General features: G+C 44.1%; 36 protein-coding genes and 1 riboswitch (1 of these 37 running past the window's edge). Of the genes, 17 read left to right on the top strand and 19 right to left on the bottom strand.

Annotation, left to right across the window (positions count from 1 at the left end; translation table 11 throughout):
* Positions 1–152 precede the first annotated feature (152 nt).
* From fdhF to cmoM, 5 genes are all read right to left on the bottom strand, one after another.
* On the bottom strand, positions 153–4,382 hold the full coding sequence (gene fdhF, locus F0228_RS10955) for a formate dehydrogenase subunit alpha (protein ID WP_171730693.1): 4,230 nt from the start codon (positions 4,380–4,382) through the stop codon (positions 153–155).
* Between the two features lie 327 nt (positions 4,383–4,709).
* Positions 4,710–9,170, bottom strand: a complete 4,461-nt coding sequence (mukB, locus tag F0228_RS10950) for a chromosome partition protein MukB (RefSeq protein WP_171730694.1) — start codon at positions 9,168–9,170, stop codon at positions 4,710–4,712.
* The gene (gene mukE / locus F0228_RS10945; protein WP_061032871.1) at positions 9,167–9,961 is read right to left on the bottom strand and encodes a chromosome partition protein MukE; all 795 of its coding nucleotides are present in this window, start codon (positions 9,959–9,961) and stop codon (positions 9,167–9,169) included. The genes mukB and mukE overlap by 4 nt, the downstream gene beginning before the upstream one ends.
* Positions 9,942–11,279, bottom strand: coding sequence for a chromosome partition protein MukF (mukF, locus tag F0228_RS10940; protein WP_008220060.1), 1,338 nt, complete (start codon positions 11,277–11,279; stop codon positions 9,942–9,944). The genes mukE and mukF overlap by 20 nt, the downstream gene beginning before the upstream one ends.
* Before the next feature lie 125 nt (positions 11,280–11,404).
* On the bottom strand, positions 11,405–12,190 hold the full coding sequence (gene cmoM, locus F0228_RS10935; RefSeq protein WP_105057382.1) for a tRNA uridine 5-oxyacetic acid(34) methyltransferase CmoM: 786 nt from the start codon (positions 12,188–12,190) through the stop codon (positions 11,405–11,407).
* 115 nt (positions 12,191–12,305) lie between these two features.
* On the opposite strand from cmoM, the gene elyC reads away from it, so the two are divergent.
* Positions 12,306–13,160, top strand: a complete 855-nt coding sequence (elyC, locus tag F0228_RS10930) for an envelope biogenesis factor ElyC (RefSeq protein WP_171762232.1) — start codon at positions 12,306–12,308, stop codon at positions 13,158–13,160.
* Between the two features lie 105 nt (positions 13,161–13,265).
* On the opposite strand, the gene torR is transcribed toward elyC, so the two are convergent.
* A complete protein-coding gene (gene torR / locus F0228_RS10925) occupies positions 13,266–13,979 on the bottom strand; it encodes a two-component system response regulator TorR (protein WP_008220067.1) in 714 nt (237 codons plus the stop codon).
* A 255-nt stretch (positions 13,980–14,234) separates the two neighbouring features.
* On the opposite strand from torR, the gene torD reads away from it, so the two are divergent.
* From torD to F0228_RS10910, 3 genes are all read left to right on the top strand, one after another.
* Positions 14,235–14,882 (top strand): molecular chaperone TorD, encoded by a 648-nt coding sequence (gene torD / locus F0228_RS10920; protein ID WP_171730696.1) that lies wholly within the window; start codon positions 14,235–14,237, stop codon positions 14,880–14,882.
* Between the two features lie 316 nt (positions 14,883–15,198).
* Positions 15,199–16,203 carry an HTH-type transcriptional repressor PurR gene (purR, locus tag F0228_RS10915; RefSeq protein WP_061034224.1) on the top strand — a complete coding sequence of 335 codons (1,005 nt, stop codon included), beginning with the start codon at positions 15,199–15,201 and terminating at the stop codon, positions 16,201–16,203.
* Between the two features lie 170 nt (positions 16,204–16,373).
* Positions 16,374–16,459: riboswitch (cyclic di-GMP riboswitch) on the top strand.
* Positions 16,460–16,586: 127 nt separating this feature from the next.
* The gene (locus F0228_RS10910; RefSeq protein ID WP_081090386.1) at positions 16,587–17,177 is read left to right on the top strand and encodes a TfoX/Sxy family DNA transformation protein; all 591 of its coding nucleotides are present in this window, start codon (positions 16,587–16,589) and stop codon (positions 17,175–17,177) included.
* Between the two features lie 102 nt (positions 17,178–17,279).
* Here the strand turns inward: F0228_RS10910 and F0228_RS10905 are convergent, their stop codons facing one another.
* On the bottom strand, positions 17,280–17,639 hold the full coding sequence (locus F0228_RS10905; protein ID WP_061034222.1) for a DUF3316 domain-containing protein: 360 nt from the start codon (positions 17,637–17,639) through the stop codon (positions 17,280–17,282).
* 379 nt (positions 17,640–18,018) lie between these two features.
* Here F0228_RS10905 and F0228_RS10900 point away from each other — a divergent pair, with 379 nt between their 5' ends.
* Entirely contained in the window at positions 18,019–18,699 is a 681-nt protein-coding gene (locus F0228_RS10900; RefSeq protein ID WP_061034221.1) for a TVP38/TMEM64 family protein, read from the top strand.
* A 29-nt stretch (positions 18,700–18,728) separates the two neighbouring features.
* Positions 18,729–19,046, top strand: coding sequence for a DUF2007 domain-containing protein (locus F0228_RS10895; RefSeq protein ID WP_061034220.1), 318 nt, complete (start codon positions 18,729–18,731; stop codon positions 19,044–19,046).
* A 122-nt stretch (positions 19,047–19,168) separates the two neighbouring features.
* Here F0228_RS10895 and F0228_RS10890 read toward each other — a convergent pair whose 3' ends face one another.
* The 4 genes from F0228_RS10890 to topA form a co-directional block, all read right to left on the bottom strand.
* Positions 19,169–19,966, bottom strand: coding sequence for an alpha/beta hydrolase (locus tag F0228_RS10890; RefSeq protein WP_008220088.1), 798 nt, complete (start codon positions 19,964–19,966; stop codon positions 19,169–19,171).
* Between the two features lie 287 nt (positions 19,967–20,253).
* On the bottom strand, positions 20,254–21,708 hold the full coding sequence (gene glgA, locus F0228_RS10885; RefSeq protein ID WP_061034218.1) for a glycogen synthase GlgA: 1,455 nt from the start codon (positions 21,706–21,708) through the stop codon (positions 20,254–20,256).
* Positions 21,698–22,927, bottom strand: a complete 1,230-nt coding sequence (gene glgC / locus F0228_RS10880) for a glucose-1-phosphate adenylyltransferase (RefSeq protein WP_081090385.1) — start codon at positions 22,925–22,927, stop codon at positions 21,698–21,700. Before glgC ends, glgA begins: the two co-directional genes overlap by 11 nt.
* A gap of 524 nt (positions 22,928–23,451) precedes the next feature.
* A complete protein-coding gene (topA, locus tag F0228_RS10875) occupies positions 23,452–26,082 on the bottom strand; it encodes a type I DNA topoisomerase (RefSeq protein ID WP_171730697.1) in 2,631 nt (876 codons plus the stop codon).
* A 439-nt stretch (positions 26,083–26,521) separates the two neighbouring features.
* On the opposite strand from topA, the gene F0228_RS10870 reads away from it, so the two are divergent.
* Positions 26,522–26,767: a YciN family protein gene (locus F0228_RS10870; RefSeq protein WP_004737436.1), complete on the top strand. Its 246-nt coding sequence runs from the start codon at positions 26,522–26,524 to the stop codon at positions 26,765–26,767.
* Positions 26,768–26,829: 62 nt separating this feature from the next.
* Here F0228_RS10870 and aroA read toward each other — a convergent pair whose 3' ends face one another.
* Entirely contained in the window at positions 26,830–28,110 is a 1,281-nt protein-coding gene (gene aroA, locus F0228_RS10865) for a 3-phosphoshikimate 1-carboxyvinyltransferase (protein WP_171762231.1), read from the bottom strand.
* A gap of 162 nt (positions 28,111–28,272) precedes the next feature.
* Positions 28,273–28,728, bottom strand: a complete 456-nt coding sequence (locus F0228_RS10860; protein ID WP_171730699.1) for a glycine zipper 2TM domain-containing protein — start codon at positions 28,726–28,728, stop codon at positions 28,273–28,275.
* 53 nt (positions 28,729–28,781) lie between these two features.
* Between F0228_RS10860 and aat the strand changes: the two genes are divergently transcribed.
* The 3 genes from aat (at position 28,782) to infA (ending at position 30,490) form a co-directional block, all read left to right on the top strand.
* On the top strand, positions 28,782–29,492 hold the full coding sequence (gene aat / locus F0228_RS10855) for a leucyl/phenylalanyl-tRNA--protein transferase (RefSeq protein WP_171730700.1): 711 nt from the start codon (positions 28,782–28,784) through the stop codon (positions 29,490–29,492).
* Complete coding sequence (locus F0228_RS10850) at positions 29,492–30,190, top strand: arginyltransferase (protein WP_116871840.1); 699 nt, start codon at positions 29,492–29,494, stop codon at positions 30,188–30,190. The genes aat and F0228_RS10850 overlap by 1 nt, the downstream gene beginning before the upstream one ends.
* Before the next feature lie 81 nt (positions 30,191–30,271).
* Positions 30,272–30,490 (top strand): translation initiation factor IF-1, encoded by a 219-nt coding sequence (infA, locus tag F0228_RS10845; RefSeq protein ID WP_001040192.1) that lies wholly within the window; start codon positions 30,272–30,274, stop codon positions 30,488–30,490.
* 225 nt (positions 30,491–30,715) lie between these two features.
* Here the strand turns inward: infA and clpA are convergent, their stop codons facing one another.
* Positions 30,716–32,989, bottom strand: a complete 2,274-nt coding sequence (gene clpA / locus F0228_RS10840) for an ATP-dependent Clp protease ATP-binding subunit ClpA (protein WP_171730701.1) — start codon at positions 32,987–32,989, stop codon at positions 30,716–30,718.
* Between the two features lie 39 nt (positions 32,990–33,028).
* Entirely contained in the window at positions 33,029–33,349 is a 321-nt protein-coding gene (gene clpS / locus F0228_RS10835; protein ID WP_004737430.1) for an ATP-dependent Clp protease adapter ClpS, read from the bottom strand.
* Between the two features lie 568 nt (positions 33,350–33,917).
* Here clpS and cspD point away from each other — a divergent pair.
* Positions 33,918–34,139: a cold shock domain-containing protein CspD gene (gene cspD / locus F0228_RS10830; protein ID WP_004737429.1), complete on the top strand. Its 222-nt coding sequence runs from the start codon at positions 33,918–33,920 to the stop codon at positions 34,137–34,139.
* 269 nt (positions 34,140–34,408) lie between these two features.
* On the opposite strand, the gene F0228_RS10825 is transcribed toward cspD, so the two are convergent.
* On the bottom strand, positions 34,409–36,634 hold the full coding sequence (locus F0228_RS10825; RefSeq protein ID WP_171730702.1) for an NADP-dependent isocitrate dehydrogenase: 2,226 nt from the start codon (positions 36,632–36,634) through the stop codon (positions 34,409–34,411).
* 319 nt (positions 36,635–36,953) lie between these two features.
* On the opposite strand from F0228_RS10825, the gene F0228_RS10820 reads away from it, so the two are divergent.
* Positions 36,954–37,682 carry a pseudouridine synthase gene (locus tag F0228_RS10820; RefSeq protein WP_116871838.1) on the top strand — a complete coding sequence of 243 codons (729 nt, stop codon included), beginning with the start codon at positions 36,954–36,956 and terminating at the stop codon, positions 37,680–37,682.
* A 72-nt stretch (positions 37,683–37,754) separates the two neighbouring features.
* Here F0228_RS10820 and F0228_RS10815 read toward each other — a convergent pair whose 3' ends face one another.
* Together F0228_RS10815 and F0228_RS10810 are read right to left on the bottom strand one after the other, a co-directional pair.
* Complete coding sequence (locus F0228_RS10815) at positions 37,755–38,402, bottom strand: DUF2057 family protein (RefSeq protein ID WP_116871837.1); 648 nt, start codon at positions 38,400–38,402, stop codon at positions 37,755–37,757.
* 74 nt (positions 38,403–38,476) lie between these two features.
* Positions 38,477–39,490, bottom strand: a complete 1,014-nt coding sequence (locus F0228_RS10810) for a porin (RefSeq protein ID WP_116871836.1) — start codon at positions 39,488–39,490, stop codon at positions 38,477–38,479.
* 514 nt (positions 39,491–40,004) lie between these two features.
* Here F0228_RS10810 and dinG point away from each other — a divergent pair.
* The 5 genes from dinG (at position 40,005) to F0228_RS10785 (ending at position 44,895) form a co-directional block, all read left to right on the top strand.
* Complete coding sequence (gene dinG, locus F0228_RS10805) at positions 40,005–42,080, top strand: ATP-dependent DNA helicase DinG (protein ID WP_105057386.1); 2,076 nt, start codon at positions 40,005–40,007, stop codon at positions 42,078–42,080.
* A 127-nt stretch (positions 42,081–42,207) separates the two neighbouring features.
* Positions 42,208–42,987 (top strand): TSUP family transporter, encoded by a 780-nt coding sequence (locus F0228_RS10800; protein ID WP_004737423.1) that lies wholly within the window; start codon positions 42,208–42,210, stop codon positions 42,985–42,987.
* Positions 42,988–43,009: 22 nt separating this feature from the next.
* Positions 43,010–43,558, top strand: a complete 549-nt coding sequence (locus tag F0228_RS10795; RefSeq protein ID WP_105057387.1) for a primosomal replication protein — start codon at positions 43,010–43,012, stop codon at positions 43,556–43,558.
* On the top strand, positions 43,548–43,718 hold the full coding sequence (gene rsmS, locus F0228_RS10790) for a pleiotropic regulatory protein RsmS (RefSeq protein ID WP_105057388.1): 171 nt from the start codon (positions 43,548–43,550) through the stop codon (positions 43,716–43,718). The genes F0228_RS10795 and rsmS overlap by 11 nt, the downstream gene beginning before the upstream one ends.
* Before the next feature lie 43 nt (positions 43,719–43,761).
* Entirely contained in the window at positions 43,762–44,895 is a 1,134-nt protein-coding gene (locus F0228_RS10785; RefSeq protein WP_171730703.1) for a cupin domain-containing protein, read from the top strand.
* 105 nt (positions 44,896–45,000) lie between these two features.
* On the opposite strand, the gene F0228_RS10780 is transcribed toward F0228_RS10785, so the two are convergent.
* Positions 45,001–46,990, bottom strand: partial view of a methyl-accepting chemotaxis protein gene (locus tag F0228_RS10780; RefSeq protein WP_171762230.1) — the 3' portion only. The gene runs 128 nt beyond the window's last position; the window shows 1,990 of its 2,118 coding nt (coding positions 129–2,118); its start codon lies beyond the right edge, outside the window; it ends in the stop codon at positions 45,001–45,003.

Below are 46,990 nucleotides of genomic sequence, written 5' to 3'. Positions count from 1 at the left end.
CATCTAAATATTGCTTAGCAATGATACATTTTAGCTCTCGGCTATATTTGGACATAAAAAGACCCCCAATAATTGGTGTCCAACTATTGGGGGTCAGTTCATAGCTCTGAGAGTTACGCGGCTTTTTAGTACCAGCAATTTAACGGATTGGGCTAAACCTCTGTAACTTCAATTACAGACTCTCGAATGGGATCAATGCGCACCGCCGCAACCTTAAACTCAGGGATCTTGGCATGAGGATCGGTTGCCGTTGTCGTCAGGCGGTTCACTGGCGATTCCACAAAATGGAATGGAATAAACACGACGCCTTGCTGCATTCGTTTCGTTACAAACGCCGCAATTTCAATTTCACCACGACGTGTCGACACCTTGAGCATTTGTCCGTTGGAAATCCCTAACGCCTCAGCATCATGAACACTGACCATCGCACGTGGCCCCGCCAAGTTATCTAAGCCTTTTGTTTTGCGCGTCATGGTGCCTGTATGGAATTGCTCTAGGATACGCCCGGTAGTAAGTACCAGCGGGTACTCTTCGTCTGGAAGCTCAGCCGCATATCGAAACGGAATCGCTTCCATTTGACCGCGCCCACGAGTGAACTGAGTTTGGTGCATGATACGGGTACCGTCAGGGTTGTTCTTGTTACTCGGCCATTGCACGCCATTAACCGTGATGTTTTCCCAACGTAAACCACCATATTGTGGCGTGACGCGAGCAATCTCATTGGTAATGTCCGCAACCGAATCGTAGCTCCAACCACCACCCATAGCGTTGGCTAGCATTTGGATAATCACCCAATCCTCTTTCGCATCACCAGGAGGTAATACCGCAGGGTTAATACGCTGAACACGTCGCTCAGTATTGGTGAAGTGACCAGACTTCTCAGCGAACGAGCAAGATGGCAGAACCACATCCGCATACTGCGCCGTTTCGGTTAAGAAGATATCTTGCACCACAAGGAAATCTAACGCTTCAAGCCCTTCAATCACGTGAGTTTGATTCGGATCACTTAGCACAGGGTTTTCACCCATTACGTATAAACCACGCACATCTCGCTTACATGCCCCATCAATAATCTCGGTCAGTGTTAAGCCCGTTTCAGCCGGCAAATCAGCAATGCCCCACTCCATCGCGAACTTTTGGCGAACCATTGGGTTATACACTTTCTGATAGCCCGGGAGGTTATTTGGCAATGCGCCCATGTCGCAAGCACCTTGAACATTCGATTGTCCACGCAGCGGGTTGATACCGCCCCCTTCAATACCTATGTTGCCACACAACAGTTGCAGGTTAGCAATAGATCGAACGTTGTCGTGGCCAGTGGTGTGTTGCGTGATACCCATGGAGTAATACACCGCCGTGCGTTTTGCAGTACCGATCAAGCGCGCCATCGCGAAGATGTCTTCTGCTTTAACGCCAGTTACTAGCTCTACTTTGTCTAACGAATAACTTGGCGACATTACCTCTTGCAGCAAGGTATCAAAGCCATCGACACGGTCATCAATGTATTCTTGGTCATACCAACCGTGTTTAATGATCTGCTGCATCACACCATTAATCAGCATTACGTCAGTACCCGGTCGATGTGCTAGGTAAAGCTCAGCGTGATCGGCAATATCAATTCTCTTAGGGTCCGCGACAATCAAACGAGCACCGTTATGCCTTACTGCCTGTTTGATATGCGAGCCGATAATTGGGTGCGCGGATGTGGTGTCAGAACCAATGATAAAAATGACATCTGAGTGTTTGATGCTTGGGATGTCATTAGTCATCGCCCCACTGCCCAGAGAAGCCTCAAGCCCAGTTACCGTTGAAGCATGGCAAAGGCGAGCACAATGGTCGACGTTGTTAGTACCTAGTTCACGACGAACGAATTTTTGGAACGCATAGTTATCTTCATTGGTGGTTTTAGCCGATGAGAAGCCCGCTAGTGCATTACTGCCAAAGCCTTGTTTAATCGCCGTGAACTTATCGGCAATGAGCATGATAGCTTCTTCCCAACTCGCAGGTTGCAACCAACCATCTTTACGAATCAATGGTGTTGTGAGGCGAGCATCACTGCTCACGAAGTCAAAACCAAAGCGCCCCTTAACACACAGCATGCCTTCGTTAACCGGAGAATTACCTCCCTCGATATAACGGATTTTGTTCTTCGCTTCTTCAACATGCATGGTCAGCTTACAGCCCACACCACAGTAGGTGCAGATAGTGTCGACCTTCTTAAGAACGTCGGTGTCACCTTGCTTTCTATCTCTCGCGTCCACCATCGCACCAGTTGGGCACGCTTGAATACAAGAGCCGCATTGAACACAGTTCGAGTCACCCATTAAAGTCTGATTCGCCCCGAAATTTGGGCGACACTCAGGTCTTGAAGCGGGCTTACCATCAGCCTGATTCATGAAGCTTAGAACGCCATGAACATTTTGTTCACGACACGCCTGGATACACTGACCACAACTGATGCAGCGGTTGGCATCGAAAATAATAAATTCAGAGCTATTGTCGACAGCAAACTTCTGTCTTGTTGAACCCACTTTCGCTTCTTCTGTTCGAATAGCTTGCCAGCTTTCATTTGAAGCAATATCGATTTTGTATTCAGGGTGCGTTTGAGTTGCCTTGTACTCAGTCGAGTAATCACGTAGGTCGCAATTGGTATTGGCTTGGCAACCACACTCTAAACATCTTGCAGCTTCAGCGATTGCATCAGCATTATCAAAGCCAGTCTCGACTTCTTCAAAGCTCTGCTCTCGCTGCTCTGGAGTGAGCTCTGGCATAATCTTACGTGCCATGCGTTGTATCGACTTGTACTGCTCGGGATCAACGGCTTTGAGCTGCTTATGCTTTCTTGAGTTAAACGGTTTAGCCGGAATATTTTCCATATCACCATTGAAGAATCGGTCGATCGCTTGCGCAGCAATACGCCCGTCTCCGACTGCTTCTACTGCCGTCGCTGGACCACGTCTGAAATCACCAATACTAAATATATTACCCGTACCTGTGTGCATGGTTTGCGGATCTGCATCTGCGGTGTTCCAACGTGTCAGTGGGATATCAATCTCTTCGTTATCCATGAAGCTTAGGTCAGGCTTTTGCGACACCGCAGCGATAACCGTATCGAACGCTTCAACAAAGAACTCACCCGTTGGTTTAGGGCTACGACGACCAGAAGCGTCAGCAGGGCCCAGCGCCATGCGTTCTAATCGAATTTCTGATACATGGCCATTGTCATCAGCAATATTCTCTGCCGGGTTGGTCAAGAAGTGGAACTTCACACCTTCATGTTCAGCTTCTTCGATTTCATAGTCTTCAGCTGGCATTTCATCTCGCGTACGACGATAGATGAGTGTTGTATCAGCGCCATCACGCACTGCGGTTCGTGCGCAGTCAATCGCCGTGTTACCACCACCAATCACAGCAACTTTTTTGCCGGTAATATAATGTTTGTCAGTCACATAGTCTTTCAGGTAATCGACACCCAAATAGCAGCCTCCAAGGTCACTACCGGGATAATTCATCTCAACTGCTTGTGACGCACCCACGGCTAAGCAGACCGCATCAAAATCACGACTAAGATCCGACAAGGTGAAATCAACACCGAGCTTTTTATCGCACTCTACTGCCATTCCATTACGACACATAAGCTCGATTTCTTTATCTAGAATCGATTTCGGTAGACGATATTCAGGAATCCCATAACGTAGCCAGCCACCAGCTTTAGGCATCGATTCGTAAACACTGACATCATAACCTTCATTGGATAGATAATAACCAGCGGTTAAGCCACCAGGACCACTACCAACAATCGCAATGCTCTTGCCTTTGCTTGTTTTTTTCGCTGGCATGTAGCTCTCTTGAGCGGCCAAATCGGCATCGGCTGCGTGTCGCTTGAGCTGACGAATAGCAATAGAGTCATCGACTAAGTTTCTTCGACACTCCGTTTCACAAAAAGCAGGACACACACGACCAATCGATAGTGGCATCGGCAGTGTTTTCTTAATCACTTCAATGGCTTTAGTATGATCATTTTGCGCGATGTGATGAAGGTAAGACTGGATATCGACTCCGGCCGGGCAAGCGGTTTGGCACGGTGCTTCACAGTCAGCATAGTGGTCTGCCATGATTCGATTCAACGCATCTTGGCGATGAACCGTTAACTGTTTAGATTGAGTCGTAATGTTCAAGCTATTGACGACCTCAAGCTCACACGAGCGTGTTACGCCCATCCCATCCACTTCAACCACACACAAATCACACGGCACTTTGTCCGCTGTTTTGTTCAAACCACATAACGATGGAATCTCTAAACCACATGTTTTGGCCGCCTCAAGAACGGTTTGCCCTTGTTCGACGATTCGAAATTTCCCATCAATGACGATTTGAATCATAGCTTGTCCTACCTTTACCTTTCGCACACTGCGAGTTATCAATAATTAAAAATAAAGTAATACAATATTATTAATATTATTTAATCTATGTAATTACCATACATTAATTATGGTTTTGTGCGTGTGACCTCAAACAAGTTCCATTGATAATAACCATAAGGTATGAGTGGTCTTATCTGTATATGGAAAACATTAAGTTGAAGATAAAGGCAATTGGAGGAAGGCAGGTGTAATCAGGGAGATTAGACTTCAGATATTAAAAAGCCCCTACCACTGTATATAAAGTGAATAGGGGCTTTGAATTGATACGATAAATCGGCTTAAAGCTTACTGCTCAGCTTCTTCAATCAGCTCTTGCACTGGCGATGCAGGTTTGTTTTGTGCAAAACCACGCAGACCAACAACATGTACGTGTTCGTGATCTTTGAAGACCTTACGTACCAGCTTGTAGGTCGTGCCTTTCTCTGGGCTGATGTTCTCAGGCGCTGCAATCAGAAGCTGCATGCCTAGACGATCACACAGTTCAAACAGCGTAGAGATAGACTTCGCATCCAGACGAGCTGCTTCATCAAGGAACAACAAGCGACATGGAACAATGTCTTTGCTACGAAGTCGACGAGACTCTTCTTCCCAGCTCTGAACAACCATCAATAGGATAGATTGACCAGTACCGATCGCCTCACCGGTAGAAAGTGCACCCGATTCCGCTTGTAGCCAGCCGTCTGAACCACGGTTAACTTCTACACTTAGCTCTAGGTAGTTACGGTAATCCAGTAGCTCTTCACCCAGCACTTGCGGAGAACGTTGACCCATGTCGATATGTGGGTTCACACGTTGGAACAACTTCGCCATTGCTTCAGAGAAGGTGAAGCGAGTCGTCTCGAACAAGTCTTTATGCTGCTCTTGTTGAGTCGCTAGGCCCGATAGCAAGATTTCGTGGCTTTCACGGATCTTAACATTCAAACGTACGCCCTTAACCTGACCAAAGTAAATGTTCGACAAACCTTGGTTCAGCATACGAATACGGTTCTGCTCACGCTGAATCGTCTTCTTAATGATGCTTGCTACCGACTCAGAGCTGATCGCTAGGCGGTTTTCACGCTGCGTCAGTTCTTCTGTTAATCGGGCTAACTCAACTTCCATCTCTTCGATTGCTTCAACCGGATCATCCGTATGAATGATGTCTTGGCGAATACGCTCGCGAAGATGTTGGTAAACCGCAATATAGAATAGAACCTTACGCTCTGGATGTGCGTTATCTTCAGATAGACGCAGCGAATCACGTAGATCTTCATTGTCAGCCACAGCCAGACGCAGTGCACCCAGTGATTTATCCGACATTGAGCGAAGTTCGCCCGCCGTTAGGTAAGCCAGTTCACGCTTGTGTAGACGACGTTCAACGTCATTCTCACGAGCTAAACGCAGTACTGAACACCAACCTGCTTTTGCAGCAACAACGAAGGTACGAAGCTCTGTGTACTCTTTCTGTACTTTCTTAAGACGCTTAGCCAGTGCTTTCATCTCAAGTTCAGTTGAGGTGATCGTGCGTTCGTATTCGCTCTTACGGCTACGAGAAGTATGCAGACGCTCTTGAAGCTCGTCACGACGACGTACAGCGCGCTCTTCAGCACCTTCATCAGCGTTAACACCGAACTCTTGAAGCTCTTGTTTGAACTCTTGAACCGTCTCTTGCTTCGCTTGGTGCGAGCTCTTCAGCGCTGCCAATACTTGGTTGTACTGGTTCATCTGTTCGCGAGCTTGCTTCAAGCCATCGCGGCCTTTCGCTCGAGCTTGTTCTGCTTGAACCAGTTTCGCTTTCAGTTGCTCACTCAATTCACTGCTCTTGTTAAGCAGGTCAACTGAGTCTGCGTAAGCAAAGTAGTGACGACGCTCAATCAGATCAGACAGTGCGAATACTTTGCCTTTTAGTGTTTGTAGCGCGTTGTCCGCCTGGCGGTACTCAGCTTCCAAAGCTTCGAATTGCTCTGGGTCAGCGTCTAGTGCTGAAACGATTTGCTCTAATGACGCAAGCGCTTTGCCATGAGTGTTCAGGTAAGACTTAGCTTCGCTCAGACGTTCTAGTTGTACTTCTAGTTCAGCTAAACGTTCAGCGAGCGTTTCGTCTTCTAGAATACGAACCATAGGCGCTAACTTATCAAGTGCAGCAATCGCCTGTTTGCTTTGTTGAAGCTGGCTACGTTGCTGTTGCTCTTTCGAATCCAGTTCAGCCAATGAACGTACTACTTGGTTACGTTTCTCACGAACGACTGCAAGTGCTTGCTCTGGATCTGCATTAAACGCAACGTGCAGGTGTTTCGCTACAAAGCCGTTGAATGCTTGGTATAAACGATTCAGCTTTTGAGAGTCAAACGCAGCTTTCGCGTGATTCTCAACAACCACATCGCGCTCTTCTCGCAGTTTCTCTAAACGCTGCTCACGAGCCGCACGACCAAACAGTGGGATCTCAGGGAAACGAGAGTAACGCATTTGGCGATCGTTCAATTGAACACACACCGCGCCTTCTAATTCATCAGCATTGAACGAGCTGTCATCAAACGCGTCTACATCACCTTCAAGGATGTAAAGGTCTTCAGGACAATCATCAAGATCAATCAGCTTCTCTTTGATGCCATCAAGATCTGAAACCACAATCGCATGACGAGCTGGGCCGTACATCGCACTGAAATATGGCGCATCGCCAATTGTGATGTCGTCGTAGATCTCTGAAAGCAACACGCCACCAAGGGTATCCGCTAAGCCTTTCAAGCGAGGATCGTTAGAACCACCTGGTGATGCTAGACGCTCAATTTCTTGCTCAAGTTCAGCTCGGCGAGTTGCCAGTTGATCTTTAGCCACCGCTTGAGACTTTTCATCTTCAAGCACTTGTTGCATTTGCGTCATCACCGCTTGGCTATCTTCTAGCTCAGCTTCGGTTTGATCTCTTAATGCTTCAAGCGCATCGTTTGCTGTGATCCAAGCAGGAGCAATAGACTCTAGCTTTTGAATCTCTTGGTCGTGGTTTTGTTGTACACGACGCTGTTCACTTTTCGCTTCACGTAACTCTTCTTGAGCGTACTCAAGCGTTTCGATCTGCATTGCATGACGTTCGCGCTCTTCGTCGAAAACCGCTTCGTCAGTCAGTGAAATGTTGTGTTGCTTTTGGTATTCAGTCGCCAGCTCTTTTGCTTGACGCTGCTGCGCCACATCACGAGCCATGTCGCGATGCTGAGCACGCCATTGCTGTTCGTTCTCAACAACATGTTTTGCGTTACGACCTTTTTCTAGAGCTTGTTTAGCGCTGTGAGACGCTTCTTTACGTTCAACATCACCAACAATGCTCTTAACCAAAGACAGCGCTTTATCGAACTGTGCAGAAGCTGCTGAAGACATGTCTAGCTTGTGCTTAGTAGACAGTAGCTTCTGTGTGCTTGACTCTTCTTGTGCTTTTAACTCAGAAACCAAGGTCAACGCACTTTCTGCCGTAATAGATTCATCACCTAGCAACTGCTTGGTTTTCTCTAATGCTTGAACCGCTTGCTGGTATTGAAGTGCGCGAGTCTGCTGAACATCCAATGCTTGTTGGTAATCAGCAAGCTGAGTTTTCAGGCTATCCACTTCTTCTTCAGTAATGGTTGCCTGCTCTTCTGCAAGAAGTACTCGCTCTTGAGCTTCTTCAACCACCATCATCTGCTCTTCTAGACGCTCATTAAGCTCTTCTAGATCTTCGCTGTAGCGAGCAATTTTCTCTTGCTGACGAAGTGCAGTTTGAACCAATTGAAGATGATCCGAAGCCGCTTGGTAGTCTTGTTCTAGAGACGATTCTTGATCCACCAGCAACTCAAGTTCTTCTTGAACTCGATTCAACAGGTTGTTTTGCTCAAGTAAAGTTTCACGCGAACCAAACAGTTCACCACGGAACTTCATGGTTTGATCTAACTTATTGCGACGATCGTTCGCATGGCGCATATAGTCTGCCGCCACGTAGTTAGTCGATTCAGTGATCAAATGCTTGAACAAATCACGATCAGACTGAGTTGTCTTGATCGCTTCTAGCGTCATGCGGTTCTCACGCAGTGCCGATTCCATATCTTGGAATGCTTTCTTCACACCACCATTTTGCGGCAGAAGGTAATCACGCAGAGAACGTGTAATCGCACTTGAGATACCACCGTAAAGTGATGCCTCAATCAGACGGTAGAACTTAGAGCGGTCGCTGCTGTTACGCAGTTTCTTCGGTACCACACCGTATTCGAACATCTGTGAGTGGTAATCCACAATCGAAGAGAACGCTTTGAAGTGTGCGCCTTCGTATTGTGCAACTGCGGCCTTCACATCATTTAGCTGACATACACGAGCATGACTGTCTGAAACGTTCTGAATCAATACATCCGTTGGCTTCACATGGCTTGGAAGACCTTGGATAACGAACGGCTTGATGTCTACTTTCTTGTCACGACCAGCAACTTGCTGCAGTTTTACTGCAAACAGTAGGCGTTGGTTACGAGAGTTCACCACATCTAACGCTGCATAACATGCGCCTGGCTGAAGCTTACCGTAAAGGCCTTTATCACGTGATGACTGTGAGCTGCCTGCTTCCGTTGTGTTACGGAAATGCAGAAGGCTTTGGTCAGGGATAAGTGCTGTAATGAATGCCGCCATTGTGGTCGACTTACCTGCACCGTTACCGCCAGAAAGCGTTGTAACCAATCCATCAATATCAAAAGTACGTGCGAAGAAGCCGTTCCAGTTGACCATGGTTAATGATTGATACTTACCTCTTTCAATCATGCTTCACCTTCTACTTTTGTTTGTTCGCCGTCGTTTGACTCAAGGTCAAAATCAGCTTGATCGTTAAAAATATCTTGTTGACCGTTTTCATCTACATCTGATGTAGCTTCAGCTTTCTCTTCATTCAACAAGCTACCTTGGTTAGGTTCTTGAGTATGCACCACAGCCTCACCATCACGGATAAGGCGCAGTTGAGCTTCTTTCATGTCATCGCCAACACGTACGTCCGCACCAAAACGGAATACCGCTTCGCTGATACGGAATTTGCCCGTTTCGCCAATCGCAATCAACATGCCGATACGGCGTAGGCGACGCAGAGAAGTACGCACTTTTTCAAACAGTTTTTCTTTGTCTAAATCAGAACCAGACGCACGGTTTGTTGCTAGCTTCATGAGTTTTTTCTCATCCGCTAGTGCCATTAGCTCTTCAAATAGCTCTTGGTTAGTGAAGATACCTTCGTGTGCCAAACGCTCTGGGCTTAGGTACAAGAAACACAATACCTTGCCAACAAGCATGTCTAGCTCAGACAACACACTACGACCAATTAAAGACGTAGAACGCGGACGCAGATAGAAGAAACCTTCCGGAGCTTTCACAAGTTCTGTGTTGTAGCGTTGGTAGAAATGCTGAAGCTCAACTTCAAAATCAGATAGTAACGCGTGGTTATCTAGGTCTTCTGTTGAAATATGCTTACCTGAACGCAGCATGCTGTCTAGCGCAGGGAACAGTGGGTTCGCTATCGCTTTTACCAGTTTCTCTGGCATGTAATCATCAGTACTTGTTAATGACATTGGCTTGTACCTTTGCACCGAAATCGTTGATTGCCTGCCAATCTGGCTGAATAGCCTGATAGTCAGACTCTGAGTAACCTAAGCGCACCGCTTGGTCGACAACAATTCTGGCTAAATCAAAATGGTGTGTGCGAGGGTGTTCAGCGAGGTAGTCGCGTAACACAAGGCCAAGATCGATTGGCGCACCTTGCTGTTTGTGAGCTTTTAACATATCTGCAATTCTTTCAGACAGCAGATCGTTCACTTGCTCAAATTCTTCGTACTCTACGTCGAGTGGCGCTTGTCCTGTTACTTCGTCATCACGAAGCACTAGTGCTTCATCACGAAGATCCGTCAGCTTCTCAGCGTCGGCATAAGTTAGTAGCCACGGCGCATCAAAGTATTCCGTCACAGATTGACGTAGACGTTGGCTGAAGGCACGGTTCTTATCCATATCAATCGCGGTACGGATAAACTTGTGAACGTGACGGTCATAGCCGATCCATAGATCAATCGCTTGTTGGCCCCAACTTGTGATTCGGTCGAGCTTCATTTGCAGACCAAACAGGGTTTCGCCAACAAACTCGAGTTCATCGTCGCCGTAAACAATTTCTTGAATATCGAGGATCTGTGTTTGCAGTTCATCACCTGCCGCTTGCAAGGTATCTTGCAACTCTTTTAGCGTGGCTGAGGTTTCTGATAGCAAGACTTCACAGTTGTTGATCGCTTCACGCCAATCTTTATTAAGAAGGTCGGCAATCTGCTGTTTTACGGTCTGCTGCTGCTCATCCATAACGCGTTGGTTAAGATCAATCTGATCGAAAATTTCACCAACAGAGTACTTAAGCACGCCGTAAACGTTCTTTCTCCAATGCCCTGGCGTTCCACCTTTCTGTGCTGCTTCAATAGCTTTTGCCATTTCATCCGCAACCATAGAAAGTTGGATAGACAGTTTTAATTTAGAGAACTGACGGTGACGTAAATAATAATCTGAGATACCAATTGCCAACGGTGACAAGCGGTAGATGCTTGCGCCATCGGTAATTTCGCTGGTAAAGCGGCTAATCAGCTTCTGTTTAACCAACTCATTAATTGCATTATTGGCACGAAACGCTGAGGCTTCACCAGTATCTTCAAACAGTCGAGTGACGATAGTAAACGCATCATGCAGTTCACCCTCGCCCAGCTCTTCATCGAACCTTTCATTGCTTAATACTGCAATAGCAATCAAAAATGCTAAGCGCTCTGGCGGCAAGTTTAATGAAAAATCATGCTGCTTGACCCAGCCCACCAACTCATCAATTGGCTGCTCTTCGGCAGTTTGAGTCATTTCACTCATTGTGGTTCCTGTTACTGTTCTTCGTCATATCAAACACAGTAGATATGACGCCTATTTCTTTATAACGCGGGCTTCTTACGATTGCATAGCGCATATTGTGGTTTCTTTTACCACATTCATCACTGTTATTGCGCAGGTTTTTGAGCCCAAACGTGAATATAACGGCCTAGTGACAGATATGGCTCTTGGCGACATAGCTGTTTTTCTAGTTCCAATACATCTTCAAATTGGTAATCGCCCATGTACTCCATATTACCTATGTAGTCACTGAAGGAGCGAATGCCTGATTTACCACAGATTTCTAGACCAGCGTCTTCTATCCATTGATAAACCTCTTCTGGCTTCAAGCCTTTTTGTGGTTGCAGCTTAAACCGTTTTCGATGTGGCATCCCATTCAATACATGAGGAATGTTGCCACAAATCACATTTTTCAGGACTAATCCGTGGTGGTTGTAAAACATTATCGAGGCAATACCACCCGGTTTGACTTGTTCAAGTAGCAAATCAAGTGCTTCTTTAGGATCGGCTAGCCACTCCATAACGGCGTGAAACATCACAAAGTCGACTTTATCGTCGAGATGCTCTGCCACTTTTTGTACCGGAGAATGGATAAACTGATATTGCTCTAACAGCCCTGCTTCGGTGATCCCTTCTTGAGCCAGTTTTAGCATCTCAGAAGAGAGATCACATAGAGAAACCTTATGACCAAGTGCCGCAATTTTTTGCGACATCTGTGCCAATCCGCCTCCGGCATCAAGCACATGCAGTGGAAAAGTAGAATCTTCAAACTTGCTCAAAGCTTGTTCTAAATCTTCCCATACGATGATCTGACGGATCTCTCCTTTGTCAGAGCCGTAAATATTTTTTGCAAATTTGTGGGCAATATCGTCGAAATTACGGTCTTCAGTCACGGCTACTTGAGTTATTATGTCCTATCGTGCCTGCTATTCTGTCACAGGAATTTCAGGAATAAAGAGGCGATGTCTCTTTTTACTACTAAGTGATGTTTTTTCGGACTATTCGGATATGTTTGAGCTGAAAAAAGTAGTGTCTTCATTACTGATGCCACTACCAGCAATGTTAATTCTCGCATTTCTGGGCTTAGCCCTAGTGATGTTTACTACTAAAAGAAAGACTGGTTGCTTAATTACCCTCTCAGCCCTCTGTGGTATTTTCCTAATCGCTTTCCAGCCAGTTTCTAGTCAACTATTAATACCAATGGAAAGGCAGCACACTGCATTTTTACCTGTCGACGAAACCGTCGATTACGTGATGGTTCTTGGTAGCGGCCACGTCGTTGATGACCAGATCCCACCAACATCTGAACTGAGTCGCACAGGCTTGATGCGTTTGAGTGAAGGTATTCGCATTTTACGCCTCTACCCGGGCGCTAAACTGATTCTTTCTGGCTACGGCGCTGGTACAGAAGTCAGCAACGCACGAATGATGGCTAAGGTAGCCCTAGCACTCGGTGTGGCAAAGCCTGATATCATTCTGCTGGAAACAGCCAAAGACACTTGGGAAGAAGCCCGCCAAGCCGCTGCGTTCGTTAAGAATAAAAGAATGGTGTTGGTGACTTCAGCAAGCCATATGACACGTGCTCTCAACGAATTTAACGCGGCTGGTATGAAACCATTACCGGCACCGACCAACTACCTAGCACAAGAAGGTATTGTTGAGCCTTGGAATAAGTACATGCCTAAGGCGATTTATCTTGAACAGACAGAGCGTTACTGGCATGAGACCATGGGGTTGGTTTGGCAAAGCCTACGTGACTGGCTAGACACCAGCAGTGATATTGCAGAAGAGCCAATCGTCGTGCCTGAAGCTTCGAGCCTAGCTGAAGATGAGAATGTCGTTTCGGCAGCTCAGCCTCAATAAGCAGTCTACATAAAAGACTGAGTCATAAAAAAGCCGAGACATCACTGATGATGTCTCGGCTTTTTAATATTTACTATTCTAGCGGACTAACATGTCCCGCAAGACTTAGTCACCAGCGAACATGTAACCTTCACCATGGACCGTCACAAAGATTTGTGGATTCTTAGGGTCGAATTCCATTTTTGCACGCATGCGTCGAATCAGTACGTCGATAGTACGATCATTTGGCGCGTCTACTCGGTGGCTGATCATATTAAGAATACGTTCACGGCTTAATACCTGGTTAGGGTAAGAAGACAACGCAACCAATAATTCATATTCAGCTTTCGTCAGTTTTACTGGTTCACCGTTTTTGCTTAACGCACGACGAGGGATATCAAATGTCCACTCACCAAAACGAACCACTGATTCATCTTCAGATTCTTCAACCGCACCTGCTGCTGTTTTACGAGCGGCAGAAATACGCCAAAGTAGGTTTTTAACTCGAACCAGTAACTCGCGAAGTTCGAAGGGTTTAGTAACGTAATCGTCAGCGCCCATTTCAAGGCCAACAATTTTGTCGATGCTATCCGTGCGTCCAGTAACTAAAATAATTCCAATGTCTGATTGACTGCGTAATTCGCGAGTTAGCATCAATCCATCTTCGCCTGGTAAGTTGATGTCCAGCATAATGAGGTCAACGTTGTTTTCTTCTAACACGTTTCTCATTTGAGCGCCGCTTTCTGCTTCGCTTACTGTGTACCCTTCGTTCTGGAAATAACCAACCAGTTTACTACGGGTCACCACATCATCTTCTACGACTAATACGTGATAGCTCATCTACACCACTTTTCTTATTTAATAGTTTCGGTGACTATTCTATTCATAACTAGTAACAATTCTAGTGGTACTGTAGATAAATGCCAGAAACATGGATTTTTTTTGATACAAGACAATCTTAAACCTTGCTATTTGTCGTCTGGCACAATTCAATATAGGCATTACTACTAACGAGTAACTTTGCATTTCGCAAATAACCTCGTCATCAGCCTTGGTGTGTAAAAAACACCACAAGACTAAATCAGGATTTACGTAATGAAAGATACGAAAGCGTTCAATGAGCAAAGAGCAGAAATTTACTGGTGGTTATCAAGCTTATTCGCCAAAGAGCTCACTCAAGATGAACTTGACCACTACCACTCTGTTGAAATTCGTTCTTTCTTAACTGGTTTAGGCGAAAATGAAACACTCAAACCTGCGATTGATAGCTTAGTTGATGCACTAAACCGCTTACAAACACGTGAAGATGCACAACTGGAACTGGCTGCTGACTTTTGTGACCTATTCCTAAAGACAGACAAGCATGGTGCCCTTCCCTACGCTTCGATGTACATCGGTGAAACTGGGCTATTAAACGATAAGCCAGCAAAAGAGATGGAAGAGATCATGGCTAAGCACAACTTAGTGGTTAACCAAGATCTAAAAGAACCAGCAGACCACATCGCTATTGAACTCGACTTCCTAGGTAACCTAATCATTCGCTCTAATGAAACAGAATCAGAGGAAGAGTTAGAAAAGTCATTCGAAGTTCAACAGCAGTTTATTGAGCAACAGCTACTCACTTGGATTCCAAAGTTCAAGGTTAAGTGTCATGAGGTTGATGAGTTCGGTTTCTATGCATCAATATCATCGCTGCTACTGGCATTCTGTCAATTAGACACTCAATATTTGGCTGGTGAATAGCTTATTAGATGACTAGGTAAATAAATTCAGTAGAATGTGACAATTCACCCGGATTTCTGGGTGAATTTTATTGCGAGTATTTTCTAGTCAGTCTAAAATTGTGACCGCAAACGATAAAATATGAAACATTCACGAAATGCTATGCTTATTAAGTTTCAGAGCATTTCGGTGTTAAGACAAGCCGCTCAATAGCGGTTTTTTGTTTTTTAACACTTTAGTACCCAAAGAGCCCTACACGTTTAAGCTCTTAGTTAGGTAGCTTAACGGCTACTTCATTCCGTACTTTGGGGAAAGTAGCTTCTAATAGGATAAAACCATGGCCACTATAAAAGATGTCGCTCGCTTAGCCGGCGTATCAACAACAACCGTTTCTCACGTAATCAACAAAACCCGTTTTGTTGCAGAAGCGACTCAAGAAAAAGTAAATAAAGCGGTAGACGAATTAAACTATGCACCAAGTGCTGTTGCTCGTAGTTTGAAGTGTAATTCAACACGAACCATCGGCATGCTAGTGACTCAATCAACCAACCTATTCTTCTCAGAAGTTATCGATGGTGTTGAGAGCTACTGCTACCGTCAAGGTTACACTTTGATCCTGTGTAACACGGGTGGTATCTATGAGAAGCAACGTGACTACATTCGAATGCTTGCAGAGAAACGTGTAGATGGCATCTTGGTTATGTGTTCAGACCTAACTGAAGAACTGAGAGAGATGTTAGACCGTCACGCTGACATCCCTAAAGTAGTCATGGACTGGGGCCCGGAGAGTTCTCAAGCAGATAAGATCATCGATAACTCTGAAGAAGGTGGCTACCTAGCGACTAAATACCTAATCGACCGCGGTCACTCAAAGATTGCTTGTTTAAGTGGCCACTTAGACAAAGCGGCGTGTGTGGAGCGTATCGCTGGTTACAAGCGCGCTTTGGAAGAAGCTAACATTACTGCAAATGACGACATGATCATCGAAGGTAACTTTGAGTGTGATACTGCCGTTCTAGCCGCTGACAAAATTGTTGAGATGGAAGATCGCCCGACAGCTGTATTCTGCTTCAACGATACCATGGCACTAGGCTTGATGAGCCGCCTACAGCAGAAAGGCATCCGTATCCCTGAAGATATCTCTATCATTGGCTACGATAACATCGAACTGGCTGAGTACTTCTCTCCACCATTGACTACCGTTCACCAACCGAAGCGCCGTGTCGGTAAGAACGCCTTCGAAATTCTGCTTGAGCGTATTAAAGACAAAGACCATGAAAAACGCGTCTTCGAAATGCACCCAGAAATTGTTGAACGTAGTACAGTTAAAACGTTAAATTAACTGATAAATTGAGTTTATTTTCATCAAGCGCACCTTTGGGTGCGTTTTTTTTATCAGCAACTAAAATAAACCTAGTTTCATATAATAAAGATCATTAATTGAAGCAATATCACACTTTGAAATAACAAGTGTGAGCCTCATTCAACAAAAACTTTATTCTATTCAATCAGTCACGCACAGGGCAAATCACTTGAAAAGGTGAGACGCAAAGCTTCCGGCCTAAACCACTCGTTGGTATGGTAGCGGGGTTACCGATGGCAAAATGCAGTAACTACTAATAATTTAGTAATTTACGGCTTATTGACAATGTAATTGCAACATTTTGCTAATCTCTCGGACCTGCTTATTTGGTGGCGTAGTTCAAATACACCGAGATAAATAACATGGATAAACCGATACTAAAGGACTCAATGAAGTTATTTGAGCCCCTAGGAAAAATAAAATCACGCTCAATGTTTGGTGGATTCGGTCTTTTTGCTGATGACACTATGTTTGCTCTGGTTGTTAATGACCAGTTGCACATACGAGCAGACAAAGGCACAACAAAACAGTTCGAGCAACAAGGGTTTCAACCGTACGTCTACAAAAAGCGTGGTTTCCCTGTCGTAACTAAATATTTCGCTCTACCCGAAGGCTTATGGCAAGACCAAGAGAAAATCTTGCAGCTTGCGACTACGTCTCTGGGCTTTGCAAAAGAAGAGAAAGCTGAACAGTCCGCTGCTAAGCCAACTCGACTCAAAGACCTCCCGAATCTTCGACTCGCCACCGAGCGCATGTTGAAGAAAGCTGGAATTGATTCCGTAGAACGTTTATATGAATCTGGCTCTGTAAACGCATTTAATGCCATCAAGGATTCTCATGCGTCCTCCGTCAGTATTGAACTGCTTTGGGCACTAGAGGGGGCGATCAATGGCACCCATTGGTCGGTTATCCCGCAGCAACGTCGTGAAGAGCTTATCAGTCGCGTCAATTAACATTTTCAGTACACCTTTTTATACAACTAAGCCGCATTTCTGCGGCTTTTTTTTCGATTCTGAATGTTAGATAGTCTGCGGCCTTAATGCTCTATCAATACCCTAAAAGGATGGGCGATAATTATACTTAAAGTCTACTTTGACCATGGGAACGAAGTTAATCTCTCCAGAAGAATTCATTATCTCTTTAACTTTAATGCTCCCGTTTCTAATTTCAAACGAACGCACGTCTACCTTTTCCGATGCTTGAGGTAGGATTTTGCTAAGCTCATATGAGCCTTTGCCGTTTATATCCATCCAGATTTGTTTTCCAGATTCGTAAGCCTGTGATTGACTCGCCACTACATCCCCTTTAAAGATTTTAGATTCTACAGCGGCTCTATGATAGATACCCGAACCCATAGCTTGGAAAGAGAGAAGGCCTGTTGTAGCGATAACCGTTATCATTGATAATAATTTCATAGCTAGCTCCTTAGTTGTCTGCCTGAATAATTATCTAAAACAATCTTCATGCCTCGATTGTTACGTATATAGAACGAGCCAAGACCAAAACTCTTTCAACTTTTTGTCACTTTTTACGTGGTACAAATTATTACGATTGAAATAATTTAGGCAAAACAAGTCTCTAGTAGAGCGCTACCACCTTCTGATAAACGATTATTTTTCCCACATCTATCTATAGGTTGTTACTTATTAACACAAGGCTAACTAATTGGGTTAGCGGTTCAAACCTAATTCATCACCTAGACTAAATAGTTTTTTATTATCTTATGAAAGTTAATCTATGCTTTGCCTGTCTATCTATACTAATGGTATGCATTGAAAATTTGAGGAAGTATCAATGAGTAAGAAAATGATATTGGGTATTGTATTGGTCGTAACGATCGTTTTATTAGGCATTAATTTTGGCCAATACCTCACGCTCGAAAACGCCAAAGCACAGCAAGCGGTGCTAAACGACTACATTGAAAGTAACTTTATTGCCGCCGCGGCGACGTACTTTATCGCATATGTATTGATCACCGCCTTCTCCATCCCGGGAGCAGCCGTTGTTACACTACTTGGTGCTGCGCTGTTTGGCTTCTGGAATAGTTTGTTATTGGTATCTTTCGCCAGTGCAATAGGCGCAACTCTTGCCTTTTTGAGTAGCCGTTACCTACTGCGAGACTGGATTCAAACTAAGTTTGGCGACAAACTCACTACGATTAATAAAGGCGTTGAAAAAGACGGCGCATTTTACTTGTTTTCTTTGCGACTTATCCCAGTGTTTCCGTTTTTCCTTATCAACCTTCTGATGGGCTTAACACCCATGTCGGTGACTCGCTACTATGTAACAAGCCAAATCGGCATGTTGCCTGGTACTGCAGTCTTCTTGAATGCTGGTACCCAACTCGCAGAAATTGATTCGCTTTCAGGCATCGTTTCACCTTCTGTACTATTGTCATTTGCATTATTGGGGGTGTTCCCAATTATCGCTAAATGGTTGATGAGCAAGTTTCGTTCAGCACCGGTTGCGGAATAATAATTGTGGCCGGATAAGGTTCTATATCAATGAAAATCTTCAGTGCATCAAATCCGACAGAGGCACATATCATCTGCGGACTCCTAGAAAGTGAGAATATTGCCTGTGAAGTCCGTGGTGAGGGTTTGTTTGGTTTGAAAGGGGAAATCCCGTTCACAGAAGAAACTGACCCATACGTATGGCTATATGAGCCAGAAATGGCCACTAAGGCGCGTGCTATTGTCAATGACTACCAAAAACAGCAAGATTCTATCATCTATGAAGAGTGGCGCTGCAGTGAATGTCATGAAGTGAACGAAGCACAATTTGGTTCTTGTTGGCAATGCGGAGCTAACTCTCCTGAGTAGACGAGCTTAATGAGGTCTTAGCCGCTTCATCTGATTCATCCTCAAAACAAAAACGGGAAGCTACAAATAGCTTCCCGTTTTTATTTCAATTCTATTATGAGTTCAAATGACCGACTTAGAAATCACTGGATTTGCTTTTGGATAAACTCGATAGAGTGCTGGTTGAATTCTTCAGGGTTTTCAACATTACACACATGACCACAGTTAGCAATTTCGACCAGTTCACTTGACTCGTGCGCCTCAACCATTTCTTTAACGGGCTTGATAAACATGTAGTCACGCTCTCCCATCAGATAAAGGGTTGGTATCGGTAACTCCCTATCTTTGAAATATTTCATTAAGGGGTTCACATCAGCCGTTAATATAAACCAACGTTTAAACTCTTTTTGACACAGCTTTTTGGCTTCACGAATAAACAGGTGACGAGACTCTTTTTGGCTTTTTTGTGGCATCACTATGTAAGCAAAAAGGCTATAAAGCCACATGTAAGGAATGATGTGTTTGCTTAGATTTCCTAGCTTAACCAATACTTGCGAACGGGTGTTGAGTTTAGTTACCGCACCACCTAATACCATTGAACGCACACGCCCTGCCGCTAACTCCGCAACATTACGGACAATAATGGTTCCTAACGACATACCAACGAAGTGTGCGGAGCGGATTTTAAGGTGGTCTAATACTTTAAGAATATCAAGCGTGACAGCTTTGAATGTATAACGGTTTGATATCAGCTCTTTAAGTATGTTGTCTGATTTACCATGCCCTCTCAGGTCGATGAGGAGCAGGTTGAAATGCTGTTTATACGCCTTGATCTGCTTGAACCAAATAGAGGAGCTACCTCCGGCACCATGCACAAATACCACCCACTCATCGCTAGTAGGGTGAGTAAATGTTTTATGAAATAATAAACTTTCAGACATACCTATCGCTTTAATTATAAAAATGGAGCTAGGCCTCATCACAAGGCGATGACTAAGGATATCACGCTATTAAGAAGATTAGGTGATAATAGTGTCAAACCTATCATTAGCACCATGAATACTTCACTTCCTTTTCTACCTGACTTAAATGAGTTTGCAAGCTTTGTCTTTCTAAACGTGATGTACTCAGACCAGATAGCAAAAGGCGCCCTGTTGTCAGAGCGCCTTAATTTAATAAGGTTTTTAACCATTTGATGTTAGTGCCTGCTAAAAATCTAAACAGGCGACTAGATGGCTGAGTGATACATCGTTAAATACTCTTTCGCCGCATCTTCCCAGCTAAAGTCTTGTTGCATCGCATAAAGCTGAACACGCTTAATTTCAGACGGGTTTTGTGCATAGAGTAACAATGAGCGGTGTAGCACGGCCAACAAAGCTTGCGGAGTCGGCTCTTCAAAAGCAAAGCCGGTCGCCACCTCTGGCTCCTCGTCATAATCATTAACACTGTCTTTTAAACCACCGACAGAGCGAACGATTGGTAAGGTGCCATAAGCCATACTGTAGATCTGGTTTAAACCACAAGGTTCAAATTCAGAAGGCATCAAGAAAAAGTCAGAACCGGCTTCAACTAAGTGAGCTAACTCATTGTTGTATGCCTCTACAAATGAGAATTTTTCTGAATGCAGTGCCGATAACTCTTTCAATTGGCTCGCTAAAACAGGGTCACCCGTACCTACAATCACAATCTGAAGATCGTTCTTCAAGAATTGTTCAATGATAGGCAGCAAGTAGTGAACACCTTTCTGGTTCGTTAGACGACAAACCATCCCGTACACGGCACAATCGATAACCGGCAAGCCGACGTCTTGTTGCAGTTTCTGCTTACACGCTGACTTTCCACGCGCCATGCTGTGTTTGGTCGCTTTGTATTTACGAGGAAGGAATGCATCCGTTTCCGGATTCCAAGCACCGTAGTCACAACCATTTAAGATTCCGACTAAGTCTGAAGCTCTACGTTGAAATTCTGCCGCCATGCCATGACTACCAAGCTCTGTTTTTAGCTCTTGTGCATACGTAGGGCTTACTGCGTTGACTTTATCAGCGCACAAGACACCAGCTTTTAGCATCGTCACGTGCGTATCACTGACCGCAGCTTCCGGAACATTACGACTGTGCATTTCAGGAAGACATTGCAGCTCATCGTATGAGAATACGCCTTTGAACACCGCGTTGTGGATTGAAATAACACTGCGCGTGTTCTCAAAGAATTCATGCTGTTGGTAGCGAGATTTAAGCAAGAAAGGAACAAAGCCTGTATGCCAATCGTTCGCGTGAATAATATCTGGTTGGAAACCAAGCTTAGGAAGCATATCCAAACATGCTGCACTGAAGAACGAAAAGCGCTCGCCATTATCAGCATAAGCCTGATTATTTTCAGCGTACATTTCTGGACGGTCGAAGTATTTAGCACATTCAATACCAAACACTTGTACCCCTTCAACGCTTAACTTCTTAACTTGATAAGCCGTATGAGGCCAATGATCGAGCTCTGTTGCTAGAACAACTTCTGCAGAATCAATATTTGGAATGTTGCGGTAAGCGGGGATGGTCACTCGAACGTCCTGTTCGAGTGTTTGTAACGCTTTAGGCAGTGCCTTGGCTACATCAGCCAAGCCACCGCTTTTAATCAAGCCTTCAACTTCAGACGCTACAAAAAGTACCGAGAGAGTCTTAGTAACCAACTCGTGCTCCTTTAGGGATTACTACTACACCATCGTCAGAGACGTGGTAATGCTTTTTGTCTTCTTTCAGGTTTACACCAATCTGTGTACCCGGTGCGATGTCTGCATCTTTATCGACGATAACACGACGAAGTACACAGCCCTCGCCCACTTTTACGTCGCCCAATAAGATACTCTCACTGATATCACACGCTGATGCGATGTTGCTGCGGAAGCCAAGTACACACTTCTCGATACGAGAACCACGAACATAACTACCGTTACACACTAAGCTATCGATGATTTGAACACGACCATTAGCCGAGTCTGTAAACGTCGCAGGTGGTAATGGTGGGTAGTAAGTGTGTAGTGGCCACTTGCGGTTGTATAGTGAGAATGGTGCATCTTTCTCAAGAAGGTCCATGTGAGCTTGCCAGTACGCGTCAATCGTACCTACATCGCGCCAGTAAACTTCTTCTTTCTCACCTGTAATGCGGTTAGTACTGAAATCGTAAACAAACACGTCACCACGCGGGAACATATTTGGAATGATATCTTTACCGAAGTCATGAGTTGAATCTTCTTTATCCGCATCTTCAACCAGCTCTGCAAAAAGCTCATTTGCTTCAAATACGTAGTTACCCATAGAAACCAATGCAGAATCAGGGTCACCTGGAATTGGTTTAGGGTTAGCAGGCTTCTCTTCAAAGCCGACCATACGGCCTTCAGCATCAACCTCAATGACACCAAACTCAGACGCTTCTGCAAGAGGCATACGCAGTGCTGATACCGTTAGTGCCGCTTTCTTCTCTTTGTGGAAATCAAGCATCTGCTTAATATCCATTTTGTAGATGTGGTCAGAACCAAAGATACAAACTTGGTCCGGTTCTTCTAGCTGCATAAAGCGAAGGTTTTGATAGATCGCATCTGCAGTGCCTTCATACCAACGCTTACCTGTGCGCATTTGAGCAGGAATTGGGTCGATAAAACGATCTGTTATACCACTGATATTCCAACCTTTTTTCATGTGGTGGAACAGTGACTGTGACTTGAACTGCGTTAATACATAGATCTTCATTAGATCCGCGTTAACGAAGTTATTTAAAGCGAAATCAATTAAGCGGTAACTACCACCGAAAGGAACCGAGGGTTTGCTGCGCGATTCAGTTAAAGGTCTTAAACGAGAGCCTTCACCACCAGCAAGAATCATTCCCAATACACCAGCCATTTTATTCTCCATATATTTATAGCTTGTCGATGTCAGTGCTCGTAGAGGTATCTTCCTCTGGGGGATGAGCACTAACAATGTTTTCGGTACTTAGCGAATATCCATTCACATACAGTGACAGTATCCTAAGCCAAACGTTGTTATGTGTGCACTATTCTTTGCACTTGGTTTTATATACGTTATCGACTTTCCTGCCGATTTCAATTTTTAATACGCCATTCTGTGCTATGTAAACTGATTGCTTTCCTAAGACTTAAAGCAGCTCACATTACACCGTCTGGGCGAAACATTACATTAACACTCGACACACATCGGGTATACAACTAAATGCTGATCTGTGAGTTACAATATTCTAATTAAGTTACACATTCGTTACAGTTACATAAGATAGTGTGATTAATCTCTTAATTTATTTTACCCTGTGAATTTAATAAATAATTACAACTAAGACTCAATTTCAACGAGTTGCATAATTAGTCATATATGAGTCGAAAAAAAGCAGCCTATTGGCTGCTTTTTATATCAATAACGTTCAGTTACTTTTCTTTGGGCTTTTTACGTTTATCCGTTACTTCCCATTTACCGTCAATGTACAAGGCGGTCCAACCAGAAGGCTTACCATCCACTTCTGTACGAACGTAGTTCTCTTTTGTCTTACGACTAAAACGAACCACTGTCGGCTTACCGTCTGGATCAGCAACTGGTGCTGTAGTCAGGTATTGGAACTTCGGTGAAATACGGTCTTTAAAGCGAACTAACTCTTCCACTAAAGGAGCACGAGTTTCGCGTGATTTAGGGAAGTTACTTGCTGCCATGAATAGACCAGAAGCACCATCACGAAGCACAAAGTACGCATCTGAATTTTCACATGGAAGTTCAGGGAAATGTACTGGGTCTTCTTTTGGTGGCGCAACTTCGCCGTTTTTCAAAATTTTACGAGTGTTCTTACAATCTTCACTCGTACAATCCATGTACTTACCGAAACGACCATTCTTCAGAACCATATCTGAGCCACACTTGTCACACTCAACAAGCGGACCATCATAGCCTTTTACTTTGAATTCGCCGTGTTCAACCACGTAACCTTCACAGTTCGGGTTATTACCACATACGTGCATCTTACGCTTATCATCAATCAGATAAGCATCCATTGCCGTTTCACAAATTGGGCAACGCTTTTTAGCACGAAGGGCAGCTGTTTCAACATCTTCTTCAAGAACGTTGATAATACCTTCTTCATCACCAAGGTTAATCGTTGTCTTACAACGCTCTTTTGGTGGAAGTGCATAACCAGAACACCCTAAGAATACGCCTGTCGAAGCAGTACGAATACCCATATTACGGCCACAAGTTGGACACTCGATATCAGTTTCTACGATGTGGTTTGGCTTCATGCCGCCTGCACCTTCATCAAGATCCGCTTTTTCCAGATCACCGGTAAAATCTTTGAAGAAATTATCTAGCACGCCTTTCCAGCTTGCTTCACCTTCAGCGATTTGGTCTAACTTCTGCTCCATACGAGCCGTAAAGTCGTAGTTCATTAGGTCATTGAAGCTACCGTCTAAACGGTCGGTAACAATCTCACCCATCTTCTCAGCATAAAAACGGCGCTGTTCAACTTTCACGTAACCACGATCTTGAATAGTAGAGATGATCGACGCGTATGTTGAAGGACGACCGATACCACGTTTCTCAAGCTCTTTAACAAGCGCCGCTTCAGTGAAACGAGCCGGTGGCTTAGTAAAGTGTTGCTTAGGATCCAATGCAACGAGATCCAGCTTATCGCCAATTTGTACGGCTGGCAGAATCGTATCTTCGTTTTTACCCATCGGACGTTGAACACGAGTCCAACCGTCAAATTTAAGGATGCGACCTTTCGCTTTTAATGTGTACTCTTCAGCTTTCACGCTTACTGTTGTTGAGTCGTACTGCGCAGGCGTCATTTGACACGCTACGAATTGATTCCAGATCAGTGAGTAAAGCTTGTGTGCGTCTGCGTCTACGCCGTTTAAGTCTTCTGACTTAACATCAACGCTTGAAGGACGGATCGCTTCGTGAGCCTCTTGAGCGCCCTCTTTGCTACCGTATACTAGCGCTTTAGGTGGCAGGTACTCTGCACCAAACTCAGAACCGATGTATTCACGAGCTGCTTCTACCGCTTCTGAACTCAAGTTAGTTGAGTCAGTACGCATATAAGTAATGTAGCCCGCTTCGTATAGGCGTTGAGCCAACATCATGGTTTTCTTTACGCCGTAACCAAGACGGGTACTCGCAGCCTGTTGAAGCGTTGAAGTAATGTACGGTGCAGACGGCTTACTCTTCGTCGGGCGGTCTTCACGTTTACATACTTCGTATTGTGCTTTCTCAAGAACACTCAATGCAGCTTGCGTTTGCGCTTCGTTTTCAGGTTTAAACGCAACACCGTCTTTCTGAGCTACTTGAAGTCTAAAATCTGTTTTTTCTGCTGTTTTGGTATCAGCATGCACATCCCAAAACTCTTCCGGAATAAAGGCGTTGATCTCGCGCTCACGCTCAACAAGAAGCTTTACAGCAACTGATTGAACACGGCCAGCGGATAGGCCTCGTGCTACTTTCTTCCAAAGCAGAGGTGACACCATAAAGCCAACAACACGGTCCATAAAACGTCGTGCTTGCTGTGCGTTTACGCCATCGATGTTTAGCTCACCTGGAGTTTCAAAAGCTTGTTGAATTGCGTTCTTGGTGATTTCGTTAAACACCACTCGCTTGTATCGCGTTTCATCGCCACCGATGATCTCACGAAGGTGCCATGCGATAGCTTCTCCTTCGCGGTCCAAATCGGTTGCGAGATAAACATGGTCTGCGTTCTCAGCCAGTTTTTGCAGTTCAGCAACAACTTTTTCTTTACCCGGTAATACTTGGTAATTTGCTTCCCACTCTTTATACGGGTTAATACCCATCTTTTTGATAAGAGCTTTGCGATCTTTTTCTTTCTTGATACGAGCTTTTTCTTCTGGGCTCATACCCTTTGTTGAAACTGCAGCAGCCTTTTTACCAGTACTTTGACCTGCCGTTGGTAAGTCACGTACGTGACCTACACTCGACTTAACGACAAAGTCTTTGCCAAGGTATTTATTGATAGTTTTAGCCTTGGCCGGCGACTCCACTATAACGAGCGATTTACCCATATTGACTCTAACGTCCTTAATCACGATGCTTTAGCACCAACAATTTAACTTGTGGGCTTTTACGCATGATATTCTAAATTCATTGCTTCTTTTTTTACTATTGTGCGAGATTACTAGAAGATCAACCGCTTTTTTCAAAATTGGATCTGATCGCTCGACAATTCGTCGACTCACAGATAAAAGGGTCACAATATAAAGAAGCTATAAAGTACTCGAAAAGAATACTAGCAAGGGCCTATTCATCAGGCATTAACTCTAAACGGGCTCATACTAAGCTTGTCCATGAATCGAACGCGAGCCCCATTCCATTATTTTTGCCATAAATCACAAAATAAATTGTGGATATTCGAAAAGACTCTCTTAATCGGTTGTGAAATCATTGAATTTCTAGTTCGACACCATAAACTCAACGTTATATTCAGTTATCAGAGATAAACTCATGACAAAGAAAGTAATAGCAGAATTTGATTTACTGCTTATCGCAAACCAAATTATCCAATCACATGATGACTACATTGAAGGCATGCGCGCAAACAGCGTAGTAGAGAAAGACGATGTACTCGTCTTCAAAGGCGAATACTTCTTAGACAGCAATGGGATGCCGACAGAGAATACAACCGCAGTATTTAACATGTTTAAATACTTAGCGCACCATCTTTCAAAAGAATTTACGCTTCAGCAGTAATTAAAAAGCTTGCCATTTAGGCAAGCTTTTTTACTTCCTGAGCTTATATCAACTTAGCATTCTTATTGACTCAGCATCTTCAGTTTGTCGAAGTAGTCAGGGAATGTCTTTGATGTGCAACCTGGATCATTAATCGTCACCGGCGTATCGCTTAGTGCGACCAACGAAAAACACATTGCCATACGGTGATCATCGTAAGTATCAATCGCCGCATGTTTCAATTCAGCCACTGGATTAACGATGATGTAGTCTTCGCCCTCTTCTACCTCAGCACCCACTTTACGTAGTTCGGTTGCCATGGCCGCAAGACGATCGGTCTCTTTCACGCGCCAGTTGTAGACGTTGCGAATCGCTGTTGTGCCTTTTGCAAACAGTGCAGTGGTCGCAATCGTCATCGCTGCATCAGGAATATGGTTGTAGTCCATATCAATGCCCTTCAGCTCACCGCAACGAGAGATAACGTAGTCATCACCCCATTCAATTTCAGCACCCATTTTTTCAAGTGCATCAGCAAATTGGATATCACCTTGGATACTGTTTTTACCAATACCCGTTACCTTAATTTCACCACCTTTAATCGCAGCTGCTGCTAGGAAATAAGACGCCGAAGATGCATCGCCCTCGACAAGGAAATCACCTGGTGCTTTGTATGATTGACCCGTTGGAATGACAAACTCTTGGTAGTCGTTGTTGATCACGTCCACACCAAATTGTTTCATAATGTGTAGCGTGATATCTATGTATGGTTTAGAAACCAATTCACCTTCAATTTTGATGGTCACTTCACCTTCTGCTAACGGTGCTGCCATCAAAAATGCAGTCAAAAATTGGCTAGAAATAGAACCGTCGATCGAAACCGTACCGCTTTTCAGACCCGTGCCTGTAATTTTCAACGGTGGGTAGTTTTCATTTTCTAAATATTCAACGTCAGCGCCAGCTTCTCGTAGAGCAGTTACTAGGTGGCCAATCGGGCGCTCTTTCATGCGCGGCTCACCAGTTAGAACGTATTCACCACGACCTAAACAAAGCGCAGCCGCAAGCGGACGCATCGCAGTACCCGCGTTACCTAAGAAAAGCTCGAGAGCTTTGTCGCTTGAAAATGCACCACCAACGCCCGTCACTTCACATACGGTTTTGTCCGCAGATAGCTGATAATCTACACCTAACTGCGTCAGAGCATTCAGCATATGACGAATGTCATCACTGTCTAATAAGTTAGTTAGGCGAGTCGTTCCAGTTGAAAGCGCAGCCAAAAGAAGCGCACGGTTAGAAACACTTTTAGAGCCAGGTAGGTTAACTTCCCCACTCACTTTTTGAATTGGTTGTAACGTAAGGCTTTCCATTAAATCTTTTAGTCCTTGTACCACCCGAAGTCACTGGCGAGTATTTATTTTCGGGTGATGAATAATTCTTCGTACTTGCAGACTAACGAACTTTTCCAATGAACTCCAGAGCTAATCCCCTTCAAAAAGGTGATAAATCAGCCAACCAATCGTATTTTTATACTAGTACACGAGATCAACACGAACGCCATCTGAAAAATAAAGAATTCTCACGTCGTCACCTCGGTTAAATAACATCGTGCTATCGACGTCTTGTATGATATTGACGAGCTTGTCATCTTTGGTTTTAACCAGTAACTCAACCAATTTATATTCCACTCGATATTGACTATTACCGCGACTTCGAGCGATCCCGGCTCCTGCAACAGCACCGACAGCCGTTGCCACCTCTCTACCTGTACCATCACCAAATTGGTTACCAATTAAACCACCAATTGCGGCACCTAATAGGGTCTCCCAACCGCTCGCTTTCGATTCCACTATCTCCTGTTGAGTAATATATCTCACGGTATCAATCTCACCATAAACAACCTCATTCACAGGTCGAGCTTGATTTCGGTTATAAGCTGCATTTGCCAACATGGGCAAAACAAGTAAAATCCAAAGCAACTTCTTCATGGTAGAACTCCTAATGACCTCATGGTCAATGATTAATCTGTTACGCGGTACTTATGACTATATACCTAACTGAACTCGATACTACTAGTATAGAGTTTCCATCTCCTTTCGATGCACTGGATGAGCCAAATGGCCTTCTTGCTTTTGGGGGAGATCTGTCGCCAATGCGAATCTTAAATGCTTATAGTCACGGTATATTTCCATGGTATGGCCCAGGTGAGCCTATACTTTGGTGGAGCCCAGCACCACGAGCGGTATTTAATCCTAAGACATTCAAACCATCGAAAAGTCTTAAAAAGTATCAAAGAAAGCATAATTACCGTGTCAGTATCAACCAAGCGACGGATAGAGTCATAGGTTATTGCTCATCACTAAGACCTGAAGAAGAGACCTGGCTAAACAACGACATGCAGGCCGCCTACCGAGAGCTCGCTTCGTTAGGTTTCTGTCACTCGGTGGAAGTGTGGCAAGGTGACGAGCTAGTCGGTGGGCTATATGGCTTACAAAGAGGGCAAGTCTTTTGCGGTGAATCCATGTTTAGCTTAAAGACCAATGCCTCGAAAATCGCACTATGGTATTTTTGTTACCACTTTGCTCAGTCTGGAGGGCAGCTCATTGATTGCCAAGTCATGAACCCTCACTTGGAGTCTTTGGGGGCATTAGAAGTAGAAAGAGAAGAGTTTCTCAGCTCTCTGCAATTACTGAAAGACAAGTCTGTTGACGATGTATGCTTTGAAAACCAATGGCTAGAGGAAATGCCTTAATGAATCCAGATTTACAACAAATCAGAATTGGATTAACAGACAATCATGCATGTAGCTACCTCCCCCACTTAGAGGAAAGAGTCGCTGTTACGCTCGATGAGCACATGCACACCTCAGAAAATTATGAAGTTCTGCTAGCGAATGGTTTTCGTCGCAGCGGTGCCACCATCTATAAGCCCCATTGCGATAATTGTTCGGCATGTCAGGCGATTCGCCTTTCAATCCCCGATGTTAAGTTCTCCAAAAGTCAGCGAAGAATTCTCAACAAGGCGAAATCCTTTCGTTGGGAGCTCAAAGATACAATGGATGAAAACTGGTTTGATTTATATAGCCGTTATATTACCGCACGCCATCGTTCAGGCACGATGTACCCACCTAAAAAAGAAGAGTTTCTACAATTTTCTCAAAATGAGTGGTTAACTACTAAGTTCATGCATATTTACAACGAGACCGACCTCGTTGGCATAGCTGTTACCGATGTGATGTCTCACTGTACCAGTGCGTTTTATACCTTTTTCGATCCAGATATCGATATATCCATGGGCACTCTCGGCGTTTTGTTCCAAATCCAACATGCTCAGAAAGAACACAAACAGTGGCTATATTTGGGTTATCAAATCGATGAATGCCCTGCTATGAACTATAAAGTACGATTTCAACGTCATCAAAGGCTAGTAAATCAGCGGTGGCAAGGGTAGAATACGCCACAACTTTACATATTTTGATTTTGACGGCACAATCAAGCCGTTGAAAACCGCCAAGTTTCGAAAGAGGATTAGATGGCTAAAGAAGACGTAATCGAGATGCAAGGCACTGTCCTTGATACTCTACCAAACACAATGTTCCGTGTTGAGCTTGAAAACGGTCACGTAGTGACAGCACACATCTCTGGTAAAATGCGTAAGAACTACATCCGTATTCTTACTGGTGATAAAGTAACTGTTGAGATGACTCCATACGACCTTTCTAAAGGCCGCATCGTCTTCCGTGCTCGTTAATTTTTAATTATCGAATACGATAAGAAACGGAGCTTAATGCTCCGTTTTTTATTGCCTAGCGTTTGGCTCTTGGTCTTAACCGCTTTTCTTCGTATCTCGTATCTCGTATCTCGTATCTCGTATCTCGTATCTCGTATCTCGTATCTCGTATCTTCAAAACATAAAAAAACGCACAACCTAAGTCATGCGTTTTGTATCTAAACTATTGAGCGATCCGCCACTTCGTTAGTGCATCACTTCTTCTTTAGCGCCAACATAGACAAAATGCAGTTCGTCTTTTTTCAGTGTTACTTTAACCGTACCACCATCAACTAAGCTACCGAACAACAGTTCATTCGCAAGAGGCTTCTTAAGCTTCTCTTGAATCACACGCCCCATTGGACGAGCCCCCATTGTCTTGTCATAGCCTTTGCCTGCTAACCAGTGACGAGCGTCTTCAGAAACCTCTAGAGATACACCACGTGCGTCCAGTTGAACCTGAAGCTCAACAATGAACTTGTCGACGACTTGACTAATCACGCTTGGATCCAAGCTGTTGAACCAAATGATGTTATCAAGACGGTTACGGAACTCAGGAGTAAACACTTTCTTGATTTCACCCATCGCATCTGGTGCATGATCTTGTTGGATCAGGCCGATCGATTTCTTCTCTGTCTCAGCTACACCCGCGTTGGTTGTCATTACTAAGATCACGTTACGGAAATCCGCTTTACGGCCGTTGTTATCCGTTAGTGTGCCGTTATCCATCACCTGAAGTAGTAGGTTGAAGATGTCTGGGTGAGCTTTCTCGATCTCATCAAGCAGTACAACCGAGTGCGGGTTCTTAATAACCGCATCCGTTAGTAGACCACCTTGATCGTATCCAACATAACCAGGAGGAGCACCAATTAAGCGACTTACTGAGTGACGCTCACCGTACTCAGACATATCAAAGCGCAGCAGTTCAATACCCATCAGTTTAGACAGTTGAACCGTCACCTCAGTTTTACCAACACCAGTAGGACCAGCAAATAGGAATGAACCAACAGGTTTATTGTCGGCACCAAGTCCTGCACGAGTTAGCTTGATCGCTTCGCTCAATACATCGATAGCTGGGTCTTGTCCGAACACCAACATTTTCATGCGGTCGTCCAGTTTCTGCAGCGTATCTTTGTCTGAAGACGATACTGACTTCTCTGGAATACGAGCCATTTTCGCAACCATTGACTCAATGTCCGCCACGCTTACCGTTTTCTTACGACGGCTTGCTGGAGCTAAACGACTACGAGCACCCGCTTCATCAATAACATCGATCGCCTTATCAGGAAGGTGACGTTCGTTAATGTATTTCGCAGACAACTCCACAGCCGCACGCAACGCCTTGTTGGTGTAACGTACTTCGTGGTGAGCTTCGTATTTTGGCTTCAAGCCAATCAGAATCTTAGTCGTATCATCTAATGAAGGCTCAACAATATCGATTTTTTGGAAACGACGAGATAACGCACGCTCCTTCTCAAAAATACTGCTGTACTCTTGATATGTCGTTGAACCGATGCAACGCAGCTTACCACTGCTTAGTAGTGGCTTGATTAGGTTAGCCGCATCTACCTGACCACCCGATGCTGCGCCCGCACCAATAATGGTATGGATTTCATCGATGAACAGAATCGCGTCTTCTTCTTTCTCTAGTTGCTTAAGAATCGCTTTAAAGCGTTTCTCGAAATCACCACGATATTTAGTACCCGCAAGCAGTGAACCAATATCTAGAGAGTAAATCACACTGCTCTGAATAATTTCAGGAACCTGTCCTTCAACGATACGCCATGCAAGGCCTTCAGCAATAGCCGTTTTACCTACGCCCGCTTCACCAACCAGTAGAGGGTTGTTCTTACGGCGACGACATAGGACTTGGATAGTACGCTCAAGCTCTTTGTCACGACCAATTAGCGGATCAATATTACCTTGCTTCGCCACTTCATTAAGGTTGGTCGCAAAGTTTTCTAAACGGTCTTCTGAATTTGCTTCTTCGGCATTTTCAGCACCACCAAATGAGTCTGATGAGGAAGCACTATCGCCTTCGTTACTGGCTTTGGTGATACCGTGTGAGATGAAGTTAACGATATCTAAACGGCTAATGTCATTTTTCTTAAGAAGATATGCCGCGTGAGACTCTTGCTCACTGAAAATAGCGACAAGTACGTTAGCACCTGTTACTTCACTGCGACCTGAAGATTGGACATGAAAAACAGCACGTTGAAGTACTCGTTGGAAACTCAATGTAGGTTGAGTCTCACGAGTTTCGTCACTTTCTGGGATAAGTGGGGTCGTTTGATCAATAAAAATATCGAGCTCGTTGCGAAGAGCATCGAGATCAGCCTGACAAGCTTGGAGCGCTTCCTTGGCCGCATCATTTTCTAATAATGCTAGTAGGAGGTGTTCGACAGTCATAAATTCATGTCGCTTGTCTCGCGCACGAGCAAATGCGCCATTTAAACTCGACTCTAATTCTTTATTTAGCATAAGTACCTCCTAAGGGAACAACTGTGTTGTTCGAGCAATTTATACTTGCTCCATTGTACATAGTAGCGGATGCTCATTTTCCTTTGAGTACATCGTGACTTGCGCTACCTTTGTTTCCGCTATTTCAGCACTGTATGTGCCGCATATAGCTTTACCTTCATAATGAACCTTGAGCATCACTTCCGTTGCTTTTTCGATATCTAGTGAGAAGAATCGCTCTAGGATCTCGATTACAAAGTCCATTGGCGTGTAATCATCGTTATTCAGTACGACGTTATACATTGCCGGTGGCTTTACTTTTGTTGCTTCTTTCTCCAGTAAATCTGAGCCTGGAGATGCCCATTCAAAGTTTCTGCTCATATCGCTTTGCTAAGGGTTATTTTTCGGAAGTGGTGAATGTTTGTGTAACTTAAATTTACCACATTCACGCTTTACGGTGTACTAAGAAACCGCACCGAGAAACAGTACCAAAAAATATTCCTCTATACTGAGCCTAATCCACCATTTCCATCGCTGCAAATAAAAGATCTCGATTCACAGGATTAACATATGTGATTGATTAAAAAGACGCCATAACTATTGACGCTAATCATGCAATAGCCGCTAAGTTACTATTTGGTTAATAGTTTGTGAGCAATCTCGAATGTGATTTGTTATTAAAATTGATCACTTTTATACCAATTTACTATTGACTGTGCTCAATCATTAGCTACATTGGAGCTAAAAGGTTTTTCTAATACAGTTTCATAACACGCTTGAAAATTTAACAATAAGGAATAATTACGCAGGGTAGCGTTAATTTCCGTAAGCAATGTCTGAGATTCAAGTTACCAGCTTAATGTCATTAGCTGGTAGGAATGATATCAATCGAACTTACAACTATTGATATAAACAACGTTAGTAACAAAATGCATGAGGGATGTATAGCATGGCTACAGGTACAGTAAAATGGTTTAACAATGCCAAAGGGTTTGGCTTTATTTGTCCAGAAGGTGAAGAAGGCGATATCTTTGCGCACTACTCCACAATACAAATGGAAGGTTACAGAACCTTAAAGGCTGGTCAGCAGGTCGACTATGAAGTAGAAAGTGGACCTAAAGGCTCGCACGCAAGCTCCGTTGTTCCTGTAGAAGGCAGTGCCAGTAAATAGGCAAAGCTGCCATATCGTGTTGACCTAAATAGCACTATTTGAAAGTTAGCAGATTATGAAAACCGTTCCTTTGATACCTGTATGCAGAGTTCAATGAGCGGTTTTTTTGACCTTGGGCGAAACATATGTTCTCCGTAGAGACCGTTTAATACCAGGATCGACATTGAAACGGCAGAAACAAAAAAGACGCTTTAACGGTTACGTTAAAGCGTCTTTTATTATGTCGCCTGTAAGCGCTTTAGAAAACACTCACATAGAAACGCTGCATTCTAAGCGTCGATAAATGCGTTTAATGTAGCACTTGGGCGCATCAATGCTGAAACTAGTGCATCATCAAATAGGTAGTAACCACCTAAGTCGCCATTAACACCTTGTGCGTTATTTAGCTCAGCTACAATTGCTTCTTCGCTTTCAGCTAGCTGGCTTGCCACTGCAGCAAATTCAGCTGCAAGGTCAGCATCAGTAGTTTGCTCTGCAAGTGCTTTAGCCCAGTATGCCGCTAGGTAGTAGTGGCTACCACGGTTATCAAGCTCACCTACTCGACGTGATGGTGACTTGTTGTTATCTAGGAATTCACCAGTCGCTTTATCAAGCGCATCAGCTAGAACTTGAGCCTTAGCGTTACCTGTAACCACACTTAGGTGCTCTAGAGATGCAGCTAGTGCCAAGAATTCACCCAGAGAATCCCAACGCAAGTGGTTTTCTTTCTCTACTTGCTGAACGTGCTTAGGAGCAGAACCACCAGCGCCTGTTTCAAATAGACCACCACCGTTCATTAGTGGAACGATTGATAGCATTTTAGCCGACGTACCAAGCTCTAGGATTGGGAATAGGTCAGTTAGGTAATCACGCAGTACATTACCAGTTACCGAAATTGTATCTAGACCTTCTTTAATACGAACTAGAGAGAACTTGGTCGCTTCCAGTGGAGAAAGAATCTTCAGCTCTAGACCATCTGTATCATGTTCAGGTAGGTAAGCATTCACTTTCTTAATAAGCTCTGCATCGTGTGCACGAGACTCGTCTAGCCAAAATACCGCTGGAGTATCTGAAGCACGGGCACGTGTTACAGCGAGCTTAACCCAATCTTGGATTGGCGCATCTTTCACCTGACACATACGGAAGATATCGCCTTCCTCTACGTCTTGCTCAAGAAGCACAGAACCTGAAGCATCAACGACTTGAACCTGACCTGCAGCTTCTAGAATGAATGTCTTATCATGAGAACCGTACTCTTCTGCTTTTTGAGCCATTAGACCTACGTTTGGTACGCTACCCATAGTTGTTGGGTCGAAAGCACCGTTCTCTTTACAGAAATCAATTACTGCTTGGTAGATGCTCGCGTAGCTACGATCTGGGATCATTGCTTTAGTGTCTTTTTGCTTACCTTCTGGATCCCACATTTGGCCAGAAGAACGCAGCATTGCAGGCATAGATGCGTCAACGATGATGTCACTTGGTACGTGTAGGTTGGTAATACCACGGTCTGAATCTACCATCGCAAGTGGTGGCTGAGTTTCGTAAACCGCTTGTAAGTCAGCTTCAATTGCCGATTTTTGATCTTGAGGCAGTGACGCGATCTTCGCGTATACATCACCGATGCCGTTATTAACATCGACACCTAGCTCTTCGAAAAGCTGACCGTGCTTAGCAAAAACGTCTTTGTAGTAAACCTTAACCGCATGACCAAAGATCACAGGGTCAGATACTTTCATCATGGTTGCCTTCATGTGTAGAGAAAGCAGCACACCTTGCTCTTTCGCTGACGCGATTTCTTTTTCAAAAAACGCGACTAGAGCGGCTTTATTCATTACTGATGAATCGATGATTTCTTTATCTTGCAGTGCAAATGCTGGCTTCAATGTTTTCTTAGCGCCATCTTTACCTACAAACTCGATACTTACTTCAGTCGCACCATCGATTGTTGTCGATTTTTCGCTGCCGAAGAAGTCTTTATCTTCCATGCTTGCAACATGCGACTTAGAATCTGCTGACCATGCACCCATTGAGTGTGGGTTTTTCTTTGCGTAGTTTTTAACTGAAAGTGGTGCGCGGCGATCTGAGTTACCTTCACGCAATACTGGGTTTACTGCACTACCCTTGATCTTATCGTAAGTCGCTTTTACTGCTTTCTCTTCGTCAGTGTTTGCTTCTTCTGGGTAGTTTGGAAGTGCGTAACCTTTTAATTGTAGCTCTTTGATTGTTGCTTGTAGTTGAGGTACAGACGCAGAAATGTTTGGAAGCTTGATGATGTTCGCTTCTGGTGTCTTAGCCAATTCACCTAGTTCTGCTAATGCATCACCAATACGTTGCTCTTCGTTCAAGTAGTCAGGGAAGTTGGCAATAATGCGCCCTGCAAGTGAAATGTCGCGAGTATCAACGTCAATACCTGAAGAAGCTGTAAAAGATTGAATGATTGGCAGCAGAGAGTATGTTGCTAATGCCGGAGCTTCGTCTGTAATGGTATAGATGATAGTTGGTTTTTCAGTAGGCATGAAATTTCCCTATAGTTCTTACAAGCTCACGTGAATAGTGAGAATGTTATAAATTGACCAGTAAGCGACTCTGAGAGTGAAAACTGCTTACTCGATAGTCGTACTCTATCTTATTTTTCATGCAATCTAATGACAGCATGAACCAAATCCGTGAGTGCGTTGTTATAATAAAACACGTTGGTATAATTAAACAAATCAGGCTCAAGAGTCCATAAACTTGTTCTATTTTGTGTCTTTTAGGCGCGCAAATGATAGCTCAATTCCGTTTCAGTGAAAACTTTTCAGCACACTTCGTTTACATTTTTGCAAGGTAGTTAACATGTCTACTCGCTCACGCAGCGCATCTCGTTCAGACAAACCCGCTCGTTCTGGCGCCACATTAAAACAAAGTGGCAACAGACAAGGCCGAAACAATGATAGAAATAACACTGGCAATTCGCACAAGAAATCGCACTCAAGTAAACACAGATATAAAGCGAAACCGGCGAACACAAAACCTAAAATTGCACTCGAAGATCGCAAAGTCATTTTGTTCAACAAACCATTCGATACTTTAAGTCAGTTCACTGATGGCGAAGGTAGAAAGACGCTCGCCGACTTTATTCCAGTAAAAGACGTTTATGCTGCAGGACGACTTGATCGTGATAGCGAAGGGTTAATGGTTTTAACTAATGACGGTATCTTTCAAGCCAAGCTAACTCAACCAAACTCAAAATCACCAAAGACTTACTGGGTGCAGGTTGAAGGCGCACCTTCTGAGGAAGATTTAGATAAATTGAGAAAAGGCGTTGAACTAAAAGATGGTATGACGCTACCTGCTAAGGTGGAGTTAATGGCAGAGCCAGAGGTATGGGACAGAAATCCACCTGTAAGATTCAGAGCTGCAATACCAACGACCTGGTTAGCGATTACTATCATCGAAGGACGTAACCGTCAGGTCAGACGAATGACAGCAAACATCGGTTTCCCTACCCTACGCCTTATTCGCTATTCAATGGGTGACATGAACGTAGGTCAGCTTCAACCTGGAGAGTGGAAAGAGATTTAAAATACGGCTAGATAGAAATGAAAAAGCGAGGTGTCTGTTACATAAGAAACCTCGCCTTAAAAATTTTTGGTCTTATTTTTGGTCAATCAACCACTTTTGAAATGCTTTACGTTCTTCTTCACTAGCTCTTGAATACCAAAGCTTAAGTTGAAGTGTATTTTCAGACTCTTGAACCGTGCTATCAGCAGCAACAGTCGCACCAACCACAGCACCAGTTTGAACCGCGGCTAATTCTTCTTTCAATGAGCGAATCTTGCCTGAGTCGAAAACTAAACCTCTTTCTTGATTGTAATCTTTAACCAGCTGAGGAATATCGCTGTAAGGCAATGCGCCTTGAGATGGTGGTAACACTTCTTGCGCTACTTTTACATCATCACCATTTACAGAGATGCTGAATATAGGAAGTTCTCTGTCTACATTTTTTGCGATTTTCTCATACTTTCGGCTTACAAGATCAACGTCAACATCCGCATTTTCAGGAACATCTACAACCATAATGTAAGGAACTGTACTGATAAATTCGCGCTTACCTTTATCACTCAAATACCCTGTGTAATCTAAAACGAGTTGGTTTTCACCTGGGGCAAATACAGCATCTTCTGCACTTTCAACAACCTCGCCGTTCAAAGTATTTAGTGAAATACCAGAAGCTAAATCAAGAGCAGCCGTTGCATATGGTGCAGAGAATAGGCAGACAAAACTCAAATACCACTTGTTCATGTACGATTCCTTAATCAATAAATGTAAAAAAGCCAGCTAATAGCTGGCTTTTGTATAGCATAATTAACTACAGATTAGAATGTGTAGTAAACACCAGCAGTTACGCCGTCAGCATCAAGAGTTTTTGTATCTGTCTCGAAGTCAGCAGTTTGGTATTCAGCTAGGAATAGGATGTTGTCACGGAATGCGTAGTCAACACCAACTACTAGGTTAGATGAATCAACATCAGAGATTTTAGATACAACACCAGTGCTGCTTACACGCTCATCAGTCGTTGCTACTGCGTAAGTCGTGTATAGACGAACAGCGTCGATTTGGTAAGCAGCTGCGATACCCATAGTATCACCGTTACCGTAATTAGAAGTTAGGTCCCAGTAACCGTAACCTTGGTTACCTTCGTACTGTGCGTAAGTTGCAGCTAGGTATAGGCCACCAAACTCAGCAGAAGCAGAAACACCAGCAAGAGAGTAATCTACGTCTTTAGCAGCTTCACCAGTGATGTAAGAAGCACCGATAGAGAAGTTGCTGAATGCGTAGTCTGCAGAGATACCGTATGTGTTATCAACGTCGTCATCAGAGTTAGTATTAACATCAGCTACGATAGTGAAACCTTCAACGAATTGACCTTTGAATACAGCGCCGTGGCCAGCAGACTCGCGGTGGTGACCACCGGTAGAACCCATGTAGTTACCTTCGTTTGTGATATCGTCTTTCTGGATAGCGTCTGCAGATTCTGCTAGGTCACCAGTTTCACCGAAAGCCATACCCCAAGTGTCAGTTTTGAAACCAGCTAGAACATCATCAAACTTAGCGTTGCTGCCGTCAGATTCGATTTCGAAAGATGCGAATGCTGTGAACTGGTCGTTTAGCTTCTGTTCAGCGTCTAGTTGGATTTTTGCCCAAGTAGATACGTCTGCGTCTTTCTTCTCAGAACCTACGCCAGAAACATCGTCAACTTCAGATTGAGTTAGGTAGATATCTACCTCACCTTTTAGGCCAACTTTAGTATCGTCGTTAGAGTAAATTTCTGCTGCGTTAACAGAAGTTGCTGTAGCTGCGATAGCTAGCGCTAATAGAGTCTTTTTCATAATAAATCCACTGCCTTTTCTAAGAATGGGAGATCCTTGCCCGGTTCCCTTTTATTTATTGTGACTGGTCATTACCACTCTTTGTTGGTTAATCACCGTCACTAAATTTCGAGGTCTAGATTGCAAAAGATTATCCTGCGTGTCAAATAAACTAAAAACAAACCTAAAAAAAACACAAAACATTCAAAATCAAACACTTACATTTTTTTTCATCATTTTACGAGCAGCTTATCCTTAGTTTTATCAGCAAATATAATAATCCAAAAAATGTAACAAATAGAATTTAAAACCAACAGTAAGTCATAAAACAACCCAACAACAGAACTTAACACCTACAAGCCAGTCTTTTTTAATATTTATATTTCGCAAGATAAATAAAATCGTTAAGTTCCTGATGGTTCAGTTTTTTTTTGTGAACGAGATCTACCTTTGATTCAAAAGCAAGCTATTTTGCGGTAAATGTACCGGCTAGTGATATGTGCTACTATCCTCGCTCCGTTACGTAGGTCACAGTATGCTAACTACTAAAATTCAAAATTCTATTCGCACCAGTTATCAAAACCTCCAAGAACAGTTGGATAACTTTGTACCTAGGCGTGCACAAAACTACCTTGTCGCAGAGATTGCGAAGACACTTTGTGGTCAATACCACAAAAGTAATCGTATGATCGTTGCTGAAGCGGGAACCGGAATCGGTAAATCACTGGCTTATTTAATGGCAACGATTCCCGTTGCCGTTTTAAACAACCGAAAAATTGTTATTTCAACCGCAACGGTTGCTCTACAAGAACAGCTTGTAAACAAAGATCTCCCTCTATATAGAAGACTTACTGACAGGGAGTTCTCTTTTATATTGGCGAAAGGTCGACAACGTTATTGCTGTGCGGAAAAGTTGGCAGCCGCCTGCGGGGTTGATGGTGGCCAGATGGCAATGTTCGAATCTAAGCCAAAACAGAAAGATATTGAACAACTGCAAACCATGTATCGCAGCCTTGCTCAAGGCAAATGGGATGGCGACCGAGATTCATGGCCAAAGCCTATCGACAACATGATTTGGCAAATGATTGTCAGTGATAAGCACAGTTGTAACAACAGCATGCCAACTCACAGAGATTGCCCTTTCCAAAAAGCACGTTCAGAGCTAGATAAAGCAGACGTTATCATCGCTAATCACAGTTTAGTGATGGCTGATGCCGATTTAGGTGGCGGCGTGATACTGCCTGAGCCAGAAAATAGCATCTATATCTTCGATGAAGCACACCACTTACCACACGTAGCCCGAGATCACTCTTCTGCTGCTGCGAGCTTAAAGGGTGCCGCTTCTTGGTTAGAGCGTTTGAACCAGTCCATCACTAAGCTTTCAGGCTTAGCGGATGAAAAGCGAGTGGGGCGATTCAGGAATGAATTGCAGGATTCAGTACAACAGCTGATACCAACGCTGACGCAGCTCAGTAAGCAGTTCGATGCTACTCATTTTGAAGATGGGCTTTACCGCTTTGAGCATGGTGACTTGCCAGAATGGTTAGAGAACGAATCTAAAGACCTCAAACAACTTTCTCAGAAAGCGAGCCAGGCAGTCGCTAAAATTGCGGACCTGATTGCAGAACGAGTCAAAGATGGAGAGCTTTCTGCAAAACTCGCAGAGCCAGCACTCGCGGAAATCGGCTTTTATATACAGAGAACCGAGAACCTAGCGCAAGTTTGGCGCCTGATGGCTGAACCAAAACGTGAAAAAGGTGCGCCTTTAGCGCGCTGGTTAGAGCTTAATAAAGAGAGTGAAGGCGATTTTGTTGTCAATGTTTCTCCGCTTGAGGTTGGCTGGCAACTTGACCAGCAAATCTGGAGCCGCTGTGTTGGTGCAGTGCTCGTTTCTGCAACAATGAGAGCACTCAACTCCTTCAGTTTTTTCTGCCATCAAGCCGGTATCAGTCAAAAAGAAGAAGATGGCGTGCAGTTTCTTGCCCTGGCGTCACCGTTTGATTATCAGAATCAAGCGGAGTTAATCGTGCCTGCCATGAAATACGAGCCACAAGCACCTCAATTTACCGAATATCTTATTGAAATTCTGCCTAAGGTAATAGAAGACAACAAAGCCAATCTCGTTCTATTCTCTTCTTACTGGCAAATGAATAAAGTTGCAGAGGCTTTGGCAACAGATTTCGTTAAAAAGTCATGGGCATTGCAGGTACAAGGTGATACTTCACGCGCTGAAATTCTAAAAAAACATAAAAAGCTAATAGACCAAGGAAAAACCAGCGTGCTTTTTGGAACTGGTAGCTTTTCGGAAGGTCTGGATTTACCGGGTGAGCTTCTTGAAAACCTAGTTATTACCAAAATTCCTTTTGGTGTTCCTACGTCACCTGTAGAACAAGCGCATTCAGAATATATTGAATCGCGTGGCGGTAATCCTTTTATGCAGATTACTGTTCCAGAAGCGAGTAAAAAGCTTATTCAATCTGTAGGGCGACTACTGCGTAAAGAGAGAGATTCTGGTAAAGTCACGATCCTTGATCGACGCATAGTCACGAAGCGATATGGCAAGTCCCTACTCGATTCGCTACCGCCTTTTAAAAGAACAATAAAATACTAATTTTTCTGCCTTTGGGTAGTTCTGGGTCAGTCATCGCTTGGCCCCTGCATTCACAATCAAACACGAATAGCCCATCAACTATTCGTGTGGCTGTTCTGACGGCCAATAACGAGAACAACAGCTATTTATGGAAATGATTGAACCAACCATGTTGGTTATACTTGCGCTGGTTGCATTTGCAGCGGGCTTTATTGATGCTGTCGCCGGTGGTGGGGGCATGTTAACGGTCCCTGCATTGTTATCCCTTGGCCTACCGCCACACATCGCACTGGGTACAAATAAGCTTGCAGCCACGTTCGCTTCTTCAACAGCGGCTTTTACTTATTATCGTAAAAAGCTGTTTAAGCCAGAATGTTGGATAAATGCATTTATAGCGACCTTGATCGGCGCAACCATAGGTACCCTAACAGTCGATGCCATTAGCACTCAATGGTTAGAAAAAGTCCTACCGCTGATCATTCTGGCAGCAGCGATCTACACCATTTTCCATAAGACACCGAACGCCAATCACAACGTGTCACCGAAACCTTGTCCGGTACTGAAGAAGAAACAAAAGTACCAAGGCTTCATTCTTGGCTTTTATGATGGCGTTGCTGGCCCGGGAACGGGTGCTTTTTGGACGGTGAGCTCTATGGCTCTGTACCGCCTAAATATCTTGCTTGCTTCTGGCCTATCGAAAGCAATGAACTTCACCAGTAACTTCACGTCTTTGGTGACCTTCGCGATTCTTGGTCATATTGACTGGGTATTGGGTTTAACCATGGGTGTTTGCTTAATGGCTGGTGCATTTGTTGGTGCACATTCGGCAATTCGATTTGGTGCTACGTTTATACGACCAGTCTTTGTTACAGTTGTCAGTATACTTGCGATAAAACTGGCTTACGAAGCTTGGTTTGTAAATCTATAGCCACCAGATTACAGGAAGTAAAATGAGTCAATTTTCACAAATAAAAAGTGTCATTGATACCTTACTCGGTCACTGTTCACAGGTTGATAAATCCAGAGGTTCCTATCATCAGGCGCTTTTCGACAAAGCGTTGTTTAAATGTGGCGCCTCGACTCTACTCCCTTACGCACTCGAAACCCAAGCGACCTACCACACCATTATTCGCGAACAGAACACTAACCAACTTTCGGCATCGAGAGCAAACTACTTAACCGAGAAGTTAACTAACCAGATAGCAGCTCTGCAACGCGAGCTAGCCAATCACGATTTGCGCTTAGACAGAAAAAGTAAATCAGGGAAAACCTTGAACGATTTGTATAATGACTTGGCTCAGCACCAAGACTGGCAAAGACGTTTGGTTGATTTGGTTAAACGACGCAAGTTAGCGCTGGACTCCGCACCTGGTCATAGCAAAGCACAAGCAGAAAACGCTTGGATGTTAGCGAAAGAGCGTTTAGAGCGCTGTGAAGACTCGATGAAGAACATCGAAAGACTGATTAACATAGAGAACCCAAAGCGAAATGAGCACTGATAACCCATCATCACCATTGGACGACGCACCTGAAGAAGTTAAGTTAGCTGTCGACTTGATCTACCTACTCGAAAGTAACAAGATCGACCCAAAGGTTGCGTTAGAGGCAATTAAGATTGTCCAACAAGATTTACAAGCCAAACTAGCATCTAGCATCTAGCATCTAGCATCTAGCATCTAGCATCAAAACATACAGGATTCACATGTACCAACTTAGCTTTTCTATGCCCGAGTTTCTTGAAAATTACTGGCATAAGAAACCAACCATCTTAAAAGGTGGCTTCCAAAACTTCGTCGACCCAATTTCGCCGGAAGAACTTGCTGGTTTATCGATGGAAGAAGAAGTGGATTCTCGCTTTGTTTCTAACCTCAACAACCAATGGACAGCAGAGCACGGCCCATTCGCCGAAGAAAAATTTGGCGAATTAGAAGAAACTCACTGGCAGTTGATCGTTCAAGCAGCAAACCATTGGCATCAAGGTGCCAATGAGCTGACGAAAGCGTTCCAACAATTACCAAACTGGTTATTCGATGATCTGATGATTTGCTACTCAGCACCTGAAGGTGGTGTTGGCCCGCATATTGATCAATATGACGTATTCATCATTCAAGGCCAAGGTAAGCGTCAATGGAAAGTAGGCGCAAAAGATATCGGTCAATATAAAGAGACCGTCCAAGCCTCTGCTCTACGCCAAATCGAAGGCTTTGAGCCAATCATTGATGAAACCCTAGAACCAGGCGATATCCTTTATATCCCGCCAGGCTTCCCACACGAAGGCAATACGCTAGAGCCATCAATGAGCTACTCCATTGGCTACCGCTCTCCTAAAGAGCAAGAGCTAATCAGTAACTTTGCCGATTTTGTACTTGCTCATGATATGGGTGATATTCACTTGCATGATCCTGAGTTCAAAACGCAGGACGGCTACGGCAAGATTCGTTCGTCAGATTTGAGTAACCTGACTGATATGCTCAAATCAGCCCTTGAACAACCAGAAACGGTTAGCGACTTCATGGGTTGCTTACTGAGCCAATCTCGCCACCAGCTTGATATCGTTGCGCCAGAGCCACTATGGACTCAAGAAGAGATTGCCCAACACCTAGAGTCAGAAGGTGAAATCCACCGAGTATCAGGCTTAAAAGCGCTCTACCACGAAGATCAAAGCAACACAGCTTACATCAATGGCGAAGTGGTTAAGGTTGATGAAGCAGACTCGTCATTACTCAATACACTGTGCGATGAGACCGTGATTACCTCGGCTACTGCCCTATCACCTTCGGGCGTAATGGTCGTGACTGAATTGGTTAACAAAGGCTATTGGTTCATCGAAGAGTAAGCAGCGTCAGACGCTAGTTATTAACCTACTTTTCAAGAAACAACTAAAAAAGGGACAAATGAAATATTCATTTGTCCCTTTTTCTATCCAATAATTGTTTAAGGTTTAGACCTTGAACTGATTAACCAATTTCTGTTGCTGCTGAGATAGCTGATCAATTTCATTACCCACTTGTTCAGAAGCTGCCGCTTGTTCCAAGATCTTCGCACTCAAGTCGCGAATATTAACCACACTCTGATTCACTTCACCGGAAACCGATTGTTGCTCTTCTGCTGCTCTTACGATCTGATTGTTCATGTCACTGATCGCCTCAATTGAAGTAAAGATCGAGCCGAGATCCTCCACTGCATTTTGAACATGCAGCGCTGTATCGTTGGCAAGAATATTACCCTCTTGGATCGCCTCAACAACATCTTGTGTACCAGCATGGACCTTATCGATCACCGCTCTGATCTCACCAACGGATGATTGTGTGCGGCTTGCTAGGTTTCTCACCTCGTCTGCAACGACCGCAAAACCACGACCTTGCTCACCGGCACGAGCCGCCTCAATCGCCGCATTCAATGCTAACAAGTTAGTCTGTTCGGAGATCCCCTCGATAACACTTAAAATCTCGGTGATATTACCGTTGTTCTTCGCTAGCTCTTCAACAATAGGCACGGCGATCGACATGCGTTCCACCAGCTTTCTCATTTCACCAGCGGAAAGCTCGATAACTTGCTGCCCTTGCTGAGCTGAACGATTTGCCTCACAAGCTGCGTCTACCGCAACTTCTGCATTTTGTACCACTAAGCCCGCAGTTTGAGTCATCTCTTCTGCTGCTGTTGCTACCAGATCCACTTCTTTAAATTGAGACTCGCTGCTTTCACGAGTACTTGATGCAGATGCCTTCGCTTGACTGGTCGTGTTTGCCACTTGTTCTGTGGTTTGAATGACTTCTTTGATCGTGTGTTGCAGCTTATCTAGGAACAGGTTAAATCCTTTTGACAACTGACCGATTTCATCTTGAGACTTCACTTCCAAGCGCTGCGTCAAATCACCTTCACCTGAAGCGATGTCATTCAACCTTTCCACAACCTGACGAATCGGCTTCACAATAGATAACGAGGCAAACGCGATAATGGCTAAGCCAAAGATAATAAATACCGTACCGGCAATGACTTCTGTTTTGATGCCTTCACTTAGCTTAGTGCTAATGATGGAATCCAATTTATTTGCATCAGCGACGACACTGTCTCTTGGGATCTCAAACAACACACCCCACGTTTGGTTAGCAGCAACAACAGGTGCAAACGCAAGTAACCATTCACCGTTCTCACTCCACTGTGTTGTTACTTCACCGCCGAAGATAAAGTCGGTCATTAAGTCACTGTTGGTATTATCACTTTGGAAATTCGAACCAACTGCAATGCTTGAATCGTCAGAAGCGATAACTGAGCCGTCTAGGCTAACCACGTAAGCTTTACCTGCACCGTTAAACAAACTCTGGTCAGATTGAGTAATCACACTGGTTAAGCCATCGAGTCTCAAATCGATACCAAGAAAACCAATCGCAACATCGTCGACTAAAATTGGAACTGAAATAGAGGACGTCAATAATGCTGTACCGCCGCTGTTCACTACTCGTGGGGTGCTGATACAGGTTTGCCCTGAAGATAGCGGGCAGTAAAAACGTTCGCTATTACTGTTGTCATTCAATGTTGATTCCGAAAGCACGTTCGAGAGAACATTCTCACCATTATCCGCTACCTTCCAGTAAGGAGCGAAACGTCCTTTCTCGTTAGAACCTACATAATCGGCATCGACATAGTTCGCATCTTCACTATCAAGTAAGTCAGGCCTGAATACGAGATAAGCACCTTGAATTGAATCGAAGTTTAAAACTGAACGACGCACCATTTCGTCTAATGCAGTACGAAGCTCTTCACTCGGTGTAAAGTTTTCATCTGCATTATTCTTTAGAAACTGAGCACTGGCCGCAAGCATCTCAGCGCGATAAATCGCTTCGTCAACATAGCGTTGAGTTTCTTGGGCATTAAGCTGAGAAACAGATGCCAACAACTGTTGAGTTTTATTGATCACTGATTCTGAGCTT

The sequence above is a fragment of the Vibrio sp. 99K-1 genome, assembly GCF_013114585.1.
GTDB lineage: Bacteria > Pseudomonadota > Gammaproteobacteria > Enterobacterales > Vibrionaceae > Vibrio > Vibrio chagasii_B.
This window is presented reverse-complemented; position numbering and strand designations above follow the sequence as displayed.

Excerpts from the sequence above, each read along its gene's own strand:
- fdhF (WP_171730693.1), bottom strand. The coding sequence starts at position 4,382 with ATGATTCAAATCGTCATTGATGGGAAATTTCGAATCGTCGAACAAGGG.
- mukB (WP_171730694.1), bottom strand. The coding sequence starts at position 9,170 with ATGATTGAAAGAGGTAAGTATCAATCATTAACCATGGTCAACTGGAAC.
- mukE (WP_061032871.1), bottom strand. The coding sequence starts at position 9,961 with ATGTCATTAACAAGTACTGATGATTACATGCCAGAGAAACTGGTAAAA.
- mukF (WP_008220060.1), bottom strand. The coding sequence starts at position 11,279 with ATGAGTGAAATGACTCAAACTGCCGAAGAGCAGCCAATTGATGAGTTG.
- elyC (WP_171762232.1), top strand. The coding sequence starts at position 12,306 with ATGTTTGAGCTGAAAAAAGTAGTGTCTTCATTACTGATGCCACTACCA.
- torR (WP_008220067.1), bottom strand. The coding sequence starts at position 13,979 with ATGAGCTATCACGTATTAGTCGTAGAAGATGATGTGGTGACCCGTAGT.
- torD (WP_171730696.1), top strand. The coding sequence starts at position 14,235 with ATGAAAGATACGAAAGCGTTCAATGAGCAAAGAGCAGAAATTTACTGG.
- purR (WP_061034224.1), top strand. The coding sequence starts at position 15,199 with ATGGCCACTATAAAAGATGTCGCTCGCTTAGCCGGCGTATCAACAACA.
- F0228_RS10910 (WP_081090386.1), top strand. The coding sequence starts at position 16,587 with ATGGATAAACCGATACTAAAGGACTCAATGAAGTTATTTGAGCCCCTA.
- F0228_RS10905 (WP_061034222.1), bottom strand. The coding sequence starts at position 17,639 with ATGAAATTATTATCAATGATAACGGTTATCGCTACAACAGGCCTTCTC.
- F0228_RS10900 (WP_061034221.1), top strand. The coding sequence starts at position 18,019 with ATGAGTAAGAAAATGATATTGGGTATTGTATTGGTCGTAACGATCGTT.
- F0228_RS10895 (WP_061034220.1), top strand. The coding sequence starts at position 18,729 with ATGAAAATCTTCAGTGCATCAAATCCGACAGAGGCACATATCATCTGC.
- F0228_RS10890 (WP_008220088.1), bottom strand. The coding sequence starts at position 19,966 with ATGTCTGAAAGTTTATTATTTCATAAAACATTTACTCACCCTACTAGC.
- glgC (WP_081090385.1), bottom strand. The coding sequence starts at position 22,927 with ATGGAGAATAAAATGGCTGGTGTATTGGGAATGATTCTTGCTGGTGGT.
- topA (WP_171730697.1), bottom strand. The coding sequence starts at position 26,082 with ATGGGTAAATCGCTCGTTATAGTGGAGTCGCCGGCCAAGGCTAAAACT.
- F0228_RS10870 (WP_004737436.1), top strand. The coding sequence starts at position 26,522 with ATGACAAAGAAAGTAATAGCAGAATTTGATTTACTGCTTATCGCAAAC.
- aroA (WP_171762231.1), bottom strand. The coding sequence starts at position 28,110 with ATGGAAAGCCTTACGTTACAACCAATTCAAAAAGTGAGTGGGGAAGTT.
- F0228_RS10860 (WP_171730699.1), bottom strand. The coding sequence starts at position 28,728 with ATGAAGAAGTTGCTTTGGATTTTACTTGTTTTGCCCATGTTGGCAAAT.
- aat (WP_171730700.1), top strand. The coding sequence starts at position 28,782 with ATGACTATATACCTAACTGAACTCGATACTACTAGTATAGAGTTTCCA.
- F0228_RS10850 (WP_116871840.1), top strand. The coding sequence starts at position 29,492 with ATGAATCCAGATTTACAACAAATCAGAATTGGATTAACAGACAATCAT.
- infA (WP_001040192.1), top strand. The coding sequence starts at position 30,272 with ATGGCTAAAGAAGACGTAATCGAGATGCAAGGCACTGTCCTTGATACT.
- clpA (WP_171730701.1), bottom strand. The coding sequence starts at position 32,989 with ATGCTAAATAAAGAATTAGAGTCGAGTTTAAATGGCGCATTTGCTCGT.
- clpS (WP_004737430.1), bottom strand. The coding sequence starts at position 33,349 with ATGAGCAGAAACTTTGAATGGGCATCTCCAGGCTCAGATTTACTGGAG.
- cspD (WP_004737429.1), top strand. The coding sequence starts at position 33,918 with ATGGCTACAGGTACAGTAAAATGGTTTAACAATGCCAAAGGGTTTGGC.
- F0228_RS10825 (WP_171730702.1), bottom strand. The coding sequence starts at position 36,634 with ATGCCTACTGAAAAACCAACTATCATCTATACCATTACAGACGAAGCT.
- F0228_RS10820 (WP_116871838.1), top strand. The coding sequence starts at position 36,954 with ATGTCTACTCGCTCACGCAGCGCATCTCGTTCAGACAAACCCGCTCGT.
- F0228_RS10815 (WP_116871837.1), bottom strand. The coding sequence starts at position 38,402 with ATGAACAAGTGGTATTTGAGTTTTGTCTGCCTATTCTCTGCACCATAT.
- F0228_RS10810 (WP_116871836.1), bottom strand. The coding sequence starts at position 39,490 with ATGAAAAAGACTCTATTAGCGCTAGCTATCGCAGCTACAGCAACTTCT.
- dinG (WP_105057386.1), top strand. The coding sequence starts at position 40,005 with ATGCTAACTACTAAAATTCAAAATTCTATTCGCACCAGTTATCAAAAC.
- F0228_RS10800 (WP_004737423.1), top strand. The coding sequence starts at position 42,208 with ATGGAAATGATTGAACCAACCATGTTGGTTATACTTGCGCTGGTTGCA.
- F0228_RS10795 (WP_105057387.1), top strand. The coding sequence starts at position 43,010 with ATGAGTCAATTTTCACAAATAAAAAGTGTCATTGATACCTTACTCGGT.
- rsmS (WP_105057388.1), top strand. The coding sequence starts at position 43,548 with ATGAGCACTGATAACCCATCATCACCATTGGACGACGCACCTGAAGAA.
- F0228_RS10785 (WP_171730703.1), top strand. The coding sequence starts at position 43,762 with ATGTACCAACTTAGCTTTTCTATGCCCGAGTTTCTTGAAAATTACTGG.